Below are 56,185 nucleotides of genomic sequence, written 5' to 3' on the forward strand. Positions count from 1 at the left end.
TTGTGCGGCGCCGCTGTGGGGCACCTATCATTACGCCGGCCACGAAGCGACCACGCCGTTGGCGTTGGGGCAGGCGATCCTTACTGAAGCGCGCAATTTCCATCCGCTGGCGATCGAATCTCCCACCGCCCAGGCCCACGCGGCCCGGCCGGATGCGGCGGACGAGCCGCAGCACGCGGTGCTGGCCTGCAAGAAAATCCTCCACACCTTCGGCATCAAGCCACGGGCGTGGCGGGCGGGGTTGCCGGCGTTGCTGGATCGGTTCTACCGACATAGCTGAAGGCAACACAAAAAAATGTGGGAGCTGGGCTTGTGTGGGAGCTGGCTTGCCTGCGATAGCATCACCCCGGTATCACTGATACACCGAGGTGCCTGTATCGCGGGCAAGCCCGACTCCTACACAAGCCCAGCTCCCACATTGGGTTATGCCGTGTTGTTTAGAACTTGTAACCAATACCCACCATGTAAACCATCGGGTCAACATCCACATTGACCTTGGCGCGTGTGCCTTGGCCCAAAGCATTGTTATCCACAGTCGCCTTGGTGCTGATGTCGATGTAACGCGCCTGGGCGTTGATCATCCACTTGTCGTTGATCATGTAGTCGGCGCCGATCTGCGCGGCCCAGCCCCAGGAGTTTTCAGCCTTGAAGTTGCTGAAGCCAGCTTGTTCGGCGCGGCTGCCAACGTGCTCGTCGTAGATCCAGGTGTAGTTGATACCGGCGCCTACATACGGCTGGAACGCGGACTTGTTGTCCAGCGGGTAGTACACGACGCTCAAGGTCGGCGGCAGGTGCTTGAGCGTACCGAGCTTGCCGTTGGCGGCGCCCAGGGCGGTGTTCTTGATCTTCACGTCGTGCTCGAACGGCGTGGCGGCCAGCAGTTCGATACCGATGTGGTTGGTGATCATATAGGCAAAGTTGAGGCCCAGTTGGGTGTCGCTGCTCATGGTCGCCTTGCCGCCCAGATTGGTGCCGGCCAATGGCCCCTGGTCAACCTTCACATGGCCGCTGTCTGCTTTCGGGTTCACGGTGATTGCACCGGCGCGAATCAGAATGTCACCCGCTTCGTGAGCGTGTGCGACAGGGGCGGCAAGGGCAAGCGCGAAGAGGGACGCGCCGAGCAGAGACTTGTTCATGGGAGCTCCAAAAGGACGTTAAAAGTTGTACGTCCAATGGTAAAGATCGTTCCGTTCGATCTTTTGATTCAGCTCAATGAAAGCTCGATCAGCGTTATTCCTGCAGCTCGTAGACGTAAATCTTCTCGGCATCCATCTGGTAACCGGCATCGGCCAGCTCACTGGAAGACGGCTTGACCTGCATCGCCCCTTCGATCCAATACGGCTGATACAGCTCATCGAGCTTCACGCCGACTTCGCTTTTCACATGCACGATCTGGTTCGACGGCGGCGGCGGTACGTGGATGCACGCGCCGAAATACGGCACCAGCAAAAACTCGGTGGTGCGGCCTTCTTCGCTGACTTCCAGGGGCACGATATAGCCCGGCAAACGGATGTGCTTGCCGTTAAGGCTCTGCACCACCGGCGCGTTGGGCAGTTCCTGTTTGGCCGCAGGCGCCGCTTCCACCGAGAGCGCATCAGCCATGTTCGACAGGTCGTGCAGCGGTTTCATATTGGGGATTTCGGGCGGCGCGTCCGGTGGAATCATTTCCTGCCACGACAGGTCCTTGGGCTGCTCGTCGGCCCAGGCGGGCACCACCACCAGCAGCAACAGCGCAAACAGGGCACGACGCATCGACAGCTTCCTCATAAACGTATGGACAGGCCATCGGCCAAAGATTGCCGATAGGCGCGCCACGCGGGCACGCTGCCCATCAACAGCGCTGCGGCCAGGATACCGGCGAGCAAGGTCCATTCATATTCGCTCGGCCACGACATCGGCAGGTCCAGGCCGTAGTTGGCCTGCAAATACCCGCGCGATGCGGCGATGCACACGTACAGCAGACCCACGCCCGCCACGACGCCCGACAAGGCCAGCGCGAAGGCTTCGAAGATCAGCAGAGTCGCAATGTGCCACGGCCGTGCGCCCACCGAACGCAAAATCGCCATCTCGCGGCGGCGTTCATTGAGGCTGGTGAGGATCGCCGTGAGCATGCCGATCAAGCCGGTCAGCACCACGAACAGCGAGATCACGAACAGCGCTTTTTCGGCGGTGCCCATCATGCTCCACAGCTCTTGCAGCGCCACGCCGGGCAATATCGCCAGCATCGGCTCGCCTCGGAACTCATTGATCTCGCGTTGCAGCGCGAAGGTGGAAATCTTGTTGTTCAGGCCGAGCATAAACGCAGTGATCGCTTGCGGCGTGAGGTCCATGTTGCGTGCCTGGTCGGCACTGATACGGCCTTTGCCCTGGGCCGGCACGCCGTTGTGCCAGTCGATATGGATCGCCTCCATACCGCCGAGGCTGATGTGCAGCGTGCGGTCCACCGGCGTGCCGGTGCGCTTGAGAATGCCGACCACGGTAAACGGTTTATCGTCGTGTTTGACCAGGCTAACCACTGCTACACCGTGGGCCAGCACCAGCTTGTCGCCGAGCTTGTAGTGCAGCGCATCCGCCACTTCGGCGCCGAGCACCACTTCGAATGGGTCAGTGGCGAAAGCACGGCCGCTGGCCAGTTCGAGGTTCTGCTTGCGGCCATATTGGTAATGCTCGAAGTAGGACGCGTTGGTGCCCATCACCCGATAGCCACGGTGCGAGTCGCCGAGGGAAATCGGGATCGCCCATTTCACCTGCGGGCTGGCGGCGAAGTGCTCGAAGCTGTCCCAACGGATGTTATTGGTGGCGTTGCCGATGCGGAATACCGAGTACAGCAGCAAGTTGACCGAGCCGGAACGGGCGCCGACGATCAGGTCAGTGCCGCTGATGGTGCTGGCGAAACTGTTGCGCGCTTCCACACGCACGCGTTCCACGGCGAGCAACAGGCACACCGAAAGCGCGATGGCGAAGGCGGTGAGGATCGCGGTAAAGCGGCGGTTAGCCAGGCTGGCCATGGCTAGACGGAACAAATACATCTCAAACCTCTGCGGGCGTGGCGGCGCGATTGAGTTCGGCCAGCGACAGGTGGCGGTCGAACAGCGGCGCGAGGCTCTGGTCATGGCTGACGAATAACAGACTGGCGCCTGCTTCGCGGCATTCGGCGAACAGCAGCTGAATGAACGCTTCGCGGGCGTCGTAATCGAGGGCTGAGGTGGGTTCGTCGGCGATCACCAGTTCCGGTTGGCCGATCAACGCACGGGCGGCGGCCACGCGTTGTTGCTGGCCGATGGACAGCGAGTCGGCACGGCGTTCCAGCAGGTCTTTGTCCTTCAAGCCCAAATGCGCCAGCAAGGTCGCGGCGGCCTGGTCGACGCTGCCGTGTCGCTGAGTCGCCCGCTGCGCACGCAGCCTGGAAAAGTGACACGGCAGTTCGACGTTCTCGCGCACTGAGAGAAACGGCAACAGGTTGAATTGCTGAAAAATATAGCCGGTGTGATCGACGCGGAAGCGGTCGCGGGCACCGGCCGAGAGTTCGGTCAGCTCCTGGCCGAGCAGGCGAATGCTGCCACGGCTGGGTTTCTGTACGCCGCCCAACAGCCCGAGCAAGGTGGTTTTGCCACTGCCGCTCGGGCCTTTGAGAAACAAAGTTTCCCCCGCTTCCAGGCGGAACGCGGGGATATCCAGCAACTGCGGGTGGCCGGGCCAGTTGAAGCCCAGGTCAGACAGTTCGATCAGTGCTTGGGTCATAGGGCATCAGTGGTCTGGTTTGATTTGGATGATGGCACCGATCCCATGTGGGAGCTGGCTTGCCTGCGATGACGGCGGCACATTCAATATCGATGTGTCTGTTATACCGCTATCGCAGGCAAGCCAGCTCCCACATTGACCGTGTTTCAAATCAGAATTTCAGGGTGGCTGCGGCGGCCGTCGCTTCAACACCTTGCTGGCCGCTTGGGCCGATCAGTTGTACCTGAATCTTCTGGGTGGCAGGGAAGGTCTTGAACACTTGGGTCAGGTCGAGGTTGCTCAGCGCGGTCGGCGTGGCGCAGGTGAACTGGTAGTGCGCGTGGATTTCGCTGTGGTCGTGATGATGTTCGTGGGCGGCAGCGCCTTTGCCGTCGGTGGCGTGGTCGTCATCGTCCTCATCATGGTCGGCTTCAGGCTTATCGCCAAACAACGGGCTGTTGAGTTCCTGGGTGCTGATCACACAACCGGCAGATTTGGGCAGCTTGAACAGCGCCTGTGGGTTTTCCAGCTGCTTGCGTGCGGCGGCGACCTTGGCTTTGTCGGCAGGCGTGGTGGCCTTGTGTTCAAAGCCCACAAGGTTCATGGCCGGGCTGTCGAATTCCAGCTCAAGCGCCTGGCCGTCGAGTACCGCATTGAGGCGGCCGACACCATGTTCGTGGGCACCGAGGCTGCCGTGTTCATGCTCATGATCGTGTTCATCGGCGGCGTGGGCGATGGCCAGGGGCAGCAGGGCGAACGGCAAGGCAAGCAGCAGACGGCGCATGAGAAAGCTCCATAAGATGAAAGTTTTGTTATGTGATCTTATAACAATATTCGCACCAGTTTGAACGCCCGCTTGGCGTTGCGCAAGTCGCGTGGGAGCATGCGGGTCGGAAAACTGCGGGAGTAAGAGCGATGTTGCGAATTCGTGGAACCGTCGGTGACTTGCCGGTGGATTTGACCCTGGAACTCGATGACGGCGATTGGGCGCGCCTGGGCGAGCACTTGCAGGCAACACCGGCGCCGGGTGCGCCCGCTGTTGCGCCGGTCAAACACAACGATGATTTGTGGCAGAACGCCCAGGATCTGTTGCGCAAGGCCGGGCAACTCAATGGGCTTGAGTTGCTTGATCAGCTTGAAGGCTTGGCCGGTGATGCAGCCTCAGGCAAACGCCTGCTGGTACGGCTGCGCCACAGTGCCAGTGTGAAAGTGGCCAGCGGCGGGGATACGCCGCTGTACAGCTGGATCGGCGATTAATACAGCGCGGCGAACAACTTGCGACGGTACACCGTGACCAGCGGGTGGTCATTGCCCAGCAGTTCGAACACCTGCAGCAACGTCTTGTGCGGCAGGCCTTCGCTGTAGCTGCGGTTGCGGATAAACAGCTTGAGCAGGCCTTCCAGCGCGGCGTCGTATTGCTGGCGCGCCAGTTGCTGAATCGCCAGCTGATAGGCTGCTTCATCGTCCTGCGGGTCTTGCGCCAGGCGGCTTTTCAAGTCGGCGGCATCCGGCAGGTCGGCGGCCTGGCGCAGGAAGGTGATTTGCGCCTTGGCGCCGGCGAGGGCGGCTTTGTGGTCGTCGCTTTTCACCGCGTCGAGCACAGCCTGAGCTTCGCCCAATTCACCGCGTTCGGCCAGGCAACGTGCATACAGAATCAGCGCGGCGGCGTTGGTGTTGTCCTCGCCCAGCAGCGCCACCAGCACGGCCTCTGCATCGCTGATACGGCCTTCGGCAAACAACGCCTGGGCCTGTTCCAGCGGATCAGCCGCCTTCGGTGGCGGCATCTTTACGTGGGGTTCCAGCATCGCTCGCACGGCCGACTCCGGTTGTGCCCCGGCAAACCCGTCCACCGGCTGGCCGTCCTTGAACAGCACCACCGTGGGCAGGCTTTGAATGCCAAAACGCGCGACGATGTCCTGCTCGGCCTCGCAATCGACCTTGGCCAGCAGCAACTCGCCCTGATAACTCTCGGCGATTTTCGCCAGCATCGGCATCAATGCCTTGCACGGCGCGCACCACTCGGCCCAGAAATCCACCAGCACGGGTTTTTCGAATGAGTTCTGAATCACTGCCTGGTCGAACGTAGCAGTGGTGGCGTCGAAGATGTACGGCGTGAGCTCACTCATGGGGCGTCTCGAATAAAGCGGGAATGGGGCAACTATAAGGGCTGGCGAGGTTGGCTGAAAGCATGATGAGTTCAAGCCAGCCCCTACTGGAGAATGCGCTCCACTGTGGCGAGCAGGCTTGCCCTGCGTTGGGCTGCGAAGCAGCCCCAAACCCAGTCGCTGAGTTCTTTCAGGAAAAATGCAGTGCCTTTACTGGGGCCGCTTCGCAGCCCAACGCAGGCGGTGCGACGATTCGACAAGCCTGCTCGCCACAACAGCCCACTTACAACAGACTTCGTGTTAGCCGGTTGTGTAGATACCTATGCCGCAATGGCCTCAAGCGCGCCGCGAATGGTACAGGCTCACTTTGCGAAACTCCCAAGGCTCGGCCAGGTCCGGCAGCGTCAGCGCATCGAGGATGTCCAGGCGCTGATACGCCGGGTGCTGGAAGTCGCGCACCCGGGAGTCGGCCACCAGCGCTTCATGGCCACGCGTCAAGAAGTGGTCGAGCAGCGGCAGGTTGGCGCGGTCGTAGAGCACGTCGGCCACCAGGATCAGGTCGAAGCGGTCGGCCTCGGCAAAAAAGTCGGCTGAATAACTCAGCGCTACACCATTGAGTTCGGCGTTTGCCCGGCAAGCGGCCAAAGCCAGCGGGTCGAGGTCGCAGGCCACCACTTCCAGCGCGCCGGCTTTAACCGCAGCAATCGCAGCCACACCGGAACCTGCGCCAAAATCCAGCACGCGTTTGCCCGCCACCCACTCGGGATTCGCTGCCAGGTAGCGCGCCAGTGCCAAACCGCTGGCCCAGCAAAAACTCCAGTACGGCGGTTCATGCAGGATGCGCCGGGTCTCTTCCTGGCTGAAGGCACGGTCCATGTTGCCTGCGTCCAGCAGCCACAACGACAGCTCGGTGCCCGGCAGCGGGCAGGGCACCAGTTGTGCGTCGCCGATCAGTTCGCTCAGGGCGCGTTGCAGGCCCAGCGGTGGCGTCATGGTGCCCGGACGAGTTGCAGAGGGCCGGTGGTCTGGGTGATCGCCTGGGTGATACGCACCGCAGGCAGGTGCAGGATCAACTGGCCGGACTGGCTGGCGCGACCGCGCAGTTCAACCCGTGCACCGGCTGGGAAAGCCTCTGGGTTAAAACGCAAGCGGAAGGCCAGGGGCTTGCCGTTGCCGGTGAGTACGCTGCTGGCGAGCAGTTGTTGCGGGCGGTTGCGCTCATCGATTACCAGCAGGGCCAGTTCGACTTCGGCATTGGCTGGCACGCCATTCAGAGTGCCGTTGATTTCCCGTTGGTAAGCCGGCAAGGGGCCGAGGTCTTCAATGCCGGGGACTTTTTTCTCTTGGGTAGGCGCGGGTTGTGGTGTCGACGGTTTTGGGGCTTCGCTGCTACAGGCGACCAGAAAACTGAACAGGGCGAGTAAAACAAGTGGTCGTAACTGCATGTACGGCTCCAGAAAGGACAAAATCCGTGGCTTAAAAAATATGAAACATAATAGTCAGCCTATATACCGTAAAGGCTATGGCTTGTCTTGCCACGGGGATGCGCTACCATGGCCCTCCCATTTTTTGTTGCCTGCCAACCATGCACTGTCCCTTCTGCGGTGCCAACGACACCAAGGTCATTGACTCGCGTCTGGTCGCCGAGGGCGATCAAGTACGCCGCCGGCGCGAATGCCTGGCCTCTGGCTGCGGTGAACGTTTCACCACCTTCGAAACCGCCGAACTGGTGTTGCCACGTCTGATCAAGTCCGACGGCAGCCGCCAGCCTTTCGACGAAGAAAAACTGCGCGCCGGTATGCAGCGCGCCCTGGAAAAACGCCCGGTGAGTGTCGAGCGACTGGAGGCGGCGCTGGTGCATATCAAGCACAAGCTGCGCGCCACCGGCGAGCGCGAGGTCAAGAGCCTGGTGGTTGGAGAACTGGTGATGGGCGAGCTGCAAAAGCTCGACGAAGTCGCCTATATCCGTTTCGCCTCCGTGTATCGACGCTTCCAGGACCTCAATGAGTTCCGCGAAGAGATCGACCGCCTGGCCCGTGAGCCTGCCAAAGAATGAACCCACCGTCTGCCGAACAAGCCGTCCTCGACGCCCATTACATGGCCCGCGCCCTCGAATTGGCGCGCAAAGGCCTGTACACCACCCACCCCAACCCACGAGTGGGCTGCGTGATTGTGCGGGATGGGCAGATTGTCGGCGAAGGCTGGCATGAGCGCACCGGCGAGCCCCATGCCGAGCCGAACGCCCTGCGCGCCGCTGGTGAAAAGGCCCGTGGCGCCACGGTGTACGTGACCCTCGAACCGTGCAGCCACCATGGGCGCACGCCGCCTTGCGCCGATGCGCTGGTGACCGCCGGTGTGGCACGCGTAGTGGCCGGGATGCAGGACCCGAATCCGGAAGTGGCCGGGCGCGGACTGCAGCGCTTGGCTCAAGCCGGCATCGAAACCCACAGCGGCGTACTCGAACAACAAGCGCGCGCGCTGAACCCCGGCTTCCTCAAGCGTATGGAACACGGCCTGCCGTTTGTGCGGGTCAAGCTGGCGATGAGCCTGGACGGCCGTACCGCGATGGCCAGCGGCGAAAGCCAATGGATTACCGGGCCGGCTGCCCGCGCCGCCGTGCAGCGCCTGCGCGCCGAGGCCAGTGTAGTGCTGACCGGCGCCGATACGGTGCTGGCCGACGGTGCGCGCCTTACTGTGCGCGCCGCTGAGCTTGGTCTGGACGAAGAAACCACCGCTCTGGCCATGTCGCGCCCGCCATTGCGCGTGTTGATCGACGGTCGCCTGCGGGTGCCGCTCAACGCGCCGTTCTTCAAGGCCGGCCCGGCGCTGGTCATCACCTGCGTCACCCCGGAAAACCAGTTCCCGCGTGGCCCGGAATGCCTGGTGGTGCCGGGCGTTGAAGGTCAGGTCGACCTGCGTTCGGCGCTGCTGGCGCTGGCAGCCCGTGGCGTCAACGAAGTGCTGGTGGAAGCCGGCCCAAGCCTGGCGGGCGCGTTTGCCCAGCAAGGCCTGGTCGACGAATACGTGATTTTCGTCGCCGGCAAGTTCCTGGGCTCCGCCGCCCGGCCTTTGCTCGACTGGCCGCTTGAGAAACTGGCCGACGCCCCCCAACTCAAGATCACTGAAATGCGCGCTGTAGGCGACGACTGGCGAGTCACTGCCATCCCGCTACCACCAGCGAGCGTATAATTCCGACCGGGCGCTCCAGCGCCCGTCCCGTTTTCCAGGAGAAGGCCATGTTCACCGGCATTATCGAATCCATCGGCAGCATCCGCGCCATGACCCCAAAGGGCGGCGACGTACGCCTGCTGGTTGAAACCGGCAAGCTCGACCTCGGCGACGTCAAGCTGGGCGACAGCATCGCTGTCAGCGGCGTGTGCCTGACCGTCATCGAGTTGCCGGGTAACGGCTTTGCCGCCGACGTCAGCCGGGAAACCCTGGACTGCACCGCGATGAACGACCTCAAAGCCGGCAGCCCAGTAAACCTGGAAAAAGCCCTGACCCCGACCACCCGTTTGGGCGGCCACCTGGTCAGCGGCCACGTTGACGGCGTCGGCGAAGTGGTTGCGCGCAGCGAAAACGCGCGCGCCGTGGAATTTCGCATTCGTGCGCCGAAAGAACTGGCCAAGTACATCGCCCACAAAGGCTCGATCACCGTCGACGGCACCAGCCTGACCGTGAACGCCGTGAATGGCGCCGAATTCGAACTGACCATCATCCCGCACACCCTGAGCGAAACCATCATGGCGTCGTACCAGCCAGGTCGCCGGGTGAACCTGGAAGTCGACTTGCTTGCCCGTTACCTGGAGCGCCTGCTGATGGGCGATAAGGCCGCAGAGCCAGCATCCGGGAACATCACTGAAAGTTTTCTGGCCGCTAACGGCTACCTGAAATCCTGACCAAGGGGGTGCCGCGTGGCGCTCAATAGCATCGAAGAACTGGTTGAAGACATCCGCCAAGGCAAGATGGTCATCCTGATGGATGACGAAGATCGCGAGAACGAAGGCGATATCATCATGGCCGCCGAGGCGTGCAAGCCCGAGCACATCAACTTTATGGCCAAGCACGCCCGTGGGCTGATCTGCATGCCCATGAGTCGCGAGCGCTGCGAGCTGCTCAAGCTGCCGTTGATGGCGCCGCGCAATGGCTCGGGTTTTGGTACCAAGTTCACCGTATCGATTGAAGCGACCACCGGCGTCACCACCGGCATTTCCGCCGCCGACCGTGCCCGCACGGTGCAAGCCGCTGCGGCCAAAGACGCCAAGGCCGAAGACATCGTCAGCCCCGGCCATATTTTTCCGCTGATGGCCCAACCGGGCGGCACCCTCGCTCGCGCCGGCCACACCGAGGCGGCCTGTGACCTGGCGCGCATGGCCGGTTTCGAGCCAAGCGGCGTGATCTGCGAAGTGATGAACGACGACGGCACCATGGCCCGTCGCGCCGAACTCGAGGCGTTTGCTGCCGAACACGGCATCAAGATCGGCACCATTGCCGACCTGATTCACTACCGCATGATCCACGAACGTACCGTTCAGCGGATTGCCGAGCAGCCGCTGGACAGCGAACTGGGCCAGTTCAACCTGGTGACCTACCGTGATTCAGTCGAAGGCGATGTGCACATGGCCCTCACCTTGGGGAGCATTTGCGCTGAAGAACCGACCCTGGTGCGCGTGCATAACATGGACCCGCTGCGCGACCTGCTGATGGTCAAGCAGCCGGGCCGCTGGAGCCTGCGCGCCGCCATGGCCGCGGTTTCCGAGGCCGGCAGCGGTGTGGTGTTGCTGCTGGGCAACCCGGTGGATGGCGACGTATTGCTCGCGCATATTCGTGAAACCGCCGAGCACACCCAGGTCAAAACACCGACCACCTACAGCATCGTCGGTGCCGGTTCGCAGATTCTGCGTGACCTCGGTGTGCGCAAAATGCGCCTGATGAGCGCACCGATGAAATTTAATGCGATATCCGGATTCGACCTGGAAGTTGTAGAATACGTGCCCTCCGAATAAAGGCTGGCGTTTTCTGCCCCTTGTTCGCGGTTAAATCATCACTGAGGGACGCACTTTTCGCGTCCCGGCTCTTTAAGAGATTTGTCGAATGACCCTGAAGACCATCGAAGGTACCTTCATCGCCCCCAAAGGCCGCTATGCCCTGGTGGTTGGCCGCTTCAACAGCTTCGTGGTTGAAAGCCTGGTAAGCGGTGCCGTGGATGCCCTGGTTCGCCACGGTGTGAGCGAGAGCGACATCACTATCATCCGCGCCCCTGGCGCCTTCGAAATTCCACTGGTTGCGCAAAAAGTTGCACAGCAGGGTGAATACGCGGCGATCATCGCCCTGGGCGCGGTCATTCGGGGCGGTACTCCGCACTTCGAATACGTGGCTGGCGAATGCACCAAGGGCCTGGCCCAGGTGTCCATGGAGTTCGGCGTGCCAGTCGCTTTCGGCGTACTGACCGTAGATTCCATCGAGCAAGCCATCGAGCGCTCCGGCACCAAGGCCGGTAACAAGGGCGCAGAAGCTGCCTTGTCCGCACTGGAAATGGTTAGCCTGCTGTCGCAGTTGGAGGCCAAGTGATTTCCGACGAGAGCGATCAGTTCAACCCACAGGATCCGCGTCCAGCCGATGCCGGCAAGCCATCCAAAAGCGAGAAGCGCCGTAAGGCGCGTCAACTCGCGACCCAGGCGCTGTACCAGCGCCTGATGGCCGGAGCCTCGCTGAACGAAATCGAAGCGCAGTTTCGCGTCGACAACGACTTCACGTTTGCCGACCAGAGCTACTTCCACGATATCCTGCACGGTGTGCATGCCAACCTGACCGAGATCGACACGGCTCTGGCGCCATGCCTGGACCTGACCATTGAAGAACTCGACCCGGTTGAACTGTGCGTGATGCGCCTGTCCACCTGGGAGTTGCTCAAGCGCGTCGACGTGCCTTACCGCGTGGTGATCAACGAAGGTATCGAGCTGGCGAAAGTCTACGGCTCGACCGACGGCCACAAGTTCGTCAACGGCGTGCTCGACAAGCTGGCCCCGCGCCTGCGCGAAGCTGAAGTGAAGGAACACAAGCGCTAAGTCGCTTGAGTCCTGAATGGGTGAGTTCGAGCTGATCCGCAATTACTTCGCTGCCGCGCCTTGTGCGCAGGGCGGTGAAGGCATTGCCTTGGGGATCGGCGACGACTGCGCCCTGCTGGCGCTCCCTGCCGGGGAGCAGTTGGCAATCTCCACCGATACGCTGGTGGCTGGCGTGCACTTCGCCGACCCCTGTGACCCGTTCCTGCTCGGCCAGCGCTCGTTGGCCGTGGCAGTCAGCGACCTGGCCGCCATGGGCGCCCATCCTCTGGCCTTTACCCTTGCACTCACCACACCCACCGTCGATGCCGATTGGCTGCAACGCTACGCCCAGGGTTTGAACGCCATGGCGCAAAGCTGCGGCGTGGGGCTGGTGGGCGGCGATACCACGCGCGGGCCGCTGAGCCTGACCCTGACCGTGTTTGGCCGTGTGCCGGCCGGGCAGGCGCTGGTTCGCAGCGGTGCGCAGCCGGGTGATTTGCTGTGTGTGGGTGGTGAGCTGGGTAACGCTGCCGGCGCTTTGCCGCTGGTATTGGGGCAACGCACGGCGGACGCAGCTATCGCTGATCCGCTGCTCGCCCATTACTGGTCGCCGCAACCGCAGTTGGCGCTGGGCCTCGCGCTTCGGGGTAAGGCCACGTCTGCGATGGACATCTCCGACGGCCTGCTGGCCGATTGTGGGCATATCGCCAAGGCATCGGCTGTCAGGCTGGTCATTGAGCGTGAGAAACTGCCGTTATCCCAGGCGTTGCTGGCGTTTGTTGGCGATGACGATGCCCGTGTGGCCGCGTTGAGCGGGGGCGACGACTATGTGTTGGCGTTCACCCTGCCACCGGCCGAGCTGGCGCCGCTGTTGGCGGACGGCTGGCCGATTCACGTGATCGGCCGGGTCGCGGCGGGGCAAGGCGTGACGCTGATTGACGCCGCCGGGCAAGACATCACGCCAGCCGTGCGCGGCTATCAGCATTTTCGCGACACGCCTTAAGCGACAGACCTGCGCTACCCTCTATACGGTTATCCCTGTACAGGAGGTAGTCACCATGGGTGTGCGCCGTTGGCTGCTGATAGTGTTGTGCGCTCTCGCAACCCAGATTCTCGCCGATGAAGCACCTGTCCCTGGCAAGATCATGCTGGCCAGTGAGCAGTGGAACGACTACACCAACAAAGATGGCAGCGGCCTGGCCTGGGATGTGTTGCGAAAGATCTTCGAGCCGGTGGGCATTACCGTGCAAACCCGCAGCGTGCCCTATACCCGTTCGGTCGGCCTGGCCCAGCGTGGCGAGGTGGATGGCTGGGTCGGTTCCTATCGCGACGAAGCCAGTGGCGTGTTGTACCCGCACTGGAATTTCGACTCCGACCACATCTACGCCCTAGGGCTGGCAGCCACACCTGCACCGAGCATCGCCACGCTGGGCAATTATCGTTTGGCCTGGGTGCGCGGCTACAAGTACGAGGAATACCTGCCGAATGTGCGCCGCTTCAACCCGATAGAACGTCGGAGTGGCATCCTGCCGATGCTGCAACACGGCCGCGCCGACTTCTATATTGATGCCCTCACTGAAGCCAAATACGTGCTCAGCCAGTCGGATGACCCGGCGCAATTCAAGCTCACTCATATAGCCGAACTGCCGCTCTACATAGGCTTTGCCGACACCGAGCGTGGGCGGGCATTGATGGGGGTTTATGAGCAACGCATGGCCACGTTGGTGAAGAGCGGCGAGTTGAAAGCGATTTTCGAGCACTGGAAACAACCGTACCCGTTCTGACCTGCATAGAACCAGGACGAAGGCCAATCGAACCTATTGATCTTTATCAGCGATAATTCAGCTTAAGCGTCTGTAGGAACCTGCTGTTACAATGACGCCCTCTGTGAAATCTGAAATCAGGAGCACACGGTGCCCGTCGTTTTCGTCGCCGCTTCCAAGCTGCCTACCCCTTTTGCCACGTTCACCATGAACGGCTTTCTCGAAGAGGCCACTGGCCGCGAGCACGTCGTGCTCAGCCTGGGTGATATCGCCGACGGCGCGCCGGTGCTCGGCCGCGTGCATTCCGAATGCCTGACCGGCGACGCCTTGTTCAGCCAGCGCTGCGACTGCGGTTCGCAACTGGAAGCAGCGATGCGCGCCATCGCCCGTGAAGGCCGTGGTGTGCTGCTGTACTTGCGTCAGGAAGGCCGCGGCATTGGCCTGATGAACAAGATCCGCGCCTACGAGCTGCAAGATGGTGGCGCCGATACCGTCGAAGCCAACGAACGCCTGGGCTTTGCCGCCGACCAGCGCGACTACGCGATCTGCCTGCCGATGCTGGAGCATTTGGGCGTCAAATCCCTGCGTTTGATGACCAATAACCCGCGCAAGGTCAAAGCCTTGACCGAGATGGGCATCACCGTGGCCGAGCGCGTGCCGCTGCACACCGGGCAAAACCCGCACAACAAGCTCTACCTGGCCACCAAAGCCAGCAAGCTCGACCACATGATGGGTAACGAGCATCAGGGCGAGGTCGACCGCGCGTGACCCGTGGCCAGGTAAAACGGCGACTGTCCTTCAACTGGTGGCAGTACCTGGCCCTGGCATTGCTCCCGCTGTTCGTGCTTAACCTGGTGTTCGGGCAAGCCCAATCCCTACTTCCTGTGTTGGCCATGCCGCTCTTTATTGCCGGCGTGGCCTCGATGTTTCTGAGCCTGCGTTATTTTCATGGCTATAAACACGCACTGATCGCCACTTCCAAAGCTCTCGATACGCCCGAAGAACCGGCTGCGTGGATTACCCTCGCGGCCCGTCGGCGTGCGGCTTTGTTGGTCGCCGCACTGCCGGCCTGGATCGGCGCGTTGGCCGTGTTCGTCGGCCTGGAAGCGGTGCCGCTGTGCCTGCTGGCGCTGTCGACACTGGTGCTGTTCTATCTCTATCGCATCCCGCGTCAGCTGGGATGATGCGTGTTTGGCTGTCGCTTCTGGTGCTGGCATTCAGTGCCCAGGCGATTGCGGTTGAACGCGTCGTCAGCCTGGCGCCGTCTCTCTCCGAAATCGTGGTCGAACTGGGCGCCGCCGACCTGCTGGTGGGCGTGCTCGACGGCGGCGAGCGCCCGGCGGCATTGGCCCAAGTGCCGTCGGTTGGGCAATACGGCCAACTGAATATGGAGCGCTTGCTCAGCCTCAAGCCCGACCTCATTCTGCTCTGGCCCGGCAGTGTTGGCCCGGCCCAGCGCGGGCAATTGCAGCGCCTGAATATCCCGGTTTATGTGGCTGAACCCCATAGCCTTGAACAGCTGACGGCCCAGGTACAAGCCATCGCTCAACAATTGGGCCGCGAAGCGGCGGGGCGCACGCTGGCCGCGCAGTTACGCCAACGCTTGGCCGAACTGCGCCAACGCTATCAGCGCGCCGAACCGTTACGTGTGTTTTATCAGGTATGGAACCAGCCGCTGTACACCGTGGGCGGCGGGCAGATCATCAGTGATGCCTTGGAGGTATGTGGCGCACGCAACGTGTTTGCCGACCTCAAGCTGCCCGCGCCGCAGGTCAGCGTCGAGTCAGTGTTGCAGCGCAATCCCCAGCTGATCCTGGCGGGTGATCAGGCGCAACTCGACGAGTGGAAGGCCTGGCCTCAGATCGCGGCGGTGGCTGAAGGTCGTTTGCAGGTCGTGCCCGACAAGGGGCTGGAGCGGCCCAGCGGGCAGATGGTTGAGGCCATCGCGAAGCTCTGTCAGGCAATGGCTGCCCAGCGCTGAGAGTCGCTGTGTTTTCGTCTGCTGCGGTGCGATTAGTCTGTCAAAACCATCGGATTTTGCCTGGCGATCTACCCGCCTAGGAGTGCTAGTTTCGCGGCTCTCCCATTCGAGCTGATCAAGGACACATCATGCGTTATCTATTGGCGATGGCCGGCGCCGCTTTCGCATTGGCGCTTATAAGCGGGTGCGATATTTCCCAAAGAATTTCCGAACTGAGGACATTTGGTAATCACCCTGTGGTGGACAGGACCGCAACGGTGGACAGCACCCAGCAAGACCTCCTCACTATCCAGAAGCCTGCGAAAATCACCTCGATCCGTGGCGGCACCTCCCAGTGCTTTGATTACGCGTTGGAGCGCGATGGTAAAAGAGCCGATTATTTCGTCTCGTTCACCTCCCAGGGTTGGGCAAATGCCTGGGGCTACTCAACGTGCAGCAAGGAGGTGGCAGCAGGCGGTCTGACGTCTAACGAGCGGATCAAGAGGCAGTACTGACCATTGATAGTGCGCGCTGGGTTACAGTTCCGGCGTCCAGGTCACTCCGAACAACAGCGCCCGGCCTTCTTCCCGGTAGCCGTATTGTTGGCCTTGATACTGATACAGCGCCCGGCTGTAGTCTTTGTTCAGCAGGTTATCGACCTTCATGTTCAATGTTACTTCACGGTTCACCGCCCAACTGGCGCGAAGCCCCAGCAACCCGTAACCACCCAACCGTTGCTGGTTTTTCGGGTCATCGTAGCTGCTGCTTACCGCTTGCCAGCTGGCGCCGACGCCAAACTGATCGAATTGGCGATCCAGATCCAGGCTCACCGTGCGTCTGGCGCGGCGGGCCAATGTGCGGCCGGTGTCGCGGTCGCGTGGGTCAATCATCGCCAGCCCGAGGCTGCCTTGCCAGCCGAACAGTTCTTGCTTGAGCGCTGCTTCGAAGCCATTGATGCGGGCCGAGCTGACGTTTTGTGGGCCGTCGCTGCCGAACACGATGGCGTCCTGAATATCGGTGCGGTACAGCGACGCCTCCAGGCGGCTGGTGTCGCTGAGCTGGCTGCGCCATTGCAGTTCATAGCTTTTGGAGGTTTCGGGTTTCAGGTTTGGGTTGGCGTTTTTGAAGCCGTATTCGTCCGGGTAATAAAGGTCGTTGAAGGTCGGTGCGCGGAAGCCTTCGCTGTAACTGAACAACAGGTCGTTATCCGGGTTCACCGGCAGGGTCAGGGTGCCGCTCCAGCTGTTGTGACCGCCGAATTGCTGGTTCTGGTCGCGGCGCAGGCCCAGCTCGGTGGAAAAATACTGTGTTTCAAAGCGGTGCTGGATAAACGCGGCGCGGTTCCAGCGGCTGTCTTCGGCGAGCACCGTACTGCTGTTGACCCGGTCTTCGTACCAGTCGCCGCCCAGGATCAGGCTGTTCTGATCATTGAGGGTCAAGTCGTTCTGCCAGGTCAGCGAGTCGCGGTAGGTGTTGAACACACTGCGGTCGTCGCTGAGTTTATCCAGGGTTTTTTCGCGGTTTTCGCTGTGACCCAGCTCCAGGCGAGACTTCCACGCATCGTTGATGCGCGCGTCGACATAGCTGCTGACGCTGCTGACGGTGAAGTCTGTATAGGGTTTTTGCTGGAAGCTCTGGTAGGTGAGCGAGTCATAGCGACCAAAAGGGTTGTCGAATTCGCTTTTGCCACGGTTATCCAGCACATTCACGCCAGCGTCGATGTCATCGGTGAAGGCATGGCTCAGGCTGAAACTGATGGCTTGGTTGCGATAAGCATCGTGGTCGCCATCGCTCGGGTACGACGTGCGTGTGCGGTTGATCCCCGCCGTGTCATCCAGGCTGGCGCCAAGGCTGAAGCGGGTTTGCTGGTCGCCGCCGGACAGTCCCAGGCTGCGCTCCCACGTCTGATTGCTGCCAAAGCCCACGTGCAGGCGCGGTTGCAGGCCCGACTCGGTGTTGCGCCGGGTGAAGATCTGAATCCCCCCGCCAATCGCATCGCTGCCGTAGATCGCCGAGCGCGAGCCGCGCAGCACTTCTACGCGTTCGATCTGGTCGATGTTGAGGTATTGCAGGTTGCTGGTGCCGGTGGTGGAGCTGCTGATGCGCTGGCCATCCACCAACACCAGGCTCTGGGCGGTGGACGTGCCGCGCACATACACGTTGGTCACGCTGCCACGGCCACCACTTTGCGCCACCTGCACACCGGGCACACGGCTGAGCAAGTCGCTCACGCTGGTGGGCTGCAAGCGGTCGATGTCGTCGCGGGTAAACACGCTGTTGGCGGCGCTGCTGTCGTTACGCGCCTGCACCTGGCGGTTGGCGCTGATCACCACGTTGGGGAGTTTGAGGGCGTCGTCGCGCTCGAAGCTGTCGGCCAGCACGGCAGTGGCGGGGAGCAACAGCAGGGGCAGGGCAAAGCGAAGGCGATTCATGGGCTGTCCATAGCATTGAGCAGCAATACAAAAACAATGTGGGAGCTGGCTTGCCTGCGATGCGGTCACCACGGTTTTTCAGTAAGACCGAGGTGATGCTATCGCTGGCAAGCCAGCTCCCACATGTTATGAGTGTTTTACAGGCCCAGCAGCGCCATGCGCGCGCGCACCGAAGCCTCGATCCCGGCCTCATCCAGGCCACATTCGGCCAGCATCTGCGCCGGTTTGGCGTGTTCCACATACACATCCGGCAAGCCCAGGTGCAGCACCGACTTGAGGATGTTCTCCCGCGCCAGGAACTCACTGACTGCCGCACCGGCGCCACCCATGATGGCGTTTTCTTCGACGCTCACCAGCAGTTCATGGCTGGCGGCGATTTCACGCACTAAGGTCTCATCCAGCGGTTTGACGAAGCGCATGTCGACCACGGTGGCGTCGATTTTCTCGGCGACCTTCAGGGCTTCGGCCACTTGCACGCCGAACACCAGAAACGCGACCTTGCTGCCCTGGCGGCGCACGATGCCTTTGCCAATCTCGATCGGCTCGAGGTTTTTCTCGATTACCGCATTCGGGCCGTTGCCGCGCGGGTAGCGCACGGCAGCCGGGCCGTTGTACAGGTGGCCGGTGCTGAGCATCTTGCGCAGTTCGTTTTCGTCGCTCGGGGTCATCACCAGCATGCCGGGGATGCAGCGCAGGTAGGACAAATCGAAGCTGCCGGCGTGAGTCGGGCCGTCTTCGCCGACCAAACCTGCGCGGTCGATGGCGAACAGCACGTCGAGGTTCTGCACCGCCACATCGTGAACAAGCTGGTCATAGCCGCGTTGCAGGAAGGTGGAGTAAATCGCGACCACCGGCTTGGCGCCTTCACAGGCCATGCCGGCGGCGAAGGTCACCGCGTGTTGCTCGGCAATTGCCACATCGAAGTAGCGCAGCGGGAAACGCTCGCTGAACGCCACCAGGTCGGAGCCTTCCTTCATCGCCGGGGTGATGCCCACCAGGCGCGGGTCGGCGGCGGCCATGTCGCACAGCCATTCGCCAAACACGCCGGAATACTTCGGCCCGCTGGCTTTTTTCGGCGCAGCGGCGGGCGCATCCACGGGTTCGAGCTTGGTGATGGCGTGGTAACCAATCGGGTCGACTTCTGCCGGAGCGAAGCCTTTGCCTTTTTTGGTGACGATATGCAGGAACTGCGGGCCCTTGAGGTCACGCATGTTGCGCAGCGTGGCGATCAGGGTCGGCAGGTCATGGCCGTCGATCGGGCCGATGTAATTCCAGCCCAGCTCTTCAAACAGGGTGCCGGGCACCAGCATGCCCTTGGCATATTCTTCGGTACGTCGGGCAATTTCCCACGCGCCGGGCAGGCGCGAGAGCACCTTCTTGCTGCCTTCGCGCATGCTGGCGTAGGTGCGGCTCGAAAGGATTTTTGCCAGGTAATTGGACAGGCCACCCACATTGCGCGAAATCGACATGTCGTTGTCGTTGAGGATCACCAACATATTGGCGTCCACTTCCGGCGCGTGGTTCAGTGCTTCAAAGGCCATGCCGGCGGTCAGCGCGCCATCACCAATCACCGCAATCGCCTTGCGATCGCTGCCTTGCAGGCGGGCGGCAATTGCCATGCCCAGCGCGGCGCTGATGGAGGTGCTGGAGTGGCCGACGCCAAAGGTGTCGTACTCACTCTCGGAGCGGCGTGGGAAGGCGGCCAGGCCGTCCTTCTGGCGCAGGCTGCCCATGCGCTCGCGGCGGCCTGTTAGGATTTTATGCGGATACGCCTGATGGCCCACGTCCCACACCAGCCGGTCGTCCGGCGTGTCGAACACGTAGTGCAAGGCGATGGTCAGCTCGATGACGCCCAGCCCGGCACCGAAATGCCCACCGGTCTGGCCGACCGTGTAGAGCAATTCCAGGCGCAACTCATCGGCCAGGGTTTCCAGCTCGGCTTCACCCAGTCGACGCAGGCCAACCGGCGTGACAGCACGGTCGAGCAGGGGCGTGGACGGGCGCTTGCGGGGAATCTCTTGAAACGTCGTGGGCATCAGGCGAATCGTTATAGGTATAGAAGAGGCGGCAGTTTACCTCAAGCGGTGCAAACTGCCCACGCAGGGCGCCGAACTTGGCCGATATGCGGCGCGAAAGGCCGCGGTTATCAGTGGCGGCGTTCGACGATATACCGCGCCAGGTCGCGCAGTGGCTCGGCCGCCGCGTCGAAAGGTCGCAGGGCGTCCAGGGCCTGGTCGCGCAGTTCCAGGGCGTAAGCCTTGGCGGCATCAAGGCCCAGCAATGCCGGATAAGTCGGTTTGTCCCGGGCGATATCCGCGCCTTGGCGTTTGCCCAGGGTGGCAGTGTCACTTTCCACGTCGAGAATGTCGTCCTGCACCTGAAACGCCAGGCCGATGGCCCGGGAATAGGTCAGCAGGGCTGCCAACTGCGCAGCTTCGGCGCGGCCACTGGCCAGGGCGCCCAAGTGCACGGCGGCTTCGATCAGCGCGCCGGTCTTGTGACGGTGCATATGTTCGAGGGCTTTTTGGTCGAGCTTGAGGCTGACCGAACCCATGTCGATGGCCTGCCCGCCGACCATACCGGCCGGGCCTGCGGCCAAGGCCAGGGCCGTGACCATGCGCAGGCTGATCTCGGCATTCACGCTGTTCAGGCGCGGGTCCAGCAAGGCGCTGAACGCCAGGCTCTGCAAGCCGTCACCGGCGAGGATCGCGTAGGCTTCGTCAAAGGCTTTATGGGTGGTGGGCTGGCCGCGGCGCAGATCGTCATCGTCCATGGCCGGTAAATCGTCATGCACCAGGGAATAGGCATGAATCAGCTCAACCGCACACGCCGCGCCATTGGCGTGCTCGGCCGGCGCACCCAGGGCTTCACAGGCCGCATACGCCAGCAGCGGGCGCACACGTTTGCCGCCGTTCATCACGCTGTAGCGCATGGCTTCATACAAGCGCTTCATCTCCGGGCCTGGCGCTACGAACAAAGGTTCGAGCGCCGCATTGACCCGGGCCTGGCTGCTGGCCTGATACGCATCGATCATTCGGGCTGTTCCGCATCGAAAGGTTCTTCGGCCAACTCCCCGTCGCGCTCCAGCAACACCTGCACCTTCTGCTCTGCCTGCGCCAACGCGCTCTGGCAGTCGCGCGTCAGGCCGATGCCTTGCTCAAACGCCGTCAACGAGTCTTCCAGCGACAACTCGCCGTTCTCCAGACGCTCAACCAGGGTTTGCAGGTCGGCGAGGGATTGTTCGAAATCGAGTGCAACTTTTTTGCGGGCCATGGCGGCTAATCCGGTAGACGGTAAACCGGCGCGACACTAGCAGACATGGGGATTCTGGGCAAATGAGCGGGGCTGTCACTGGTCTGCCGTTGAGCCGAATAAAATGCTTATTCGGCTCATTTCGTGAGCCGATTAGGCATTTTATTCGGCTCAGCGCATACCGCAGTATTGCCCCTGTGCGTCCTTGAGCTGCGCTTCAAATGCCATCAACCCGGCCTGCATTTTCTGCAGCCCGGCAATCTGCCCGGCCAGTTCGCACTTCTTGCTGGCGATGGCCTGGTCTGCCCTTTCCCAAGGCAACGCATCGCCCTCGTGCCCGTGCAAAATCCCCTGCAACTCCTTGAGCTTGAACCCCAACTGCTGGGCGCATTTGATCAGCGTCAGCAACTCGACACTCTGCGCCGAGTAAACCCGATAACGCCCTGCACGCTGTGGCGCTGGCAGCAGGCCAATCGCTTCATAATGACGAATCGCCTTGATGGTCGTGCCCGACAACTGCGCGGCTTTGCCGATGTACATGAAAACTCCTTTTTTCAAATAGTGCGCCGACCTGTTTGAGCCACGTGTCGCGCTGCGTTGCGGTTGATCCCAGTACAGGTCCGAACATCAGCGTCTTGGTCGGCTTGATGCCGCAAAAGGCCAGGGTCGTGCTGCGCATCTGATGAATGCCCGGCATGCGATAGACCCAGCGGTAATACCACGGCGGCGTGTCCAGGGTCACCAACAAATGGGCGGTGCGGCCCTGCAGCAGCTTATCCGGGAAAGCCTTGCCCTTACGGTATTTGAAGGCAAAGCCGGGTAGGAAAATACGGTCGATGAAGCCTTTCATCAATGCCGGGATGCCGCCCCACCAGATCGGGAAAACCCACGCCAGATGAGTCGCCCAGAGGATATCGGCTTGGGCGCTGAGCAAATCGGGTTCCAAGGCTTGGGGCAGGGCATAGCCGTTATGCAGGACCGGGTCGAAAGCCAGTTCGCCTAGCCGTAGGACGCGTACCTCGTGGCCGGCGATTGTAGCCGCGTGGATGTAGGTATCAGCGACGGCTGAGCAGAAACTGGTGCTGGAGGGGTGGCCGAGAATGAGCAGGATGCGCTGAGTCATGGTGCCGAAGCCTGAAAGTGGGCCTTTCAGGGTAGGGTGTGCTGTATAGGGGAGAGTCAAGGCACGGCCCAGCAATGCGTCGATTTGCAAAGGCCAGCAGGACGTTTCTGTGATCTGTGCAAGGCCCTTCCTGAAGCGCTCGCGGCCCCTTGTGACGGTAAAAACCACTGACTAGCCTGTGCCTCTCCAGTCAAGAGTGAAACGGGCATGAGCGAAACCTCCATCGGCTTGATCACGCCTCCTGTGGGCTACAGCGACTGGTTGAGCGACCTTAAACTGCGCATCCATACGGCCCAGCAGCGAGCAACGCTGGCGGTGAACCGCGAACTGGTGCTGCTTTACTGGCAGATCGGCCACGATATTCTGACCCGCCAGGCCGCGCAGGGTTGGGGCAGCAAGGTGGTTGATCGCCTTGCCCAAGACTTGCGCGCGGCCTTCCCCAAGATGAAGGGCTTTTCGCCGCGCAACCTCAAATATATGCGCGCTTTTGCCGAGGCGTGGCCGGACGCAGAGTTTGTGCAAGGGGTGCTTGCACAATTGCCTTGGTATCACCAACTGGCCCTACTGGACAAACTGCCCGGCCCCGAAACGCGCCGTTGGTATGTCGCCCAGGCAATTGAACACAACTGGTCCCGTAACACCCTCGTCATGCAAATCGAGCATCGCCTGCTGGAGCGCAGTGGCAAGGCCGTCAGCAATTTTGAACACCATTTGCCCAAGCCCCAATCCGACCTGGCGCGCGAATCGCTCAAGGATCCTTATCGCTTCGATTTCCTCAGCCTGGCTTTGGATGCGCAGGAGCGCGATATAGAAAACGCGTTAATCAAGCACGTCACCGACTTCCTGCTTGAACTGGGCGCCGGTTTCGCCTTTGTCGGCCAGCAGGTGTTGCTGGATGTGGGCGGTGATGAGTTTTTCGTCGACCTGTTGTTCTATCACCTGAAGCTGCGCTGCTACGTGGTGATCGAACTCAAGACAGGCAAGTTCAAGCCCGAACACCTCGGCAAGCTGAGTTTTTACCTGTCGGCAGTGGATGCTCAGCTTAAACACCCGCAGGACGGGCCCACCATCGGCCTGTTGTTGTGCAAGAGCAAAAATGAAGTGGTGGCTGAATACGCATTGCGCGACAACAACCGGCCGATCGGCGTGGCGGAGTATCAGTTGGTGGAATCTTTACCGGCAGAGCTACAAACCAGTTTGCCAAGCATTGAGCAGATTGAGCGGGAGCTGGCGGGTTAGGTGCGTTTAACCGTTACAGCCTGCCGATCAGGCAGGCTGCAACCGTTGAATGGATAAAGTCAGGCCCTTTCCTGCTTGCCCGCGTCCATGTCCGTGCTACCCCAGGGCCGCCAGTCATCGGTATGCCGTTCACTGCCATGGGGGCCGCTGGAGCTGGTGCCGCCGGCCAGGAATTTTTCCCACAAGTTCTTGCTGTCGGGGTCGCTGTCCTTGTGCAGGTAGGGCGCCAGCCGCGTCAGGGAGCTGCCTTTTTTGTCTTCGGTTTCCTTGAAGTGTTTCCATTCGTCCGACTGGTACTCGAACATCGATTTGTCGTCCGGCGTGTCGCGACCGCCGTACATATAGGTGGCATAACGCGCGTATTCGAGCTTGTCGCCCCAGTCGTCCCTGGTCACGCCGGCAGCGGCGAGGTCTTTGAAGAACTTGCCTTGGGAGTCGGTGAGCTTTTGCATTTTGGCATGCTCGACCGCCTCTGCGATCAAGGTGCCTGCCACCCCGAAGATCACACCGGCCACGGCGAAAACCGGGCCAGCAATACGGGCGCCGATGGCGAGCCCGCGTACCACGGTGGCGGCAACATCACCGGCCAGTTTGCCAGCCAGGTGAGCGCCTTTGGGGGCGAACATCGCGATGGTATTGGCAATGGCCATACCGGTACCGGATGCACCCCCGCCCAGGGTGAAGGCTGCGTCGGTTTTTTCCAGTGCGGTCTTGGCATTTTTGAGTTTGCGTGCGCCGGAAACGATGTCCATCACCCCGCCGGTCAAATCCAGGCCGGCACCGCCCATAAAGCGCAGGAACGAGCGCCCGGAGGCGATCGCAATCTCGGATTTTGACGCCGGAGAACCTTTGCCGGGAATGTCCTTGACGCCCATGTGTTCGCCAAGGGACTTGGCGGCGTTGTCGTACTCCTTGACCTCATCGGCCGACAGGTTGCCCACGTCGAGTTTCTTGAGGGTTTCGGACGACTCTTTAACCTGGGTGCTGATGGAGGCAGCCAGTGCGTCGGATTTTTCGGTGGCTTTCTTGCCCCAGATATCCGGCAGGTTCTCGTCGATCAGCCCCAGCCATTCAGTGGCTTTGATTTTTGCCGGGCCTTTGCCGTCTTTATCCACGTCAGGTTCATAGGGTTTAGTGCCTCCCAGGGTTTCCACAATGTTCGAACCGAACTTGAGGAAGTCGTTAGTAAAGCTCAAGCCGGCGACCAGGTCTTTGGCGGCGGCGATTTTCTGGTCGTCGGTCATGTTGCCGCCGCCATTGGCGAGCTGCAGGGCGCCGCTGACCAGGTTCATGGTGCCCGCCATGGCACTCAGCCCGCCGGTGGAACTGGCGGTGTGCAACACTGTCTTCAGGGAGCCGGCGGCCGCCTCGCGTTTGTCGCCCAAGCCCTTCAACTGGGTGTCGACCACCTTGTCGATGGCTTTCGGGTCGCCGCTGGCGGCTGCGAGACGAATGGCCGCTGCGATCTGTTTGTTTTCGGCCGGCGTCAGCCCTTTGATATGGCCGTCGAGGATGTCGATCTCATCCTTCATCTTTTTGTACATGTCGTAGGTTTTGTCGCCCTTGTCCAGGCCACCGAGGACGGCGTTGATACCGCCCTTGATCATCGTGAACGAGGCTTTCAACCCACTTTCGGCATTTTCCGGCGAAACCTTGTCGGGGTTCTCCATGTAGGTGTTGAGCTGGTGCGTCATCATGTTCTGGTCAAATGTCTGACGGCGTGCGGTGTAACTGTCCGGTTCGAGGATGCGCAGCGATTCAAAATAACGGTCTACGTCTAACTCGGCCATTTCGGATTTCTTTGGGTCGCCCGAGTCATTCATGGCAATTACATAGTCTTCGAAGTTCAAGTTGGCATCACGCGTGCCGTCTTTGAACAATGCCGGGAACACTTGCTCGCGAACTTCATTCAAACGATCTTCCGACAAGCTGCCGACACTTTTCTTAAGTTCTGAATCGTAACGGTCTTTAATGCCTTCTTTGCCCATGAGTGTGGAGATTTCTTTGGCGAGTTTGTCCTCGTCGACCATCTCCTTGACGTCCTTGCCGTTCAACTTAGTCGGGGTCTTATCCGTTTCACGGTAAGTGCCGCTGCCCAGGTTGATACTCTCGGCGTAGCCGTACAGGTCATAGCCACTGTCGAGTGCGGCCTGGGCGTCCATCAGCTTGACGATCTTGGCTTCATCCGAGTCCTCGGTCAGCTTGCCGCTCTTGATGTCATCGCGGATGCCCTGCACAAAGTTCTCGGCCGTCTGGCCGCCCACGGTTTTGTCGTTGGGCAGCTCCATGTCCATCAGCCCTTCGGCGCCGAAGGTGGGGATGTTGTATTTGTCGCGCAGGGCCTGCACGTCCTGTGGCTCATCGGGTGGCGCGGCCTTGTCGGTGTGCGTCGCGTCCTTGACGTGCATCAGGTCGCCCTTGAGGCTTGAGTAGCCGTACTTGCCGAAATCCTGCAAGCGGCCGGCCTCGGTGCCGTGCCGGGCTTCTTTGTCTTTGGTGAAGCCATCAATGCTGTCGTTGTCTTTGTTACGCGCGTCATAACCGGTCAGCAACTTGCCGTTTTCATCGATGCTCACTACATGTTCCAACACCTGGGTGGCGCGGTACGCGGCGTCGGCGTCGGTCTCGAAGTCGCCCACTTGCTTCTTGAGGTTGTCCTTCACATCGCTCTGGTTTCCGAGGTTTTTCAGCAGGGGCGTGGCGTCGATAATCTCCTTGGCCGAACGCGTGTCACCGTCGGGGCGTTTCTGTTTGTCGCCCAGGTCCGACTTGACCACTTCGCCGCGCAGGCTCGAATACCCATACTTGCCAAAGTCCTGCAAACGGCCCGCCTCGGTGCCATGCCGGGCTTCGCCGTCCTTGGTGAAGCCGTCGATGCTGTGGTTGCCGACCTCCTTGCCATCGGTGAGCTTGCCGTCTTCGTCGATGTATTCCACGTGCTCCAGCACCTTGGAGGCGCGATAGGCGGCATCCGCATCTTTATCAAAATCACCGACCTGCTTTTTAAGGTTGTCCTTCACCCCGCTTTGATTGCCCAGTTGGGCAAGCAGGGGCGTGTCATCGATGATTTGCTGGGCCGAGCGGGTGTCACCTTCGGGGCGTTTCTGGCTTTTGCCCAACTCGTCTTTGGGCGCGGCGGCGGCTTTTTTTACGGACTTTTCCCAGGCAGCGACAGAGCTCTTATTAGTGACCGCGGCGTCCTTTGGGGTCGTTTCTACCTTCGCTACCATGGTTATTCTCCTGATGTAAGTGTGGCCCGGCTATTTTTAAAGCGCGCAGGGCCGTACAACTTCCTGGTTAACTACCCGAGGCTGTTTATTTGATAAAAAGAGGGCGGCCTTAGTTGGTTGGCCGCTGTGTATGAATGCTGTGAATCGCAACGTCACGGAACTACGTTACGGAACTTAGCACGGAGTTTTGGCTGATTCGCAACGCCTTCACAACAATTCACAACGCCAAGGTGATTTCGGAACATTTATGCAGTAAGGCCGGTGCCCGAAAAAAAGCCCGGTGGGCACGGTGCGCTTGCGCTAGAGCGTGGCGAGGCAAGTGTGGGCGCGCCAACAACGGCATTTAACCGTTCATCAGGTTGGAACAATCGAGCCTCAGCCTTGAGCGATGGGCGCTGCTGGGTGGTGCGGGAAAAAGTGAGACAAAAAATCTCACGCGTGAGCTATTGAGCCTGGCGGAAATTGCCTGTAGATTTTCTCACGCGTGAGATTTTCACAACGAGGCCAGTACCATGAAAAGCAGCTCTCCATCGAGCCCGCCCGCAGAGCCCGATACCGATTCAGCAAGCCGCAAGGGAGAGCGCTTGAAACCGCCGGTTAAAAAACCGTCGAGCTTTTACATGAAGCAGATGCGCGCGGGGCTGGCGGCCGCCGGTTATGTGAAACACGAGACTTGGGTGCTTCCCGAAAACCGAAGCCTGCTCAAGCAAATGGAGAAACAGCTTCGCCAACCGATTCTGGCTGGCTCATTCATGTCGGAGAATTTCATGAGCGCAGGTACCAACTGGAACATCGACCGCCTCTTCAGCGCGCTGCAAGCCCTGGACGAAGTGGTCGCCAAAGACATTACGCTTTCTCTGGTTCAAGGTTCCGAGTCCAGCATTAAACTGGAAATGAACGACTTCGGGGGCTTGCCGATTTACATCGCGGTGGTGGGCGAGCAGATCATCGTCGATACCGTGCTGGTCGACGTCGAGTCCATCAACGACGTAACCGCCTTCAATGACGCCGTGCTGCGCAGCCGGGAGATGTTCCCGTTGTCGTCGATCGGTATCGAGTCCATGCCGAACGGGCAGGTTGTTTACAACATGTTTGGTGCGCTGAGTTCCGACTCCAGCCTGACCAACATCGTGACCGAGGTGAAAACCCTGGTCGATAACGTGCAGCGCGCCAGCGAAGCCTTCGAACGTTTCTTCAATTAAGTATTCGGGAGTATCCAATGACTCAGTCCATCTGGAGCAAATTGTTCACCGCGCTGCGTGGCGGTGCCAGCGAAGTCGGCGAATCGATCGTCGACCAACAGGCCCTGCGCATCCTTGATCAAGAAATTCGCGACGCCGACACAGCATTGGCCAACGCCAAGCGTGAGCTGGTGAGCATCATGGCCAAGCACAAGCTGGCAGCGGACCGCGTAGGCGAGTACGACGCCAAGATCAAAGACCTGGAATCCAAGGCGATGGCCGCTATCCAGGCCAACCGTGAAGACCTGGCCCTGGAAGTGGCCGAAGCCATTTCGACCCTGACCAACGAGCGCGACGCCGAGCAAAAGCAGACCGCCGAGTTCGGTGGCTACGCCGACAGCATGCGCAAGGACATCACCAAGGCCGAAAGCCGGATCAAAAGCCTGCGCCAGCAAGTGGACATGGCCAAGGCCCGCGAAAGCGTGCAAAAGGCCCAGGTCAGCGCGTCCGTCGCCAGCGGCGGCGCCAACGGCAAGCTGGAGACTGCGGTGGGTACGCTTAACCGCCTGCAAGCCAAGCAGCAGCAACGTGCCGCTGAGCTGCAAGCCCAGGATGAACTGGCCGAGGCATCGACCGGTACTGACCTGGAACGCAAACTGCGCGAAGCCGGCATCACGCCGGACACCGGCAGCGCTAATGCGATTCTGGAGCGTCTGAAGCAAAAGTCGGCCGAGTAGCGCTGCCACTGCCCGACCCGTGGCGAGGGAGCTTGCTCCCGCTGGACTGCGTAGCAGTCCCATTTTTAGGGCCGCTGCGCAGCCCAGCGGGAGCAAGCTCCCTCGCCACAGTGACCGTGTTCTTTCTAAGCGGGCGGGCATTGACTGTGCCCTTTTTACGTCGAGGTCAGGATGGACGCCCTGAAGGGTTTCAAGACAATCGCAGGCCTGGCCGTGTTCATGGTCGCGCTGCAACTGCTCAATGTCGCCACCGGTTACAGCCTCATGGCATTCGGTCTGATCCCGAGGACCGTGCAGGGCCTGTTCGGCATCCTCACCTCACCGTTTCTGCACGCCTCCTTTGCCCACCTGGGCGCAAACCTGATTGCGTTTGTAGTGCTGGGCACCCTGGTCATGGCTGAAGGGCTCAACCGTTTCATAACCGTCAGCGCGATTATTATCCTGCTGGGCGGTTCGCTGGTCTGGCTGTTCGGGTTTACCGGCGTACACGTCGGTGCCAGCGGCTGGGTCTTTGGGCTATGGGCCTACCTCTTGTCGCGCGCCTGGTTCCACAGGAGCTGGAGCAACCTGTTAGTCGCCGGTGTGGTGGCGGTGTTTTATGGCGGGTTGATCATGGGGTTTGTGCCGCGCCAGGGGATTTCCTTCGAAGGGCATCTGTTTGGTGCGCTCGCCGGCTTTATTGCTGCCAAGGTACTTCTCTCAACACCGCGCAGCAGGTTTAATGCCGGGTGAACGCACTTGCGCCTACCGACGCTGAGGCGATGGCGTCAGGAATCAAGTACCCAGGGAGTCAGGGGCGACATGTCGAATTTTCTTGTGTGGCGCTCGGGCGTCATCTTCCGCTTTTATTGTTTCTCATCTATTCCCTTCTCTATCGCTTCCACCCACCTCAAGGAACTCTCCAATGGGATGGTTTAAACAGTTGATGGGGCTTGAGGCCCCACAAACGAATGCCGAGTCAATATCGCCGCTGCCGACCACCGGCCCGCTAGGCCTGGCGCCCGGCAAAGGCGTGATGTTCGACACCACCCTGAAATTGTTGCTCGATGGGAAAACCTCGGTGGTGATCCCCGGCTCCCAGGAAGTCTGGGCCAACGGCACCGTTGACCTCGGGCAATCGACCTGGCTGTCGCGCTACTACATGAACGACGAAGATTACTGGCTGCAAGTACACACCACCGGCGAAGTCGCCGGGCAGGTCGAGTCGGTGATCCTGTTCAATTACTTGAGCTACGTCACCCTCAGCAGCGAAGCGGAACTGCGCAGGCTGGCAGGCCCACAAAGCCTGATCGGGCTACCGACTTACACCCACAACGGCGTCGAATACACCCGTGTGTGGGGCAGCGAAGCCGGCCAGACCGAACTGGTGGCGATGAGCGAGCGCGTGATAAACCCGGAAGACGCCTATAACGTCGAGCACCGTTCGATGCTGTACGCCCGTGACACCGGCCTGACCGATCGCCGCGAGTTCCTGCTGTTTTCCGTCGAAGAAGATGCCGAGGGTGGCATCAGCCTGAGCACGTCGCTGGGCATTTCGCTGTACACAACCGACCTGACTGCGCTCTAAAAAAGGAAGCCATCCATGCTAGAAGCTCTCTCCATCTCCCTGAACAAAGCGGCTGTGCTCGGCTTTGTCATCTACATCCTGGGGGCTGCGGTGCTGTTCGCGCTGTTCCAGTTCATCTACACCCGCATCACTCCGCACAAGGAGTTCGAACTGATCCGCGCCGGCAACGTTTCGGCTTCGGTCGCCCTGGGCGGCGCGATCATTGGCTTCGCTATTCCGGCCAGCAACGTGATTGCCTACTCCATCAGCCTGCTGGATTTTGTCGTCTGGTCGGTGATCGCCGCCGTCGTCCAGTTGCTGGCGTTTCTGCTGACCAGCCTGGTGCTCAAAGGCACGTCCGAGCGCATCAAGAATGGCGAAGTTGCGGCCGGCATCTACGTGGCCGCCGTGGCTATCAGCGTCGGCATGCTGAACGCCGCGTGCATGACGCCCACCCAGTACTGATTGCGCACGGAGCTCTCGATGAAACGAAGCAAATACGTCCAGCTGTCGCTGGCAGCGTCGGTCGCCATGGCGATATCCGGCTGCGGGCCGACCGAAAAAACCTACGATTTGCAGAAGAAGTACAACTTCCAGTCGGTACAGCAGTGCGCCGATGAAAAGCTGCCGGTCGACGTCTGCTCCGACGCCTACATGACCGCTATGGCCGAGCACCGCCGCATCGCGCCGGTGTACGACAGCCAGACCGATTGCGATGCCGACTTTGTCGCCGACTGGTGCCAGCAAGACTCCTCCGGCAAGTTCATCCCAAGGCTGGGCGGTTTCGAACTGACCGCCGAAGGCCAGGTGACCCAATCCCAGGTCGATGCGGCCAATGCCCAAGTCGCCGGTTCGCAAGCCAACAGCGGTGGCTCAGGTTTCTCCACCAGCAGCCTGCTGACCGGCCTGTTGATCGGCAACATGCTCAGCAACAATCGCAACAGCTACCGCTCCGAGCCGGTGTACCGCTACCGCGATGATCGTGGCAATTACGGCAACTCGACGCTCAACCAGCGTGTCTCCAACGGGGCGACCTTTGGCCGTTCCAACCAGGCCCGATATGGCAGCAGCAATTACTCCAACACGCTGCGCTCCTCCAGCAAACCGGTGAACGTTGCGTCGTCCACCTCCCGTGGCGGTTTTGGCAGCAAAGCCAGCGCCCGTAGCGGCTGGGGCGGCGGCGGGTCGAGCAGTTAAGGAAGCCAGGCCATGAAGAAGATCCACTGCGCAGAACGTCATGACTGGAAACAGACCGCCGACAGCCTCGGCTTCCTGTTCCACACCATCGACGGCGAACCCTACTGGGATGAAAGCGCGTACTACCAGTTCACGCTCCAGCAAATTGAGCGCGACCTCGAAGACCCGACCACCGAGATCCATGACATGTGCATGGACCTCGTGGCCCGCGTGGTGCAGAACGAGGAACTGTTGGAACGCCTGAGCATTCCCGCGCCGTTCTTCGACATGATCCGCACCTCATGGCTCGAAGGCCACCCGCACCTGTACGGGCGCATGGACTTCTCCTACAACGGCAGCGGCCCAGCCAAACTGCTCGAGCTCAACTACGACACACCCACCAGCCTCTACGAAGCGGCGGCGTTTCAATGGGGCTGGCTCGAGCAATGCATCGAACGCGGCCTGCTACCCAAGCACGCCGACCAGTTCAACAGCATCGACACCAAGCTGCATCAAGCCTTCGCCCAATTGCAGCTCAACCAGCCGTTCTACTTCGCCTCGATGAAAGACTCGATCGAAGACAAAGGCACCACCGACTACCTGCGCCTGGTCGCCGAAAAAGTTGGTATCGAATCCCGCCACATCGATATCGAAGACATCGGCCTCACCAGCGAAGGCCGCTTCGTCGACCTTGAGGATCGCTGGATTCCCCACCTGTTCAAACTGCACGCCTGGGAGTTCATCTTCCACGAACCCTTCGGTGCGGCGATTGCCCAGAGCGACACCCAGTTCTTCGAGCCCGCGTGGAAAGCCATCCTCTCCAACAAAGGCATCCTGCCGCTGCTGTGGGAGTTCAATAAAGGCCACCCGAACCTGCTTGCCTCCCACCTGGACCCCGACCCCGGCAAAGCCGTGCCAAAGGGCTGGGTGCGCAAACCGTTCTTCTCCCGCGAAGGCGCCAACATCGAACTGCAAACCGACGACGGCCTGATCGTAAAAGAAGACGGCCCCTACACGGACGCGCCGTTTATCCTTCAAGAATTTGCGCCGCTGCCGAGGTTTGGCGACAGCTACACACTGATCGGCTCCTGGGTCATCGCTGACCAAGCCGCAGGCATCGGCGTGCGCGAAGACAACAGCCTGATCACCAAGGACTCAAGCCGGTTTCTACCGCACCTGATTCTCGACTGAGCCACCCCAATTGCAACGCAGCAAAGACCAATTGTGGGAGCGGGCTTGCCCGCGATGACGGTATGTCAGCCACCGAATGTAGTGACTGATTCACCGCCATCGCGGGCAAGCCCGCTCCCACAGGTTAAAGCCGCTCAACCTCACCCCTGACGCGCTGCCAGCACCGAATAGCTGTTCATCAAGTTCCGATAGTTAGGAATCCGCTGCGACAACAAATTCCCCAGCCCCTCGATATCGTTGCGCCAGTCACCCTGCAACTCACACGCCACCGAAAACCAATTCATCATCTGCGCCCCCGCTTGCACCATCCGGCTCCACGCCGCCTGCTGCACCGTCGTATTAAACGTGCCCGACGCATCCGTCACCACAAACACCTCAAACCCCTCCGCCAGCGCCGACAACGTCGGGAACGTCACACACACATCCGTCACCACACCCGCAATGACAATCTGCTTACGCCCAGTCGCCTTGACCGCCTTGACGAAATCCTCGTTGTCCCACGCATTGATCTGACCAGGGCGAGCGATATACGGCGCCTGCGGGAACATCTCCTTCAACTCCGGCACCAACGGGCCGTTGGGGCCTTGCTCGAAGCTGGTGGTGAGGATGGTCGGCAAGTTGAAGAACTTGGCGACGTCCGCCAGGGCCAGCACGTTGTTCTTGAACTCGTTGGGGGAGAAGTCCTGTACCAGCGAGATCAGGCCGGTTTGGTGGTCGATCAGCAGAACAATGGCGTCGTCTTTGTTCAAGCGGCTAAGGGTTGGCGTGCTCATGGTTGAAGTCCTTTTTTTATTGGGTTGGTTTGGCGTTGCGTTCAACATGGGCACAGATTAATGGGTGGGTTGGACGTGATAAATCGGCTGGCATGTGTCTTACCGTCAACTTAAAAAGGACAATCAAACTGACGGAACAAACACGGGGACTTTTTGGCCGCTCGGCGTGGGCGCAAACGCCACCTTGAGCCGTTGCCCGATGCACAAGCGGTGCGCAGCCTCACACTGGATGACCGACAATATCGTTGGCCCTTCGTCGAGCGTCACGTAGGCAATGCAATGCACGTCGTCTGCGCGCCCGCTATAGCTGAAGCTGTACAAGGTGGCGCCACCGCTGGCGACGATCCAATCGGTTGCGGTGCTGCCGGTGAACGGGCTGTGATCGCGGGGGTAGTAGTAGGCCTTGCCGGTGTCCAGGCAACGGCGTAGCAACAGTTGGTCTTGATTGACGGCAGCCCAGAAGGGCGCACTTTCCGCGGTGATGTGCGGTGAGGTCAGTAGCATATCAAAGGCGCTCCAGTATGAGTGTGGCGCTGCCGTGGCGTGAACCCAGCAGGCCGCCGGTGCCGTGGGCCAGAGCCAGTGCGCAATGAGGCCGTTGAACGGCCGGGTGTGCTTCGCCGCGCAACTGGCGCACAGCCTCGATCAGCCTGGCCATGCCGCCGCGATGGCCGGGGTGGTTATTGCACAGGCCGCCGCCGTCAGTGTTTACCGCCAAGGGGCCGACACCGCTGATCAACTTGCCGTCGCTGACAAAGGCGCCGCCCTGGCCAGGGGCGCAAAAACCGAGGTTTTCCAGCTGGATCAATACGGTGATGGTGAAGCTGTCGTACAGCGAGGCGTAGTCAATATCGCCAGGTGTGAGGCGCGCCTCGCCGAATGCATCGGCGCCGGATTGCGCGCCACCTGAGGTCAGCAGGTCGAAGTAACCGCCGTTCAGATGGTTAATCGCATAGCCCGAACCGATAGGCGTAATCAGCGGCCGTTTGAGCGAGCGGGCAATGGCCGGATGTGCCAGCACCAGGGCGCCGCCGCCGTCGCTGATCACGCAGCAGTCCAAGCGCCGCAAAGGGGCGGCGACCCAGGGTGAACTCAGAACGTCTTCCACCGTCACCACATTGCGCAACATGGCCTGCGGGTTGTGCTGGGCATGGTGCGACGCCGCGACTTTTATCCAGGCCAATTGCTCGGCCGTGGTGCCGTGTTCGTACTGATGGCGCATGGCGCACATCGCGTAGCGGTTGACCACGGCAGCGCCATAGGGCGTTTCAAACGGTGCTTCACAGGCGCTGTACGCTGGGTCTAATGCGCTGCTTTGCGGACGTTGGCGCTCGGCACGCGGGCGCCCGGCCTGGGTGATCAAGGCGACACGGCAGCGCCCATCGGCGATGGCGCGTGTAGCCTGGGCGACTTGATGCATGTAGGACGAGCCCCAACTTTCCGTCGTATCCAGGTGCCGTGGCTGGATACCCAGGTACTCGACCATGGAGAACGGCCCTACGCCTGGCGCTCCCCAGCCCGGTACATCGCTGGCGCAGAAATAGCCGTCGACATCACTGAGGCTCAGCCCCGCATCCTCCAGTGCGCCGCGTGCCACATCGGCATGCAACTGCGCCAGGGAGCGGTCCGTGGCGTGGCGGGTAGGGTGTTCATAGGCACCCACGATATAAGCTTTACCCCTCATGGCTGACGGCTCCGGGCGGCGTATTCGATAAAGAACTCAAGCGCCTGCGGGTCACGCATGGCGCTGGGGTTGGCGACTTTCTGCGGGTCGTGTCCCATCAGGATCCGGCGTACCGGCACTTCCATTTTTTTCCCGGTGAGGGTGGTGGGAATCAGCGGTACAGCCAGGATGCAGTCCGGCACATGCCGAGGTGTGCACGCCAGGCGCAGGCAGTCGTTCACGCGTTGCTGCAAAGGCTCATCCAACACCGCGTCGGCACGCAGCTGTACAAACAGCGGCATAAAGAAACCGCCCTCGGGCAAATCAAGGTTAACGATCAGTGCATCCTCGATTTCTGCGATGTGCTCCAGCGCCCGGTAAATCTCTGCCGTGCCGATCCGCACGCCAAAGCGGTTCAGCGTCGCATCGGAACGCCCCAGCACCTGGCAGCCGCCGCGAGCATTGAGCAAAAAGAAATCCCCATGGCGCCACACGCCCGGCCACGGCTGAAAGTAGCTGTCGCGATAGCGCTCGCCCGTGGGGTCATTCCAGAAATACACCGGCATCGACGGCATGGGCGACCTCACCACCAGCTCGCCGACTTGATCGATCACCGGTTGGCCGTGCGCATCAAACGCATGGGCATCCACCCCCAGGGCGCGCGCCTGGATCTCGCCGGCATACACCGGCAAGGTCGGTACGCCACTGACCAAACCGGTGCAGATATCCGTACCGCCGCTGCCCGTGTTGACCCACACTGCCGTGTTCAGGTTGCGGTAAAACCATGCATTACATTGCGGTGAAACCGGCGACCCCACCGGCATTACCGTGCGCAGTGCGTGCAGGTCAAAACGCTCGCCGGGCACCACGCCCTCGCGTTGCATCAGTTCAATGTAGGTGGGGCTGGTGCCGAAAAAACTCGCGCGGCTGTCTTGCAGGATTTGCCACAGCGCATCGGTGCCTGGCCAGGTGGGATGGCCGTCGTAAAGCACCGGGCGTACACCGCAGAGCAAGGCACTGAACAAGGTGTTCCACATCATCCAGCCGGTGGTGGTGAAAATGAAGGCGGTGTCACCCGCACGAAAATCCAGGTGCAGATGCAGTGCTTTGAGCTGTTCCAGCAGAACCCCGCCATGGCTGTGAACGATGGCTTTGGGCACCCCCGTGGTGCCGGACGAGAACAGTACCCATAACGGATGATCGAAGGGGACTTGCTCGCACTGGAAATCGGCGGCGGGCACGCTGGGGCGCAGGCGCAAGCTGTGCCAGTCGATGGCGTTAGGCAGCGTCAATGGCTCATCAGCAAACAGCGCCGGCAGCACAATCACCTGTTGGATACTGCCCAACTCGCCGACGATCTGCCGGACCTGGGCGCGCCGGTCAAACACCTTGCCGCCATACCGGTAACCGTCCACCGCCAACAGCACTTTCGGCGCTAATTGCCGCACCCGATCCAGCACACCCTCGCTGCCGAAATCCGGCGAGCAACTGGCCCAGATCGCACCGATGGCTGCGCAGGCACATAGCGCAATCATCGCCTCGGGAATGTTTGGCAGGTAAGCCACCACGCGATCACCGGGCACTACGCCGAGCTCTCGCAGATAGCTGGCGAGCGTGCGTACCTGGTCGCAGAACTCGACCCATGGCAAGCCCTGCAACGCAGCGGATTCGCTCAGGTAGAGCAGCGCATCGCCTTGCCGTTCGTTGCGCAAAATGTGTTCGGCAAAATTCAGCTGCGCGCCGGGAAACCACTCAGTACCCGGCATCCTACGATCACCCAGCACCGCGTGGTAGGGGCTACTGGTCTGCACCTTGAAGTGGTCCCAGATCGATTGCCAGAAAGCGTCCAGATCATCGACCGACCACTGCCATAGCCCGTGGTAGTCGACAAAACTCAGCCCGCGCTCGCGTTTGAGCCAAGCCAGGTAATGCGTGAGGCGGGTAGTTTGGATATGTTCAGGGGAGGGCTGCCAAAGCCGTTGGCCCTGGACCACTTCGTTGAATGCAGTCGCCACGATTAAAGACCTCTGACGTTTTTGTTTTTAGGGTCATGGGGTATTCATGCGTGACGGACTGTAGCGATAAATTGTACGACGTACAATTGATGGGCTTTCTGATTATGTTGTGCGATTTTTCAGCGACGCGATGCCAGGGTTTCCAGGCCGCAGAGGAAGGTGTCGACATAAAACGCAAAGCTCTCATGCAGCGGCGCGTGCACACCATTTTGCCAGCGCAGGCTGAAACCTCGGTTGCTGAGCTGGTCCATGTTCTGCGCAAGGGTCGGGTGCTGCTCGGCGTCAACGGCCTGCAGGCTTTCCTGTACTTGCTGCTGCCACGCCTCGGTGTTCTCCGGCAGCGGGGCGAACTCCAAGGTGGTGAAACCGGCAAGGGCGGCGATAAACGTGTTGTAGGCGCCAGCCAATGAAGGCCCGCTGAAACCCGCTTGCTGCAACGCTGCCAATACGCCTTCCACCAACTTGAAGTCGGTGCGGGTGTTGGAGACCAGTTGCGCACCGAGTAACGGCGCCACATTCGGGTGCTGGTGAACAGCGTTATGGCAATTAACCAGAGTGGCGCGAAGGTAGTCCTGCCAGCGCTCCTGAGGCTGCGGTGCCACCTGTTCGAGGACTTTGGCCAACACTTCGCTCAACAGCAATTCACGTGACGAGACGTACCAGTAAATGGCCGTGGGGTACACGCCCAGGCTATTTGCCAAGTTGCGCAGGCTGCATTTTTCCAGGCCTTCGCGGTCGATCAATGCCAATGCGGCGGCGATAATCGTGTCTTTATTCAGTTGGTTTTGCGGGTCTTCGCCAACGGTTTTTTTACGCCTGCCTCGTGGGTTTGCGGTTTTGCTGGTCATGGACGTTGTTCCGGTTGAGCGACGGCGAAAGGATAGCCGGTCGTCGATTCGCTGTCGCTCTTCCAGGCGCGGCGTCAGTCTCTGGTCAACATGCCTCCATAGCGTTCTACAAAAGCCTGTGTAGCGTTAACCAGCCGATTCATTTCGTGCTCGGTCAGCGGCAGGCTCAACGCAAACAGCCCGCGCCGTGCACTGTAGATCCCACATTCAAGCAGGTGAAAAAAGAACAGGTCCCGTAGGCGGTTTCGGTCCGTTGGGATATCCGTGGGCCGAAGAATCGGCAAGCCTGTGGGATGCAGGTTCATCACTGAACCCTGCCCGGTAAACTGCATCGGCATGCAGGCGAGCACCTCGTTCAGTTGCTCGCGCAACCGGTCGCCCCTTGCATTCAACGCAAGGGCTTGCTCACGGGTATACACCTGCTCCAATCCCGCGATACCCGCCGCCATGGTCAGTACGTTGTTGTTAAAGGTGCCTGCGTGAGAGAGGCTGCCATGGCGCGGATCGAACTGCGCCATGATGTCTCGTCGGCCACCCAACATGCCACAGGGCATCCCACCGCCGAGGTATTTGCCCAGGGTCATCAGGTCAGGCGTTATGCCGAGTTTTTCCTGTAAACCGCCTGGGCCAAGGCGTGAAGTCATCACCTCATCGAACACCAGCAGTACCCCATGCGCACGGCTCAACGCGCGCAAACCCTCGAGAAAGCCCGGCGCGGCGCAGATACAGCCACCAGCGCCCAACATCGGTTCCACGAGGATCGCCGCACACTCGCCAGGGTGCTCAAACAGCAAACGCTCGACACTGCGTAGATCGTTGTAATCCGCCAGGTACACGCGGTGGGGCACATTCATCGGCGTGCCTGGCCCGGCAAAACTCAGCACGCCGCCGTGATAACCGCCGTTAAACGCGATGACGCCATCGCGCCCGGTGTAGGCCCGTGCCGCCGCCAGCGCGAGCAGATTCGCCTCGGTACCGGAATTGGTAAAGCGCACCTGTTCGATACAACCAAAGCGCTCCACGATCAGCGTTGCCAACCGGGCTTCCAGTTGCGTGTGGGCGCTGAGGTTCAGCCCGTTCGCCATCGCCGTCGTCAGCGCCTGGGTGATCACCGGGTGGGAGTGCCCATACAGCGCTGCGGTGTATTCGGCGAGAAAGTCGACATAACGATGCCCGTCCAGGTCATCAAGAAAACAGCCCGCCCCGCCCGACATCACCAACGGAAACGGCTCATAAAACAGCACTGAGCGCGTATTGCCACCCGGCATTACCCGCGCGGCCACGTCCAGTTGCCGGGCGCTGTTGGGGTTGGCGTGGGTATAGCGGTTGATGCAGCGCTGCAACACGGACCTATCAGGCGCTGTGAACATCGCTCACCTCCTTGGATGCGTTGCGCTTCGGATACACCAGCAGCAACAGCGCAAACCAGGCCGCCGCCACATAAAACGCCGTGCGCGTCTCCGGGTCGCGAATCACCAGCACCGTCAACCCAGCCAAAAACAACAGTACCAACACGCTGCTGCCCCGAGCCCACGGCAAGCGATACGCCATCAGCGGCAACTCACCGCGCTGCACCTTGCGTCGATACGCCATATGCGTGGTGATGATCACCGCCCACACCCAAATCAACAGGCCCAAAATGCCGGTGATCAATAGGTTGAAAATACGTTCCGGCATCAAATAGTTCAGCAAGACCCCCACCAGCAAAATCGCGGTCGACACCATCAAGCAACGCGCCGGCACCTGGCGCGGGCTTAACACCTGCAATTGACGGGGTGCCTGCTGAATATGCGACAGCGCAAACAACATCCGGCTGGTGGCAAACAACCCGGTATTGCACGACGACGCCAGCGCACTGATCACCACAAAGTTGATCAGCCCGGCCGCAATCCCCAGGCCAATGCTGTCGAACACCCTCACAAACGGGCTTTGCGAGGTATCGATCTGGTTCCAGGGATAAAGGGCCATGATCACCGCGATCGACCCGATATAAAAAATAGCCATCCGCCAGATGATGCTATTGATCGCTCGCGGCAATGTGCGCTCCGGGTTGGCCGTTTCCGCCGCCACCAAGCCAATCACCTCGACCCCGGCAAAGGTAAACGCCGCCAACGGTATCGCGTACCAAAAGCCACTCCAGCCATTCGGGAAAAAACCGCCGTGCCGCCACAGGTTAGTGATTGAAGGGGTGGTTTGCGACGATGTATCCAGCCCGAATATCAGAATCGCCAAGCCTGCAGCAATCAGCCCGACAATCGTCACCACCTTGATCAACGCCAGCCAGAACTCCACCTCGCCAAACGTCTTCACCGCAAACAAATTGATCACCATCAACACCACCGTGGTGACCAACGCCGGAATCCACTGCGCCAACTCCGGGAACCAATATTTCATCAACAAGCCGATCCCCGTAACCTCCAGCACCCCCACCAGAATCCAGATCAACCAATACGACCACCCCGTGATAAACGCCACCCGCGGCCCCAAAAACTCCTCCGCATACGTCGCAAACGACCCGCTACCGGGCCGATACAACGACAACTCCCCCAGCGCCCGCGCAATCAAATAAACCATGCCCCCACACAACGCATACGCCAGCAACAACGCCGGCCCCGCCGTGGCAATTGCCTTACCCGAACCCAGAAACAAACCGGCCCCAATAATGCCGCCGATAGCAATCAACATCACATGACGCTCCTTGAGCGACCGCGCCAAGCCATGGTTGGAAGAGTGAAGCGGTGGTGTAGACATCAGCATTCCCCGAGCTGTATTGCACAGCAGTAGTGAGGTGGCCCGGCTCAGACCGGATTTTATTGTACGGTGTGCAATAAGCAGGTTTTGGGCCAAATATTAAACGCGGCGGCAAGCGGTTTTTAAACGGGCTGTTTAGATATGTTTGTAGGAAGCTTCGTTGGGGCGATGTTGACTGGGGGGAGGGTGAAAGCGTGTCACCTGGGGAAACAGATGGGTGGGGGGGATACGGTCGAGAATTAGGGGTGATTTCCAAGGGCCAGCAGGGCGGATCCCTTTCATTTGCAGGACGTTTCCTAGAGAATTCCAGTCGCTTGCGCCAGCTAAATTCCGCGACTAGGCTGCGTTCCGTCACTGTTTTTTCAGTGATCGGGTTTAGTCGCCCGGACTTCGCTAGGCGCACGCGCCATCCCAAAGCCAGGTGTTTCCTCACCTGCACTTTATGGTGGCTGTGCGCAGGGCACCTTCGGGTGCGCCGGTGCCTAGCGGCCGGTCGACTAACCTGCGTACAGCCGCCACCTCTGCTCGTTTAGTCGCGAAAGGACGGTGGTATTCACTTACCGCTAGAGGTTTTCTATGGATAACGTTATTTCGGATTTACCCTCATCGGCTGCAACTAAGCCATTTACTGTTAATGAAGAGCTCAGCTTTGAAGATGCCTGGGTGCGCGTGGCCGAGTTGCTGCAGTGCGCGGTGGCTACGTCGCAGGCGCTTGGTGAACCACTGGGGGCGCCGCATCGGGCGGTGATGCATTTGGTTGAGATGGCGAAGATGGTGGCGGATCGGGCTGTGGAGTGTTTGCAGGCTGGATAACGCGCCAGAGAGGCGGGTGAGGCAATAAGCTGCTTCAGTAGTCCAACAATTGTTGGACTACTGGATTGTGATTCTTACAGACATTAAAAAGCCGGCTTGTGGCCGGCTTCTCGGGGACTGCCTCAGCTTGTTTTTGACAAACCTCACCAGCCTTCAAATCGCTCAGCCCACATCACGTCGGGCTGAATAGTAGGGGCATCTGCGGGAACTCCTCCGCATCGCCAGGCAGAATAGGTAGCGCAAAGCCACCCCCTGCCAAATGTGGGCGGCATGATACCCATATTCACCTCATATGCCTACCTCCGGGTCCGATTTAGAGCCTTCCCAGCCCAGCAGGTGTTCGTCCAGTGGGACGGGTCTGCGGTTGTTGAGGGTGGACCACCAGAACACCCAGCCGACGATCCCGAAGTTCTGTTCAAAGCGTTGTTCGTGGGTGAGGTATTCGTCCGGGTGTTCGCCGGCGTTGTGGCTGCGCATGCGCAGGCCGCCGCCGGGGCGGTTGTAGAGGTATTTGATGCGGAGCATGCCGTCGTGTTCGACGGCGTAGATTTCGCCGTCGGTGATTTGGCTGCGGCCGCGGTCGATGGCGAGGGTGGCGCCTTGTTGGATGATGTCGGTCATGCTGTTGTCGACCATGTAGGCGCCTACCGCGCGGTCGGGGTGTACGTTGAGGGTTTCGAGGGTGTGCAGGGAGACGCGGATGCGTTCGCTTGAGGTGAATGTGGGGTGGAGGGCGATCTCCACGTCGATTTTTTCTGGGAGACGGGCGGGGCCCGTGAGGTACTTGCCGCTGTCTTCGCGGGTGGCGATGCCCTTGCTTGGGTCCGGGCCTTCCAGCAGGAAGTTGGCCGGTGGGTGTTTGAGGCCTTCGCCGGTGCGCAGCCAACGGCTGGAGACGCAGAGCAGTTCTGCGATCTCGTTGAGTCGGCCCATGGGCACGCCGCGCTTGAACCAGTTGTTCACGTGTTGAGGCGTGACACCACGGTTCTTGGCGAAGTCGGAGGCGGAAAGATGAACTTCCCGCAGTAACGCTTTTAGTCGATCACCTGATGTATTCATAAACGCAGAGTTTACTGGCCGGAAAAATACATCAAATAAACTATGCGTTGAGTTTCGCGTGTAGGGATTTGCTTAGTTGTAGGCTGATATTTCGGCTATCTAACTTTATTAAACGTGCCGAATTAAACATTGAACTCGGCGTTTAATTTTTCCCACAAAAAAAGCCCCGAATCGTCGGGGCTTTTTTGATTGCCGGGGCAATGAGGAGCGGGTATCAGCCTTTGTAGGCAGCGACCGACTTCATGATCTCGGCGCGGGCGGCGTCTGCGTTGCCCCAACCGTCGATCTTCACCCATTTGCCTTTTTCGAGGTCTTTGTAGTTCTCGAAGAAGTGCTTGATCTGTTCCAGCAGCAGTGGCGGCAGGTCGGTGTATTCCTTCACGTCCACGTACAGCTGGGACAGCTTGTCGTGTGGCACCGCGATAACTTTGGCATCGCCACCGCCGTCGTCGGTCATGTTCAGGATGCCGACGGGGCGCGCGCGAATCACCGAGCCTGGGGTAACCGGGTAAGGGGTTACTACCAGCACGTCGAGGGGATCACCGTCGTCAGCCAGGGTGTTAGGGATAAAACCGTAGTTGGCCGGGTAGAACATCGGGGTGGCCATGAAACGGTCAACGAACAGGCAGTCGCTGTCTTTGTCGATTTCGTATTTGATCGGCGCGTGGTTGGCCGGAATTTCGATGGCGACGTAGATGTCGTTCGGCAGGTCTTTGCCAGCCGGAATCTTGCTGTAGCTCATTGGGCGGTGCCCCCGTAGTTGGCCATGAAACATGGCCGGATTGGCCTAAAAGTGGCGGCGATTATAGGCATATTCTGACGCCGATGCCATGCGTCAGACGTCGTGTGGCGCCAGCGGTTCAGTCTGGTAGCGGGCATCGCCGGTTTGCAGTTGGTGCAGGCGGGCCAGCGGGTCCTGGCGATAAAAGCGGCTCAGTTGCGCGTACACCTGGGGATAAGTGCCGACCAGTAAATCCGGGGCACTGAAAAAATATTCACTGGTGACGGCAAAGAACTCGGCCGGGTTTTCGGCGGCGTAAGGGTCGATGTCGGTTTCGGCGTCCGGGTTGGCATCCAGTTGGCGGTTGAGGTCGTCAAAGGCGCTTTGCATCACGCTGGCCCATTCCTGCACGCGCATGTCGTGGTGCAGCGGCGGCAGGCCGTTGGCGTCGCCATTGAGCATGTCCAGCTTGTGCGCCAGTTCATGGATCACCAGGTTGTAGCCTTCCCACTGGCCGCTGGCCAGTACACCGGGCCAGGCGAGGATCACCGGGCCTTGCTGCCAGGCTTCGCCGCTGTGTTCGCCATCCCATTCATGCTCGACGCCGCTGGCATCGCGATGGCGCTGGGGGCTGAGGAAGTCGTCGGGGTACAGCACGATTTCGTGAAAGCCCTGATACCAGTCGAGGTCGCCCAGGTTCATCAACGGCAATTGTGCCTGGGCAGCGAGCAGCAGGCGCTGTTCCTGATGCAGCTCGACGCCGGGCAGGGCGGTGAGGTGCTTTTCATTCAGGAACACCACGCAGGCTTCGCGCAGCCACTGGTCCTGCTCGGCGCTGATGCCGTCGAGGAAGGTCAGGTGGTGGCGCACCCGCTGCCAGGTGTCATCGGCAATCGGGTGCTTGGCCAGCAGGCGCCGGCGACGCCAGGCGCTGAGGGACCACATCGCGGGTTACTGCGGCTTGGCTTCGGAACTGCGGCCGAAACGGCTGCGGACCACGCCGATGATCATTGGCACCAGCGACAGCAGGATGATGAACACTACCAGCAGCGAGAGGTTCTTTTTGATAAACGGCACGTTGCCGAAGAAGTAACCCAGGGTGACCAGGCCGCCAACCCACAGGACGGTGCCGAACACGCTGAACCCAAAGAAGCGCGGGTAAGGCATTTTGGCGATACCGGCCACGAACGGTGCAAAGGTACGCAGGATCGGCAGGAAGCGCGCCAGGGTCACGGTTTTACCGCCGTGCTTGTCGTAGAAGTCGTGGGTTTTTTGCAGGTAGTCGCGGCGGAAGATTTTCGAATTCGGGTTGCTGAACAAGCGTTCCCCGGCCGTTCGTCCGATCACGTAGTTGGTACTGTCGCCGAGGATGGCTGCCAGCATTAACAGGCCGCCCAGCAGGACCGGGTCCATGCCGCCGCCTGCGGCGACGGCGCCGGCGATAAACAGCAGGGAGTCACCGGGCAGGAAGGGCATGACCACCAAACCGGTTTCGCAAAAGATAACCAGGAACAGAATGGCGTAGATCCACACTCCGTAGTTTCTTACCAGCATGTCGAGGTACACGTCGAGATGCAGAATAAGGTCGAGCGGGTTGAAATCCATGGATGGCACCTGTGTGAATGGCCCGACTCAGCGGGCCTGTGCGGAAGCTACGGGTAAGTTAGGCTACAAGGTTATGTCGCGATTCTTACAACTCTGAGAGGTCCGCATTATACGGATTAAGAGGTGAAAAGCGTGTTGGTTTTGTAGCGGGGAGTGTCGCTGGTAGCAAGGCTTTACACTGATCCAAATGTTGCTTAGATGTAAATGTGGGAGCTGGCTTGCCTGCGATAGCGGTGGGCCAGCAAATGATGCATCCGCTGATACTTCGCTTTCGCAGGCAAGCCAGCTCCCACAGTGGAGCGCTGGTGTTTTCTCAGTCCTCACTGATCGGCAGCACGTAGTTCTTGAACTCCGTATCTTCCCGAAAGCCGATCGACTCATAGGTCTTCTGCGCCACTTCATTGTCACTGCTGGTCGACACCCGCAGCCGCACGGCCTGGGTCTCCTTGGCCATCTTCTTCGCGGTGCGTATGAGGTTGTCGGCCACCAGCTGCCGGCGGGCATCTTCGGCGACGTAGATGTCGTTGAGGATCCACACGCGTTTAAGCGACAGCGACGAAAAGCTCGGGTACAGCTGGCAGAATCCCAGCAACCTTTTGTCGTCATCATCCGCCAGGGCCAGGTAGATCACCGACTCCTTGCGGCGAAGGCGCTTTTCCAGAAAGGCCCGCGACGAATCCGGGAAGGGCAGCGCGCCATAAAACTCACGGTACTTGACGAACAACGGGGTCAGCAGGTCCAGGTGTTCCAGGGTCGCTTGAGTAATCCGCATGCCAGGCCTCAACTTCCAAATGGGTGTATGACCACACAAGCGGCCGTGACTCGATGCTGCCTAATGACGCAAAAAAGCGCAATCGTGCAGCTATCAGTCATTGGGTGGGCTGAGCAGGAAATTGCCTTTCATCAGGTCAGGATCATCCGATTCAATGGTCTGAACCTGCGCCTCGTCCTTGAGGTTGACCCCCGACAGCTGCCGACGACACGCCTCTTTCATCAAATAAAGCAGGCGATGGGCGGCCATGCCGTAACTCAGGCCCTCCAGTCGCACGTTGGAGATGCAGTTGCGGTAGGCATCGGTGAGGCCGACCTTGGGGTTGTAGGTGAAATACAGCCCCAGGCTGTCCGGCGAGCTGAGGCCCGGCCGTTCGCCGATCAGAATCACCACCATCTTGGCCCCGAGCAATTGGCCGACTTCATCGGCCACTGCCACGCGGCCCTGTTCCACCAGAATCACTGGCGATAAAGACCAGCCTTCAGCCTGGGTCTGTTCCTCCATGCGCGTAAGAAACGGCAGCGTATGTTTATGCACCGCCAGCGCCGACAGTCCATCGGCCACCACCACGGCCAAATCCACGCCGCCTGGGTTGGCGGCGGCATAGTCGCGCAGGCTCTGGGCTGACTCATCACTCAGGCGTCGGCCCAAATCCGGGCGTTGCAGGTACATGTGCCGGTCCACCGCAGCGCTGTGCAGCAACAGGCTGTCACGCCCGCGCTCGGCCATTTGGCTGCTCAGGCCCGCATGGTCGAAGGGCAGGTGTACCGCATCGCGTGCCTGGGCGTGGGCGAATTGAAAATCCAGCTGCGCGTTGGTGGGGATGCTGGTGCCGGTGCGGCCCAGGGCAATGCGCGCAGGCGTGAGGCGGCGCAGTTCCAGCCATGGGTTGTCAGGCAGGTCGAGTTGCACAGGCGGCTCCTTCATCCTAATTGCTTCAAGGCGTGGCGAAACGCCGGTGGCAGGCTGTTGCCAAAGTGCACCTTGCCGTCGGCTTGGGTGAAGATGCCCATTTTCGCCAGCCACTGCTCAAACTCCGGTGCCGGCTTTAACCCCAATGTTTGCCGGGCGTACAGGGCGTCGTGGAACGAGGTGGTCTGGTAGTTGAGCATAATGTCGTCGGAGCCGGGGATGCCCATGATGAAGTTGATCCCGGCCACGCCCAGCAGGGTCAGCAGCGTGTCCATATCATCCTGGTCGGCCTCGGCGTGGTTGGTGTAGCAGATATCACAGCCCATCGGCACGCCGAGCAGCTTGCCGCAGAAGTGGTCTTCGAGGCCGGCACGGATGATCTGCTTGCCGTTGTACAGGTACTCCGGGCCGATAAAGCCTACAACCGTGTTGACCAAAAACGGCTTGAAATGCCGCGCCACGGCGTAGGCGCGGGTTTCACAGGTTTGCTGGTCGACGCCAAAGTGCGCGTTGGCCGACAAGGCACTGCCTTGGCCGGTTTCGAAGTACATCAGGTTCTGGCCCAAAGTGCCGCGATTCAGGCTCAAGCCCGCTTCATAACCTTCCTGCAGCACGCTCAGGCTGATGCCGAAACTGGCGTTGGCCGCCTCGGTGCCGGCAATTGACTGAAACACCAGGTCCAGCGGCACGCCACGGTTGATGGCTTCGATAGAGGTGGTGACGTGAGTCAGCACGCAGGCTTGGGTGGGGATGTCGTAGCGCTGGATGATCGCGTCAAGCATCTCCAGCATGGCGCAGATCGAGGCGATGCTGTCGGTGGCCGGGTTGATGCCGATCATGGCGTCGCCGTTGCCGTAGAGCAGGCCGTCGAGAATGCTGGCGGCGATGCCCGCCGGTTCATCCGTCGGGTGGTTGGGTTGCAGGCGGGTCGACAACCGCCCGCGCAGGCCCATGGTGCCGCGAAACTGGGTGACCACGCGAATCTTCTGCGCCACCAGCACCAGGTCCTGCACACGCATGATTTTGGAAACGGCGGCGGCCATCTCTGGGGTCAGCCCGGGCGCCAGGGCACGCAGGGTATGTTCGTCGGCCGCATCACTGAGCAGCCAGTCGCGCAGGCCGCCGACGGTGAGGTGGCTGACTGCGCTAAACGCCTGCTTATCGTGGGTGTCGATGATTAGCCGGGTGACTTCGTCGCTTTCGTAGGGGATCAGCACTTCTTCGAGGAAGTGTTTCAACGGGATATTCGCCAGCGCCATTTGCGCCGCGACGCGCTCGCCGTCGTTTTGCGCCGCCACACCGGCCAGGAAGTCGCCGGAACGCGCCGGGCTGGCCTTGGCCATCACGTCCTTGAGGCTGTCGAAACGGTAGGTCTGAGTACCTACCGCGTGGGTAAAGCTTGCCATACAGTGTCTCCTTGGCGACGCGGGCTGCCCGTGAGTAAGGCGCCCGCATCGAGGTTTACGGCAGTTAGTGCAAGGCGGCCTCTGCGGCCTGGATCGCCGCGAATTCCTCTTCGGGCGTGCCTGCTACCAAGTGATGCCGGCTGTAGAAAGCAAAGTAAGCAATTAATACTCCATAGATGATCGCAGCGCCAATCACCACCCGTGGGTCCACCAGAAAGCCCGCCACCACGGCCACGCAGGCCAGTACCAGGGCGATGCCGGAAGTGAAAATGCCACCCGGCGTGCGGTACGGGCGGTCCATTTTGGGGCGGCGGACGCGCAAGGTGATGTGCGCGGCCATCATCAGCACGTAGGAAATGGTCGCGCCGAACACCGCCACCAGAATCAGCAAATCACCCTGGCCCGTCAGCGACAGGCCGAAACCGATGATGCCGGGGATTACCAACGCCAGCACCGGCGCTTTACTTTTGTTGGTCTGCGACAGCTTGCGCGGCAGGTAGCCGGCACGGGACAAAGCAAAGATCTGCCGCGAATAGGCGTAGATAATCGAGAAAAAGCTCGCGATCAGCCCGGCCAGGCCAACCAGATTGACGAAGCTGCCCATCCAGGTCGAGCCGCCGTAAGACAAGGCCAGCGCTTCAACCAGCGGGTTACCTGATTTGATCAGCGCGTAGGTGCCGGCGCCGCCGGGCGCAATCACCAGAATCAACAGGGCAAAACTGGTCAGCACCACAATGGCGCCGATCAATCCGCGGGGCAGGTCGCGTTTGGGGTTCTTGGTTTCTTCGGCGGCCAGGGGCACGCCTTCAACTGCGAGGAAAAACCAGATCGCGTAGGGAATCGCCGCCCACACGCCAACATAGCCAAACGGCAGGAAGGTGCTGGCGCCCTTGGCCTCGGTCACCGGCATGTCGAGCAAGTTGGCGACGTTGAAGTGCGGCACCATCGACACCAGGAACACCCCCAAGGCAATCGCAGCGACGGCGGTGATCACAAACATCAGCTTCAAGGCTTCACCCACGCCAAAGATGTGGATGCCGATAAAGATGATGTAGAACGCCAGGTAAATCATCCAGCCGCCGATGCCGAACAACGACTCGCAATAGGCGCCGATAAACACCGCGATGGCGGCGGGCGCGATGGCATATTCGATCAGGATGGCGGTGCCCGTGAGGAACCCGCCCCAAGGGCCGAACGCGCTGCGGGCAAAGCCGTAGCCACCGCCGGCGGTAGGAATCATGGAAGACAGTTCGGCCAGGGAGAAACACATGCACAGGTACATGGTGGCCATCAGCAAGGTGGCGAGGAACATACCGCCCCAGCCGCCCTGGGCCAGGCCGAAGTTCCAACCGGCGTAGTCGCCGGAGATCACGTAGGCAACGCCAAGGCCGACCAGCAGCACCCAACCGGCAGCGCCTTTTTTCAGTTCGCGTTGTTGGAAATAGTCGGTGCCGACTTTTTCGAAGTCGACGGAAGAGCCAGTGGGTTCGCTAGGCATGGGGAAGTACCGTCCGTTGTTATTATTGTGTGTAGCAAGCGAGATCGTTCCCACGCTCTGCGTGGGAATGCATCCCGTGACGCTCTGCGTCACCTTGCACCCGGCTTGAGCCTTGTGCAGACATCGGGACGCGGAGCGTCCCAGGCGGCATTCCCACGCAGAGCGTGGGAACGATCGGGAAGGGTTAGAAAAAGCCCAACGGATTAATGTCGTAGCTCACCAGCAGGTTCTTGGTCTGCTGGTAGTGATCCAACATCATCTTGTGGGTCTCACGGCCCACGCCGGACTTCTTGTAGCCACCAAACGCGGCATGCGCCGGGTACAGGTGGTAGCAGTTGGTCCACACACGGCCCGCCTTGATCGCGCGGCCCATGCGGTAGGCGCGGTTGATGTCACGGGTCCACACGCCGGCGCCGAGGCCGAACTCGGTGTCGTTGGCAATCGCCAGGGCTTCGGCTTCGTCCTTGAAGGTGGTGATGCTCACCACCGGGCCGAAGATTTCTTCCTGGAACACGCGCATCTCATTGGTGCCCTTGAGCAGCGTCGGCTGGATGTAATAACCACCGGCCATGTCGCCGGTCAGTTGCTCAACCTTGCCGCCGGTGAGCAGTTGCGCGCCTTCGCCCTTGGCGATTTCCAGGTAGGACAGGATCTTGTCGAACTGCTGCTCGGACGCCTGGGCGCCGACCATGGTGTCGGTGTCCAGCGGGTCGCCGCGTTTGATCTGCTCGACCTTCTTCATCACTACTTTCATGAAGTCGTCGTAGATTGACTCTTCAACCAGCGCACGGGATGGGCAGGTGCACACTTCGCCTTGGTTAAAGAACGCCAGCACCAGGCCTTCGGCGGCTTTTTCGATAAACGAAGGTTCGGCTTTCATGATGTCGGCAAAGAAGATGTTCGGCGACTTGCCGCCCAGCTCGACGGTGGACGGAATAATGTTCTCGGCCGCCGCGTGCATGATGTGCGAGCCCACCGGCGTGGAGCCGGTGAAGGCGATCTTGGCGATGCGCTTGCTGGTGGCCAGGGCTTCGCCCGCTTCTTTACCGAAGCCGTGCACCACGTTCAGCACGCCCGGCGGCAGCAGGTCGCCGATCAGCTCCATCAGCACGTTGATGCCCAGCGGGGTTTGCTCGGCCGGTTTAAGCACCACGCAGTTACCGGCGGCCAGGGCCGGTGCGAGTTTCCACGCGGCCATCAGCAGCGGGAAGTTCCACGGGATGATCTGGCCGACCACACCCAGCGGCTCGTGGAAGTGGTAGGACGCGGTAAGTTCGTTGATCTCGGCGCTGGTGCCTTCCTGGGCGCGGATGCAACCGGCGAAATAGCGGAAGTGGTCAGCGGCCAGCGGGATGTCGGCGTTGAGGGTTTCACGCACGGCCTTGCCGTTGTCCCAGGTCTCGGTGATGGCCAGCAGTTCGAGGTTCTGTTCGATGCGGTCGGCGATTTTCAGCAGCACCAGCGAGCGGTCCTGGGCCGAGGTCTTGCCCCAGGCGTCAGCGGCGGCGTGGGCGGCATCCAGTGCCTTGTCGATGTCTTTGGCAGTGGAGCGCGGGAATTCGGCGATGGGCTTGCCGTTGACCGGCGAGGTGTTAGTGAAATAGTTGCCGTCCACCGGCGCAACGAACTCGCCGCCGATGAAGTTGCCGTACTTGGCCTTGAAGGAAACGATCGAGCCTTCGGTGCCGGGATGTGCGTAACGCATGGTGGGTATCTCCTGCTTTTATGTTTATTGGAGTACAGCGGTGTTGCGCGTGATAAAGCGTAGAGCAAAGGTTGGGCCATCGCTTTACACACCTGTTAAATCAAGGGTTTGAGCTTTGTTGCGAGGTGTTACGGTGACAAGGCTGGCACAGACGGTGTGACAGTTTGTGCCATAAGCGATACACCCTGTGACCGGTGGGTCGGCGCGGGATTGCAATGGCCGGATGGCTGGGGGATGCTGGCTGCTCTCACGCAGGGAGAATAATAAGAACATGCACAACGATCATTTCAGTCGCCATGCTCAACAGGTCCTCACCGTCACCCGCGGGCAAGACCTCGCCCACGGCCCCGGCAGCGACCCGTCCATCGCCCGGTCCTGGTTGCGGTGCCTGGAGGACTATCACCTCGACCCCGCGCTGACCATGGCGCCCACCGTGCTGGAACACGGGCGCCTGCTGGAAAGTCGCGAGCGCTTGCAGCAAGTGCTGCGCATTGCCGGCAGTGAGATGAACAGCCTGCATCAACAACTTTCCGGCGCCGGCCATGCGGTGCTGCTCACCGATGCGCGTGGGGTGATCCTCAACTGCGTTACCGCGCCGGCCGAGCGCAAGGTGTTCGAGCGTGCGGGGCTATGGCTGGGGGCCGACTGGAGCGAGGCGTGCGAGGGCACCAATGGCATCGGCACCTGCCTGGTGGAGCGCCAGTCGCTGACCATTCACCGCGATGAGCATTTTCGCGGCCGCCACACCGGTCTGACCTGCTCAGCGAGCCCGGTGTTCGATCCCCATGGAGAACTGCTGGCCGTGCTGGATGTGTCTTCTGCACGTGAGGCGGTGTCGCGCCAAAGCCAGTTCCACACCATGGCGTTGGTGAACTTGTCGGCCAAGATGATCGAAAGTTGTTACTTCCTGCGCCATTTTGAAAAGCACTGGCTGCTGCGCTTTCACTTGCAGGCGGAATCTGTGGGGTTGTTCAGCGAAGGGCTGCTGGCCTTCGACGGTGACGGACGTATCTGTGCGGTCAACCAGAGCGCCCTGAACCTGCTGGGCCAGGCGCGGGGCGGTTTGCTGGGGCAGCCGGTGGAAGCGTTTTTCGAATGCTCGCTGGACCAGTTGCTCGGCCGCGCCAGTGCCAATGCCACCGCCAGCTGGCCGTTGCGTACGCGCGATGGCCGGCATTTGTTCGCTGCGTTGCGTGGTCAGGCACGGAGTACACCGCCGGCGCCGATGGCCAAGCCCGAGGCACCGCGCCTGCCGGGCATCTGCCTCGGCGACCCGGTGTTACAGAGTGATTTTCGCAAGGCCCTCAGGGTATTCGAGCGCGACGTGCCCCTGTTGATCAACGGCGAAACCGGCTGTGGTAAAGAAGCCTTCGCCAAGGCGGTGCATCAAGCCAGCCAGCGCGCCGACAAGGCTTTCGTTGCGCTTAATTGCGCCGCCATCCCGGAAAACCTGATTGAAAGCGAGTTGTTCGGTTATCGCGGCGGCAGCTTTACCGGCGCGCTGAAAGAAGGCATGCGCGGTAAATTACAGCAGGCCGATGGCGGCACCCTGTTTCTCGATGAGATAGGCGACATGCCTTTCGCGTTGCAAACCCGTCTTTTAAGGGTGCTGGAAGACCGCGTGGTGGTGCCCATCGGGGGCGCGCCGCAGGCGGTGGACGTCAGAATCATCAGCGCGACCCACCGCGACCTGTTAGCGCGTGTTGCCGACGGTAGCTTCCGCGAAGACCTTTACTATCGCCTCAACGGCCTTGAGATTGCCGTGCCGCCCTTGCGCGACCGTAGCGACAAAGCGCAATTACTGGCGTTTTTGCTGGCGGAGGAAGCCGCAGGGCAAGCGGTGGTGCTAGATGAGCCAGCGCGCCGCGCTCTGCTGGACTACGCCTGGCCGGGAAACATTCGGCAATTGCGCAACGTGTTGCGTACTTTGGCGGCGTTGTGCGAGGACGGGAAAATCAGCGTTGAAGACCTGCCGCCCATCATTCGCCAACCGCGCCCCGTGAGGGCTTTAGATCCCCGTCAGGGGGGCGTTCTGGACGATGCAGAGCGCGTAGCGTTACTCAATGCACTCAAACAGCAACATTGGCACATGTCCCGCACGGCAGAAAGTTTAGGCGTTAGCCGGAATACGCTTTACAGGAAGTTACGCCGGCACGGAATTGAACGTTGTTCACACGCGTGATCTGCGCGTTGTTACTGCAGCCCTCATAGTGCCCGCTTTTAGTCGCCCATGAGAGAAGTGGGTTGAAACGTTTGGATAAACCTTGCCTGATGTTTTTTGTGTGATTTGTATAGTTGTGAGCCACTCAGTCTCTGAATAGTTACTTGTTTTTATTCGGGTTCGGGTGTGGAAATGACAAATATTGAAGCAGTAAAAGTATCACCCATCTTATCCAGTACAGGGGCCGATGAGCCTCCTGCGGCTGGCGCCAGGGTTAGCACCGATAAAGCACATGATAAACGCAACACGGATGCTCAGGTGCCTGACACCCCCGAAACCCGGGCGGTGGCTGACGCTCAGTTGGCGAGGCCCTACGCGTTAGCATTAGCGACGCGCTCCTTTCACACCTCAATGGGGCCAATGGATGTTCAAGTGCCTGCGCAGTCCACACTCGGTCGTTGGCGGACCCAATTGGACGACGCCTTTAAAAGCCGGGGGTTTTTATCGTGGGCGAAAGAACAGGGCCTTGATAGCAAAAGCCTCAAAGTGGATCCGTTCGCCGGGGAATTGACGGGAATTGTAAATGGCAAGATTCACACTTTTTCCTTAGAAGACAATTCGGGTTGGTCGGACATCTCCAGGGTGCTGTTGTCGATTGCCAGGGTGATCGCTCCAAAGCCTGGGCAGGCGTTCAGTTATCCTTGGCCGGACGGTAAGGTGCCGCTGTACACGGTGGGTCGATTTTACGCAGAACCTATTGATCTCTCCCCTTCGCAAGCCGCTGCGCATCGAGAGAAACTGAGGGCCGGGTCAGCGTTTGAGTTCGCACCTGTGGGTCATGCGTCCCAGCGATCTGTCGAGGCGTTAGTGGAGCAGGGCGAGGCGCTGGGTGATGACGCTAATCGTCATGCACTTATCGCGGCGCTGAACGCCCAGGTAGACGATGCTGAAGGGAAAATAGATCTGAATAACGTTATGGTCCCGATTGACCGACGTTCAAGTTTATTTATCGAGGAGCAGCGCCGGGAGATAAGTGTTGCTCAGATGCTCGAAAATAAGGGGCATAAGCTACCTGGCAACCGTGCGCAGGCGCTTGGCTTGGCGAACGCACTCTCCTTTGACCTTGCCCATCGGATGCCTGGGGCCGACGGTGGGGGCGTCAGGCATATTGCGGGACTGCTGAATAAAACCGCGTTGCGCAAGATGAAGGCGGTAGTGGATCCGTGGAAGTTGAAACATGCAAGCCCGGCTCCTGATTCTCACGCAGGAGCCGGCAGTTTTATACGTAGCCTGATGAACAAGCCTGGGGCGCCTGCCCAGAAGATGATTCTGGACAATCCCTCATTGGCATTGGACCAGCTCATTCGGACGACCGATGCACAGACGTTGGGACTGGACATACAAAAAAGAATCAGCTCAGCAGAGTCGCCTACCGGTGCGATTGAGGCATTGACTGCGGCACTCTTGCAGGACCTTGATCCTAACCCAGATAAGTCATGCTTCAACGTGGCGGGTTATAACCTCTATCAGCGCGACAATATGGGGGCTAGCGCTTCTGAGATTGTTAAACGTTTTACGACTTATCTTGAAACTAAGCTGGGCGCGGATGTGGCCCCTCTTGCTGCGCAGCTATTACTGTCCGCCGTCGCCCCTGAACTCAAAGTAAAAAATATTCCTCCCGAACTTGTTTTTGGGTCTTATACGTGGGCGGAATTTTCTATAGCGGTTGCACTGGTAGAGCAGGGAGATCGCGGCGGCGCATCGGGAAACATGACGTTTCGTCAAATAGTGGACTATGCCGATGTGCAACTTAATATTCTTGAGGATGAGGACGCGTTAGCAAGCATGTCGATCAATCCGCTTAGGGCGTGGGGGGTCGCTAACAAGGTGATAAAATACAGCCCCGACAGTAAATATACGCCTGAGGAAGTTGAGCAATCACAGCGCGTGTTAAAAAAGCAGAAAAGGGAGCTGGAATGGGCACGCACTGAGTTGTTGAAGCCGCCACCGACGCGGGAGTCGGAGGCGCTGTCTGAGTTCAAACGGGTGTACCCGGATGTTGATCCGACGAAGACAACCTTATGCAGTGTCATGGATAGCCGTTATATCGTATCGCCACTTGATGTCTATATGACGAAGCCTTTTGAGCCAGACAGGTGGAAGTCACGTGATGAAAAAGAGTTGCCTTGGACGCAGATGAAGTCTCGCTTTTCTGAGCTTGATAACAATATCGGTCAAACGTTTGCTGAGAAGTTTGAAGGCTATAAAAAGACTCAGGCTGCGGGGTGGGCTATTCAGTTCAAATATCAGGCGTCTTTGCTGTCTATGGCTGAACAGGAGCGTATAAGTCAATCAACTGTAACGTTCATGCGAGTGTCTCGTCCTTTTTTGGGCACAGAGGAAACGAACAACCTACAGCTTTACCCCGGGCGCCAACCCCGAAAGCCCACTCCACACGAACTCAAAGAGTTGGAAGGGGGGCAAGGCTTGCTTATGAAAGTTGAGGGCGGGGAGGGGGCGGTTGAGTACTTTAGTTATTTTCCAGCCCTGGGAAAAATTGTTAAGGAAAAGGGAGTGCCGGCAGAGCAGCCAAACTTTGACGATCGCAGGTATTTTTCTCCGGGTTACGAGGCACGAGTCCCTGGCACGTACAATGTGTTTACAGAATTTGCCACCAATAATGAGCGTGATTCGCCTGATGTAATCGGTGAAGCAAGAACGCCGTATTTTTCTCAACGGAACGGTTCGCTGGGTGCCGCGGTGGGTGATTTTTTTACCAAG

56 protein-coding genes (2 of these 56 cut by a window edge) are annotated in these 56,185 nt (G+C 60.1%); 25 read left to right on the forward strand and 31 right to left on the reverse strand.

All coding sequences use genetic code 11. From position 1 onward, the window contains the following. On the forward strand, positions 1–280 hold the 3' end of the coding sequence (locus AOA62_RS00455) for a sugar nucleotide-binding protein (RefSeq protein WP_017135982.1). The gene continues 605 nt to the left of window position 1, outside the view; the window shows 280 of its 885 coding nt (coding positions 606–885); its start codon lies off the left edge, out of view; its stop codon occupies positions 278–280. A gap of 157 nt (positions 281–437) precedes the next feature. Here the strand turns inward: AOA62_RS00455 and AOA62_RS00460 are convergent, their stop codons facing one another. The 5 genes from AOA62_RS00460 to AOA62_RS00480 form a co-directional block, all read right to left on the reverse strand. Next, positions 438–1,136 (reverse strand): OmpW family protein, encoded by a 699-nt coding sequence (locus tag AOA62_RS00460; protein WP_017135983.1) that lies wholly within the window; start codon positions 1,134–1,136, stop codon positions 438–440. Between the two features lie 94 nt (positions 1,137–1,230). Further along, complete coding sequence (locus tag AOA62_RS00465; RefSeq protein WP_056861907.1) at positions 1,231–1,752, reverse strand: DUF3299 domain-containing protein; 522 nt, start codon at positions 1,750–1,752, stop codon at positions 1,231–1,233. An 11-nt stretch (positions 1,753–1,763) separates the two neighbouring features. Next, entirely contained in the window at positions 1,764–3,029 is a 1,266-nt protein-coding gene (locus AOA62_RS00470) for an ABC transporter permease (RefSeq protein WP_056861908.1), read from the reverse strand. Position 3,030: 1 nt separating this feature from the next. Continuing rightward, complete coding sequence (locus tag AOA62_RS00475; protein WP_017135986.1) at positions 3,031–3,741, reverse strand: ABC transporter ATP-binding protein; 711 nt, start codon at positions 3,739–3,741, stop codon at positions 3,031–3,033. A gap of 151 nt (positions 3,742–3,892) precedes the next feature. After that, positions 3,893–4,504, reverse strand: a complete 612-nt coding sequence (locus tag AOA62_RS00480) for a DUF2796 domain-containing protein (protein WP_099547550.1) — start codon at positions 4,502–4,504, stop codon at positions 3,893–3,895. A 131-nt stretch (positions 4,505–4,635) separates the two neighbouring features. On the opposite strand from AOA62_RS00480, the gene AOA62_RS00485 reads away from it, so the two are divergent. Beyond that, positions 4,636–4,977 carry a hypothetical protein gene (locus tag AOA62_RS00485; RefSeq protein WP_099547551.1) on the forward strand — a complete coding sequence of 114 codons (342 nt, stop codon included), beginning with the start codon at positions 4,636–4,638 and terminating at the stop codon, positions 4,975–4,977. Here the strand turns inward: AOA62_RS00485 and trxA are convergent. From trxA to AOA62_RS00500, 3 genes are all read right to left on the reverse strand, one after another. Then, entirely contained in the window at positions 4,974–5,846 is an 873-nt protein-coding gene (trxA, locus tag AOA62_RS00490) for a thioredoxin (RefSeq protein WP_099547552.1), read from the reverse strand. The two genes, AOA62_RS00485 and trxA, sit on opposite strands and share 4 nt — an antisense overlap. A gap of 315 nt (positions 5,847–6,161) precedes the next feature. Continuing rightward, positions 6,162–6,818, reverse strand: a complete 657-nt coding sequence (locus tag AOA62_RS00495) for a methyltransferase (RefSeq protein WP_017135990.1) — start codon at positions 6,816–6,818, stop codon at positions 6,162–6,164. After that, the gene (locus AOA62_RS00500) at positions 6,815–7,270 is read right to left on the reverse strand and encodes a YbaY family lipoprotein (RefSeq protein ID WP_099547553.1); all 456 of its coding nucleotides are present in this window, start codon (positions 7,268–7,270) and stop codon (positions 6,815–6,817) included. The genes AOA62_RS00495 and AOA62_RS00500 overlap by 4 nt, the downstream gene beginning before the upstream one ends. 140 nt (positions 7,271–7,410) lie before the next feature. On the opposite strand from AOA62_RS00500, the gene nrdR reads away from it, so the two are divergent. The 12 genes from nrdR (at position 7,411) to AOA62_RS00560 (ending at position 16,110) form a co-directional block, all read left to right on the forward strand. Further along, positions 7,411–7,881 carry a transcriptional regulator NrdR gene (gene nrdR, locus AOA62_RS00505; RefSeq protein ID WP_015886108.1) on the forward strand — a complete coding sequence of 157 codons (471 nt, stop codon included), beginning with the start codon at positions 7,411–7,413 and terminating at the stop codon, positions 7,879–7,881. Further along, positions 7,878–9,014, forward strand: a complete 1,137-nt coding sequence (gene ribD, locus AOA62_RS00510) for a bifunctional diaminohydroxyphosphoribosylaminopyrimidine deaminase/5-amino-6-(5-phosphoribosylamino)uracil reductase RibD (RefSeq protein ID WP_099547554.1) — start codon at positions 7,878–7,880, stop codon at positions 9,012–9,014. Before nrdR ends, ribD begins: the two co-directional genes overlap by 4 nt. A 47-nt stretch (positions 9,015–9,061) precedes the next feature. Next, a complete protein-coding gene (locus tag AOA62_RS00515) occupies positions 9,062–9,724 on the forward strand; it encodes a riboflavin synthase (RefSeq protein WP_017135994.1) in 663 nt (220 codons plus the stop codon). 15 nt (positions 9,725–9,739) lie between these two features. Further along, positions 9,740–10,831: a bifunctional 3,4-dihydroxy-2-butanone-4-phosphate synthase/GTP cyclohydrolase II gene (gene ribBA / locus AOA62_RS00520; protein ID WP_017135995.1), complete on the forward strand. Its 1,092-nt coding sequence runs from the start codon at positions 9,740–9,742 to the stop codon at positions 10,829–10,831. Between the two features lie 88 nt (positions 10,832–10,919). Continuing rightward, positions 10,920–11,396, forward strand: coding sequence for a 6,7-dimethyl-8-ribityllumazine synthase (gene ribE, locus AOA62_RS00525; RefSeq protein ID WP_003176356.1), 477 nt, complete (start codon positions 10,920–10,922; stop codon positions 11,394–11,396). Then, positions 11,393–11,893 carry a transcription antitermination factor NusB gene (gene nusB, locus AOA62_RS00530; RefSeq protein WP_017135996.1) on the forward strand — a complete coding sequence of 167 codons (501 nt, stop codon included), beginning with the start codon at positions 11,393–11,395 and terminating at the stop codon, positions 11,891–11,893. Before ribE ends, nusB begins: the two co-directional genes overlap by 4 nt. 16 nt (positions 11,894–11,909) lie before the next feature. Continuing rightward, the gene (gene thiL, locus AOA62_RS00535; RefSeq protein ID WP_017135997.1) at positions 11,910–12,875 is read left to right on the forward strand and encodes a thiamine-phosphate kinase; all 966 of its coding nucleotides are present in this window, start codon (positions 11,910–11,912) and stop codon (positions 12,873–12,875) included. A gap of 55 nt (positions 12,876–12,930) precedes the next feature. Next, positions 12,931–13,656 carry an ABC transporter substrate-binding protein gene (locus AOA62_RS00540; protein WP_099547555.1) on the forward strand — a complete coding sequence of 242 codons (726 nt, stop codon included), beginning with the start codon at positions 12,931–12,933 and terminating at the stop codon, positions 13,654–13,656. Between the two features lie 129 nt (positions 13,657–13,785). Beyond that, positions 13,786–14,403, forward strand: coding sequence for a GTP cyclohydrolase II (ribA, locus tag AOA62_RS00545; RefSeq protein ID WP_017135999.1), 618 nt, complete (start codon positions 13,786–13,788; stop codon positions 14,401–14,403). After that, positions 14,400–14,819: a nuclear FMR1 interacting 1 family protein gene (locus AOA62_RS00550; protein WP_099547556.1), complete on the forward strand. Its 420-nt coding sequence runs from the start codon at positions 14,400–14,402 to the stop codon at positions 14,817–14,819. Before ribA ends, AOA62_RS00550 begins: the two co-directional genes overlap by 4 nt. Beyond that, positions 14,816–15,616, forward strand: a complete 801-nt coding sequence (locus tag AOA62_RS00555; protein WP_099547557.1) for a cobalamin-binding protein — start codon at positions 14,816–14,818, stop codon at positions 15,614–15,616. Before AOA62_RS00550 ends, AOA62_RS00555 begins: the two co-directional genes overlap by 4 nt. Before the next feature lie 128 nt (positions 15,617–15,744). Next, on the forward strand, positions 15,745–16,110 hold the full coding sequence (locus AOA62_RS00560; protein ID WP_099547558.1) for a hypothetical protein: 366 nt from the start codon (positions 15,745–15,747) through the stop codon (positions 16,108–16,110). A gap of 21 nt (positions 16,111–16,131) precedes the next feature. On the opposite strand, the gene AOA62_RS00565 is transcribed toward AOA62_RS00560, so the two are convergent. The 6 genes from AOA62_RS00565 to AOA62_RS00590 form a co-directional block, all read right to left on the reverse strand. Beyond that, the gene (locus tag AOA62_RS00565) at positions 16,132–18,027 is read right to left on the reverse strand and encodes a TonB-dependent receptor (protein ID WP_099547559.1); all 1,896 of its coding nucleotides are present in this window, start codon (positions 18,025–18,027) and stop codon (positions 16,132–16,134) included. Between the two features lie 137 nt (positions 18,028–18,164). After that, positions 18,165–20,063 (reverse strand): 1-deoxy-D-xylulose-5-phosphate synthase, encoded by a 1,899-nt coding sequence (gene dxs, locus AOA62_RS00570; RefSeq protein WP_099547560.1) that lies wholly within the window; start codon positions 20,061–20,063, stop codon positions 18,165–18,167. A gap of 110 nt (positions 20,064–20,173) precedes the next feature. After that, positions 20,174–21,061 (reverse strand): polyprenyl synthetase family protein, encoded by an 888-nt coding sequence (locus AOA62_RS00575; protein ID WP_099547561.1) that lies wholly within the window; start codon positions 21,059–21,061, stop codon positions 20,174–20,176. Beyond that, on the reverse strand, positions 21,058–21,300 hold the full coding sequence (locus AOA62_RS00580; RefSeq protein ID WP_003176346.1) for an exodeoxyribonuclease VII small subunit: 243 nt from the start codon (positions 21,298–21,300) through the stop codon (positions 21,058–21,060). Before AOA62_RS00580 ends, AOA62_RS00575 begins: the two co-directional genes overlap by 4 nt. A 150-nt stretch (positions 21,301–21,450) precedes the next feature. Continuing rightward, entirely contained in the window at positions 21,451–21,819 is a 369-nt protein-coding gene (locus tag AOA62_RS00585) for a MerR family transcriptional regulator (protein WP_017136005.1), read from the reverse strand. Beyond that, positions 21,758–22,402 carry an NAD(P)H-dependent oxidoreductase gene (locus tag AOA62_RS00590; RefSeq protein ID WP_099547562.1) on the reverse strand — a complete coding sequence of 215 codons (645 nt, stop codon included), beginning with the start codon at positions 22,400–22,402 and terminating at the stop codon, positions 21,758–21,760. The genes AOA62_RS00585 and AOA62_RS00590 overlap by 62 nt, the downstream gene beginning before the upstream one ends. Positions 22,403–22,609: 207 nt before the next feature. On the opposite strand from AOA62_RS00590, the gene AOA62_RS00595 reads away from it, so the two are divergent. Beyond that, on the forward strand, positions 22,610–23,641 hold the full coding sequence (locus AOA62_RS00595) for a YhcG family protein (protein ID WP_099547563.1): 1,032 nt from the start codon (positions 22,610–22,612) through the stop codon (positions 23,639–23,641). A 59-nt stretch (positions 23,642–23,700) separates the two neighbouring features. On the opposite strand, the gene AOA62_RS00600 is transcribed toward AOA62_RS00595, so the two are convergent. Further along, positions 23,701–26,871, reverse strand: a complete 3,171-nt coding sequence (locus AOA62_RS00600) for a hypothetical protein (protein ID WP_099547564.1) — start codon at positions 26,869–26,871, stop codon at positions 23,701–23,703. Positions 26,872–27,491: 620 nt separating this feature from the next. On the opposite strand from AOA62_RS00600, the gene AOA62_RS00605 reads away from it, so the two are divergent. The 7 genes from AOA62_RS00605 to AOA62_RS00635 all read left to right on the forward strand — a co-directional run bounded on the left by AOA62_RS00605 (position 27,492) and on the right by AOA62_RS00635 (position 32,702). Then, complete coding sequence (locus AOA62_RS00605; protein ID WP_032865490.1) at positions 27,492–28,073, forward strand: YjfI family protein; 582 nt, start codon at positions 27,492–27,494, stop codon at positions 28,071–28,073. Positions 28,074–28,090: 17 nt separating this feature from the next. Next, positions 28,091–28,789 carry a PspA/IM30 family protein gene (locus AOA62_RS00610; RefSeq protein WP_017136010.1) on the forward strand — a complete coding sequence of 233 codons (699 nt, stop codon included), beginning with the start codon at positions 28,091–28,093 and terminating at the stop codon, positions 28,787–28,789. A gap of 171 nt (positions 28,790–28,960) precedes the next feature. After that, a complete protein-coding gene (locus tag AOA62_RS00615; protein WP_099547565.1) occupies positions 28,961–29,521 on the forward strand; it encodes a rhomboid family intramembrane serine protease in 561 nt (186 codons plus the stop codon). Positions 29,522–29,693: 172 nt separating this feature from the next. Next, positions 29,694–30,356 carry a DUF2491 family protein gene (locus AOA62_RS00620; RefSeq protein WP_099547566.1) on the forward strand — a complete coding sequence of 221 codons (663 nt, stop codon included), beginning with the start codon at positions 29,694–29,696 and terminating at the stop codon, positions 30,354–30,356. A 15-nt stretch (positions 30,357–30,371) separates the two neighbouring features. Next, positions 30,372–30,800 carry a DUF350 domain-containing protein gene (locus AOA62_RS00625; protein ID WP_017136013.1) on the forward strand — a complete coding sequence of 143 codons (429 nt, stop codon included), beginning with the start codon at positions 30,372–30,374 and terminating at the stop codon, positions 30,798–30,800. A gap of 18 nt (positions 30,801–30,818) precedes the next feature. Next, positions 30,819–31,532, forward strand: coding sequence for a DUF1190 domain-containing protein (locus AOA62_RS00630; RefSeq protein WP_017136014.1), 714 nt, complete (start codon positions 30,819–30,821; stop codon positions 31,530–31,532). Positions 31,533–31,544: 12 nt separating this feature from the next. Next, a complete protein-coding gene (locus AOA62_RS00635) occupies positions 31,545–32,702 on the forward strand; it encodes a glutathionylspermidine synthase family protein (protein ID WP_099547567.1) in 1,158 nt (385 codons plus the stop codon). 140 nt (positions 32,703–32,842) lie between these two features. On the opposite strand, the gene ycaC is transcribed toward AOA62_RS00635, so the two are convergent. From ycaC to AOA62_RS00670, 7 genes are all read right to left on the reverse strand, one after another. Continuing rightward, positions 32,843–33,475: an isochorismate family cysteine hydrolase YcaC gene (ycaC, locus tag AOA62_RS00640; RefSeq protein ID WP_099547568.1), complete on the reverse strand. Its 633-nt coding sequence runs from the start codon at positions 33,473–33,475 to the stop codon at positions 32,843–32,845. A gap of 123 nt (positions 33,476–33,598) precedes the next feature. Beyond that, entirely contained in the window at positions 33,599–33,979 is a 381-nt protein-coding gene (locus AOA62_RS00645; RefSeq protein ID WP_099547569.1) for a Zn-ribbon domain-containing OB-fold protein, read from the reverse strand. Position 33,980: 1 nt separating this feature from the next. Next, positions 33,981–35,159 (reverse strand): thiolase domain-containing protein, encoded by a 1,179-nt coding sequence (locus AOA62_RS00650; protein ID WP_099547570.1) that lies wholly within the window; start codon positions 35,157–35,159, stop codon positions 33,981–33,983. Beyond that, positions 35,156–37,153: an acetoacetate--CoA ligase gene (locus tag AOA62_RS00655; RefSeq protein ID WP_099547571.1), complete on the reverse strand. Its 1,998-nt coding sequence runs from the start codon at positions 37,151–37,153 to the stop codon at positions 35,156–35,158. The genes AOA62_RS00650 and AOA62_RS00655 overlap by 4 nt, the downstream gene beginning before the upstream one ends. Positions 37,154–37,272: 119 nt before the next feature. Beyond that, positions 37,273–38,001, reverse strand: coding sequence for a TetR family transcriptional regulator (locus tag AOA62_RS00660; protein ID WP_099547572.1), 729 nt, complete (start codon positions 37,999–38,001; stop codon positions 37,273–37,275). Positions 38,002–38,075: 74 nt separating this feature from the next. Next, positions 38,076–39,371: an aspartate aminotransferase family protein gene (locus tag AOA62_RS00665; RefSeq protein WP_099547573.1), complete on the reverse strand. Its 1,296-nt coding sequence runs from the start codon at positions 39,369–39,371 to the stop codon at positions 38,076–38,078. Beyond that, on the reverse strand, positions 39,355–40,752 hold the full coding sequence (locus AOA62_RS00670) for an amino acid permease (protein ID WP_017136022.1): 1,398 nt from the start codon (positions 40,750–40,752) through the stop codon (positions 39,355–39,357). Before AOA62_RS00670 ends, AOA62_RS00665 begins: the two co-directional genes overlap by 17 nt. A gap of 576 nt (positions 40,753–41,328) precedes the next feature. Between AOA62_RS00670 and AOA62_RS00675 the strand changes: the two genes are divergently transcribed. After that, positions 41,329–41,565: a hypothetical protein gene (locus tag AOA62_RS00675; RefSeq protein ID WP_017136023.1), complete on the forward strand. Its 237-nt coding sequence runs from the start codon at positions 41,329–41,331 to the stop codon at positions 41,563–41,565. A 288-nt stretch (positions 41,566–41,853) separates the two neighbouring features. Here AOA62_RS00675 and AOA62_RS00685 read toward each other — a convergent pair whose 3' ends face one another. From AOA62_RS00685 to AOA62_RS00725, 9 genes are all read right to left on the reverse strand, one after another. Further along, complete coding sequence (locus AOA62_RS00685; protein ID WP_099547575.1) at positions 41,854–42,624, reverse strand: S24 family peptidase; 771 nt, start codon at positions 42,622–42,624, stop codon at positions 41,854–41,856. A 214-nt stretch (positions 42,625–42,838) separates the two neighbouring features. Next, positions 42,839–43,366, reverse strand: coding sequence for an inorganic diphosphatase (gene ppa / locus AOA62_RS00690; protein WP_003176323.1), 528 nt, complete (start codon positions 43,364–43,366; stop codon positions 42,839–42,841). A 93-nt stretch (positions 43,367–43,459) separates the two neighbouring features. Further along, positions 43,460–44,290 (reverse strand): zinc-dependent peptidase, encoded by an 831-nt coding sequence (locus AOA62_RS00695; RefSeq protein WP_099547576.1) that lies wholly within the window; start codon positions 44,288–44,290, stop codon positions 43,460–43,462. Positions 44,291–44,296: 6 nt separating this feature from the next. Continuing rightward, the gene (locus AOA62_RS00700; protein ID WP_099547577.1) at positions 44,297–44,950 is read right to left on the reverse strand and encodes a DedA family protein; all 654 of its coding nucleotides are present in this window, start codon (positions 44,948–44,950) and stop codon (positions 44,297–44,299) included. Between the two features lie 313 nt (positions 44,951–45,263). Further along, positions 45,264–45,722: an N-acetyltransferase gene (locus AOA62_RS00705; RefSeq protein WP_099547578.1), complete on the reverse strand. Its 459-nt coding sequence runs from the start codon at positions 45,720–45,722 to the stop codon at positions 45,264–45,266. 93 nt (positions 45,723–45,815) lie between these two features. Then, the gene (gene eutC / locus AOA62_RS00710) at positions 45,816–46,649 is read right to left on the reverse strand and encodes an ethanolamine ammonia-lyase subunit EutC (protein ID WP_017136028.1); all 834 of its coding nucleotides are present in this window, start codon (positions 46,647–46,649) and stop codon (positions 45,816–45,818) included. Next, positions 46,646–48,040 carry an ethanolamine ammonia-lyase subunit EutB gene (locus tag AOA62_RS00715; RefSeq protein ID WP_099547579.1) on the reverse strand — a complete coding sequence of 465 codons (1,395 nt, stop codon included), beginning with the start codon at positions 48,038–48,040 and terminating at the stop codon, positions 46,646–46,648. Before AOA62_RS00715 ends, eutC begins: the two co-directional genes overlap by 4 nt. 64 nt (positions 48,041–48,104) lie before the next feature. Further along, positions 48,105–49,538, reverse strand: coding sequence for an ethanolamine permease (eat, locus tag AOA62_RS00720; protein WP_099547580.1), 1,434 nt, complete (start codon positions 49,536–49,538; stop codon positions 48,105–48,107). 184 nt (positions 49,539–49,722) lie between these two features. After that, entirely contained in the window at positions 49,723–51,243 is a 1,521-nt protein-coding gene (locus AOA62_RS00725; RefSeq protein ID WP_058420203.1) for an aldehyde dehydrogenase family protein, read from the reverse strand. Positions 51,244–51,514: 271 nt separating this feature from the next. Between AOA62_RS00725 and AOA62_RS00730 the strand changes: the two genes are divergently transcribed. After that, complete coding sequence (locus tag AOA62_RS00730; RefSeq protein WP_017136033.1) at positions 51,515–53,425, forward strand: sigma-54-dependent Fis family transcriptional regulator; 1,911 nt, start codon at positions 51,515–51,517, stop codon at positions 53,423–53,425. Between the two features lie 171 nt (positions 53,426–53,596). After that, positions 53,597–56,185, forward strand: the 5' portion of a protein-coding gene (locus AOA62_RS00735; RefSeq protein WP_143521705.1) for a hypothetical protein. Its footprint extends 618 nt past the window's final position; 2,589 of the gene's 3,207 nt are visible here — the first part of the coding sequence; it begins with the start codon at positions 53,597–53,599; its stop codon lies off the right edge, out of view.

It is taken from the genome of Pseudomonas sp. 2995-3 (assembly GCF_002742565.1).
Lineage (GTDB): Bacteria > Pseudomonadota > Gammaproteobacteria > Pseudomonadales > Pseudomonadaceae > Aquipseudomonas > Aquipseudomonas edaphica.

Bases quoted from the DNA above. Each gene is read 5' to 3' on its own strand.
- AOA62_RS00460 (WP_017135983.1), bottom strand. From the start codon at position 1,136: ATGAACAAGTCTCTGCTCGGCGCGTCCCTCTTCGCGCTTGCCCTTGCC.
- AOA62_RS00465 (WP_056861907.1), bottom strand. From the start codon at position 1,752: ATGCGTCGTGCCCTGTTTGCGCTGTTGCTGCTGGTGGTGGTGCCCGCC.
- AOA62_RS00470 (WP_056861908.1), bottom strand. From the start codon at position 3,029: ATGTATTTGTTCCGTCTAGCCATGGCCAGCCTGGCTAACCGCCGCTTT.
- AOA62_RS00475 (WP_017135986.1), bottom strand. From the start codon at position 3,741: ATGACCCAAGCACTGATCGAACTGTCTGACCTGGGCTTCAACTGGCCC.
- AOA62_RS00480 (WP_099547550.1), bottom strand. From the start codon at position 4,504: ATGCGCCGTCTGCTGCTTGCCTTGCCGTTCGCCCTGCTGCCCCTGGCC.
- AOA62_RS00485 (WP_099547551.1), top strand. From the start codon at position 4,636: ATGTTGCGAATTCGTGGAACCGTCGGTGACTTGCCGGTGGATTTGACC.
- trxA (WP_099547552.1), bottom strand. From the start codon at position 5,846: ATGAGTGAGCTCACGCCGTACATCTTCGACGCCACCACTGCTACGTTC.
- AOA62_RS00495 (WP_017135990.1), bottom strand. From the start codon at position 6,818: ATGACGCCACCGCTGGGCCTGCAACGCGCCCTGAGCGAACTGATCGGC.
- AOA62_RS00500 (WP_099547553.1), bottom strand. From the start codon at position 7,270: ATGCAGTTACGACCACTTGTTTTACTCGCCCTGTTCAGTTTTCTGGTC.
- nrdR (WP_015886108.1), top strand. From the start codon at position 7,411: ATGCACTGTCCCTTCTGCGGTGCCAACGACACCAAGGTCATTGACTCG.
- ribD (WP_099547554.1), top strand. From the start codon at position 7,878: ATGAACCCACCGTCTGCCGAACAAGCCGTCCTCGACGCCCATTACATG.
- AOA62_RS00515 (WP_017135994.1), top strand. From the start codon at position 9,062: ATGTTCACCGGCATTATCGAATCCATCGGCAGCATCCGCGCCATGACC.
- ribE (WP_003176356.1), top strand. From the start codon at position 10,920: ATGACCCTGAAGACCATCGAAGGTACCTTCATCGCCCCCAAAGGCCGC.
- thiL (WP_017135997.1), top strand. From the start codon at position 11,910: ATGGGTGAGTTCGAGCTGATCCGCAATTACTTCGCTGCCGCGCCTTGT.
- AOA62_RS00540 (WP_099547555.1), top strand. From the start codon at position 12,931: ATGGGTGTGCGCCGTTGGCTGCTGATAGTGTTGTGCGCTCTCGCAACC.
- AOA62_RS00555 (WP_099547557.1), top strand. From the start codon at position 14,816: ATGATGCGTGTTTGGCTGTCGCTTCTGGTGCTGGCATTCAGTGCCCAG.
- AOA62_RS00560 (WP_099547558.1), top strand. From the start codon at position 15,745: ATGCGTTATCTATTGGCGATGGCCGGCGCCGCTTTCGCATTGGCGCTT.
- AOA62_RS00565 (WP_099547559.1), bottom strand. From the start codon at position 18,027: ATGAATCGCCTTCGCTTTGCCCTGCCCCTGCTGTTGCTCCCCGCCACT.
- dxs (WP_099547560.1), bottom strand. From the start codon at position 20,063: ATGCCCACGACGTTTCAAGAGATTCCCCGCAAGCGCCCGTCCACGCCC.
- AOA62_RS00575 (WP_099547561.1), bottom strand. From the start codon at position 21,061: ATGATCGATGCGTATCAGGCCAGCAGCCAGGCCCGGGTCAATGCGGCG.
- AOA62_RS00580 (WP_003176346.1), bottom strand. From the start codon at position 21,300: ATGGCCCGCAAAAAAGTTGCACTCGATTTCGAACAATCCCTCGCCGAC.
- AOA62_RS00585 (WP_017136005.1), bottom strand. From the start codon at position 21,819: ATGTACATCGGCAAAGCCGCGCAGTTGTCGGGCACGACCATCAAGGCG.
- AOA62_RS00590 (WP_099547562.1), bottom strand. From the start codon at position 22,402: ATGACTCAGCGCATCCTGCTCATTCTCGGCCACCCCTCCAGCACCAGT.
- AOA62_RS00595 (WP_099547563.1), top strand. From the start codon at position 22,610: ATGAGCGAAACCTCCATCGGCTTGATCACGCCTCCTGTGGGCTACAGC.
- AOA62_RS00600 (WP_099547564.1), bottom strand. From the start codon at position 26,871: ATGGTAGCGAAGGTAGAAACGACCCCAAAGGACGCCGCGGTCACTAAT.
- AOA62_RS00605 (WP_032865490.1), top strand. From the start codon at position 27,492: ATGAAGCAGATGCGCGCGGGGCTGGCGGCCGCCGGTTATGTGAAACAC.
- AOA62_RS00610 (WP_017136010.1), top strand. From the start codon at position 28,091: ATGACTCAGTCCATCTGGAGCAAATTGTTCACCGCGCTGCGTGGCGGT.
- AOA62_RS00615 (WP_099547565.1), top strand. From the start codon at position 28,961: ATGGACGCCCTGAAGGGTTTCAAGACAATCGCAGGCCTGGCCGTGTTC.
- AOA62_RS00620 (WP_099547566.1), top strand. From the start codon at position 29,694: ATGGGATGGTTTAAACAGTTGATGGGGCTTGAGGCCCCACAAACGAAT.
- AOA62_RS00625 (WP_017136013.1), top strand. From the start codon at position 30,372: ATGCTAGAAGCTCTCTCCATCTCCCTGAACAAAGCGGCTGTGCTCGGC.
- AOA62_RS00630 (WP_017136014.1), top strand. From the start codon at position 30,819: ATGAAACGAAGCAAATACGTCCAGCTGTCGCTGGCAGCGTCGGTCGCC.
- AOA62_RS00635 (WP_099547567.1), top strand. From the start codon at position 31,545: ATGAAGAAGATCCACTGCGCAGAACGTCATGACTGGAAACAGACCGCC.
- ycaC (WP_099547568.1), bottom strand. From the start codon at position 33,475: ATGAGCACGCCAACCCTTAGCCGCTTGAACAAAGACGACGCCATTGTT.
- AOA62_RS00645 (WP_099547569.1), bottom strand. From the start codon at position 33,979: ATGCTACTGACCTCACCGCACATCACCGCGGAAAGTGCGCCCTTCTGG.
- AOA62_RS00650 (WP_099547570.1), bottom strand. From the start codon at position 35,159: ATGAGGGGTAAAGCTTATATCGTGGGTGCCTATGAACACCCTACCCGC.
- AOA62_RS00660 (WP_099547572.1), bottom strand. From the start codon at position 38,001: ATGACCAGCAAAACCGCAAACCCACGAGGCAGGCGTAAAAAAACCGTT.
- AOA62_RS00665 (WP_099547573.1), bottom strand. From the start codon at position 39,371: ATGTTCACAGCGCCTGATAGGTCCGTGTTGCAGCGCTGCATCAACCGC.
- AOA62_RS00670 (WP_017136022.1), bottom strand. From the start codon at position 40,752: ATGTCTACACCACCGCTTCACTCTTCCAACCATGGCTTGGCGCGGTCG.
- AOA62_RS00675 (WP_017136023.1), top strand. From the start codon at position 41,329: ATGGATAACGTTATTTCGGATTTACCCTCATCGGCTGCAACTAAGCCA.
- AOA62_RS00685 (WP_099547575.1), bottom strand. From the start codon at position 42,624: ATGAATACATCAGGTGATCGACTAAAAGCGTTACTGCGGGAAGTTCAT.
- ppa (WP_003176323.1), bottom strand. From the start codon at position 43,366: ATGAGCTACAGCAAGATTCCGGCTGGCAAAGACCTGCCGAACGACATC.
- AOA62_RS00695 (WP_099547576.1), bottom strand. From the start codon at position 44,290: ATGTGGTCCCTCAGCGCCTGGCGTCGCCGGCGCCTGCTGGCCAAGCAC.
- AOA62_RS00700 (WP_099547577.1), bottom strand. From the start codon at position 44,950: ATGGATTTCAACCCGCTCGACCTTATTCTGCATCTCGACGTGTACCTC.
- AOA62_RS00705 (WP_099547578.1), bottom strand. From the start codon at position 45,722: ATGCGGATTACTCAAGCGACCCTGGAACACCTGGACCTGCTGACCCCG.
- eutC (WP_017136028.1), bottom strand. From the start codon at position 46,649: ATGAAGGAGCCGCCTGTGCAACTCGACCTGCCTGACAACCCATGGCTG.
- AOA62_RS00715 (WP_099547579.1), bottom strand. From the start codon at position 48,040: ATGGCAAGCTTTACCCACGCGGTAGGTACTCAGACCTACCGTTTCGAC.
- eat (WP_099547580.1), bottom strand. From the start codon at position 49,538: ATGCCTAGCGAACCCACTGGCTCTTCCGTCGACTTCGAAAAAGTCGGC.
- AOA62_RS00725 (WP_058420203.1), bottom strand. From the start codon at position 51,243: ATGCGTTACGCACATCCCGGCACCGAAGGCTCGATCGTTTCCTTCAAG.
- AOA62_RS00730 (WP_017136033.1), top strand. From the start codon at position 51,515: ATGCACAACGATCATTTCAGTCGCCATGCTCAACAGGTCCTCACCGTC.